The organism is Emticicia soli (assembly GCF_037860775.1).
In the GTDB taxonomy this organism is placed as follows: domain Bacteria; phylum Bacteroidota; class Bacteroidia; order Cytophagales; family Spirosomataceae; genus Emticicia; species Emticicia soli.
This window is the reverse complement of the sequence record NZ_JBBEWC010000004.1, coordinates 461371-519041: the sequence shown is the minus strand read 5'-3', so window position 1 is coordinate 519041 and position 57671 is coordinate 461371. Positions and strand designations below refer to the sequence as shown.

General features: G+C 35.2%; 44 protein-coding genes (1 of these 44 running past the window's edge). 11 read left to right on the top strand and 33 right to left on the bottom strand.

All coding sequences use genetic code 11. The features are described 5' to 3' along the window. Positions 1–165 precede the first annotated feature (165 nt). The 7 genes from WAE64_RS07860 (at position 166) to WAE64_RS07830 (ending at position 9372) form a co-directional block, all read left to right on the top strand. On the top strand, positions 166–894 hold the full coding sequence (locus tag WAE64_RS07860) for an SOS response-associated peptidase (RefSeq protein ID WP_340235708.1): 729 nt from the start codon (positions 166–168) through the stop codon (positions 892–894). 13 nt (positions 895–907) lie between these two features. Beyond that, complete coding sequence (locus WAE64_RS07855) at positions 908–1810, top strand: tetratricopeptide repeat protein (RefSeq protein ID WP_340235707.1); 903 nt, start codon at positions 908–910, stop codon at positions 1808–1810. A gap of 246 nt (positions 1811–2056) precedes the next feature. Continuing rightward, positions 2057–2488, top strand: a complete 432-nt coding sequence (locus WAE64_RS07850) for an Hsp20/alpha crystallin family protein (protein ID WP_340235706.1) — start codon at positions 2057–2059, stop codon at positions 2486–2488. A 267-nt stretch (positions 2489–2755) separates the two neighbouring features. Continuing rightward, the gene (locus WAE64_RS07845; RefSeq protein WP_340235705.1) at positions 2756–4291 is read left to right on the top strand and encodes a Do family serine endopeptidase; all 1536 of its coding nucleotides are present in this window, start codon (positions 2756–2758) and stop codon (positions 4289–4291) included. Positions 4292–4854: 563 nt separating this feature from the next. Continuing rightward, positions 4855–6273, top strand: coding sequence for a hypothetical protein (locus WAE64_RS07840; RefSeq protein ID WP_340235704.1), 1419 nt, complete (start codon positions 4855–4857; stop codon positions 6271–6273). Between the two features lie 87 nt (positions 6274–6360). Next, positions 6361–7329: an MraY family glycosyltransferase gene (locus tag WAE64_RS07835; protein ID WP_340235703.1), complete on the top strand. Its 969-nt coding sequence runs from the start codon at positions 6361–6363 to the stop codon at positions 7327–7329. A gap of 99 nt (positions 7330–7428) precedes the next feature. Beyond that, positions 7429–9372 (top strand): polysaccharide biosynthesis protein, encoded by a 1944-nt coding sequence (locus WAE64_RS07830; protein ID WP_340235702.1) that lies wholly within the window; start codon positions 7429–7431, stop codon positions 9370–9372. Here the strand turns inward: WAE64_RS07830 and WAE64_RS07825 are convergent. The 3 genes from WAE64_RS07825 to WAE64_RS07815 are packed head-to-tail and all read right to left on the bottom strand — an operon-like array spanning position 9346 to position 14354. Next, positions 9346–10827 carry a capsule assembly Wzi family protein gene (locus WAE64_RS07825; protein ID WP_340235701.1) on the bottom strand — a complete coding sequence of 494 codons (1482 nt, stop codon included), beginning with the start codon at positions 10825–10827 and terminating at the stop codon, positions 9346–9348. The genes WAE64_RS07830 and WAE64_RS07825 overlap by 27 nt on opposite strands. A gap of 25 nt (positions 10828–10852) precedes the next feature. Continuing rightward, on the bottom strand, positions 10853–12337 hold the full coding sequence (locus WAE64_RS07820; RefSeq protein WP_340235700.1) for a capsule assembly Wzi family protein: 1485 nt from the start codon (positions 12335–12337) through the stop codon (positions 10853–10855). Positions 12338–12347: 10 nt separating this feature from the next. Then, on the bottom strand, positions 12348–14354 hold the full coding sequence (locus WAE64_RS07815) for a T9SS type B sorting domain-containing protein (protein WP_340235699.1): 2007 nt from the start codon (positions 14352–14354) through the stop codon (positions 12348–12350). Between the two features lie 489 nt (positions 14355–14843). On the opposite strand from WAE64_RS07815, the gene ileS reads away from it, so the two are divergent. Beyond that, a complete protein-coding gene (ileS, locus tag WAE64_RS07810; RefSeq protein WP_340235721.1) occupies positions 14844–18284 on the top strand; it encodes an isoleucine--tRNA ligase in 3441 nt (1146 codons plus the stop codon). A gap of 75 nt (positions 18285–18359) precedes the next feature. Here the strand turns inward: ileS and WAE64_RS07805 are convergent, their stop codons facing one another. The 25 genes from WAE64_RS07805 to WAE64_RS07685 form a co-directional block, all read right to left on the bottom strand. Then, the gene (locus WAE64_RS07805) at positions 18360–19649 is read right to left on the bottom strand and encodes an aminotransferase class V-fold PLP-dependent enzyme (RefSeq protein WP_340235698.1); all 1290 of its coding nucleotides are present in this window, start codon (positions 19647–19649) and stop codon (positions 18360–18362) included. A gap of 754 nt (positions 19650–20403) precedes the next feature. Next, a complete protein-coding gene (locus tag WAE64_RS07800) occupies positions 20404–21318 on the bottom strand; it encodes an NAD-dependent epimerase/dehydratase family protein (RefSeq protein WP_340235697.1) in 915 nt (304 codons plus the stop codon). Then, on the bottom strand, positions 21311–22114 hold the full coding sequence (locus tag WAE64_RS07795; protein ID WP_340235696.1) for a glycosyltransferase family 2 protein: 804 nt from the start codon (positions 22112–22114) through the stop codon (positions 21311–21313). The genes WAE64_RS07800 and WAE64_RS07795 overlap by 8 nt, the downstream gene beginning before the upstream one ends. Before the next feature lie 115 nt (positions 22115–22229). After that, a complete protein-coding gene (locus tag WAE64_RS07790) occupies positions 22230–23333 on the bottom strand; it encodes a glycosyltransferase family 4 protein (protein WP_340235695.1) in 1104 nt (367 codons plus the stop codon). Beyond that, the gene (locus tag WAE64_RS07785; RefSeq protein WP_340235694.1) at positions 23305–24498 is read right to left on the bottom strand and encodes a hypothetical protein; all 1194 of its coding nucleotides are present in this window, start codon (positions 24496–24498) and stop codon (positions 23305–23307) included. Before WAE64_RS07785 ends, WAE64_RS07790 begins: the two co-directional genes overlap by 29 nt. Further along, positions 24495–25850, bottom strand: a complete 1356-nt coding sequence (locus tag WAE64_RS07780) for a hypothetical protein (RefSeq protein WP_340235693.1) — start codon at positions 25848–25850, stop codon at positions 24495–24497. Before WAE64_RS07780 ends, WAE64_RS07785 begins: the two co-directional genes overlap by 4 nt. Then, on the bottom strand, positions 25847–26869 hold the full coding sequence (locus WAE64_RS07775; RefSeq protein ID WP_340235692.1) for an acyltransferase family protein: 1023 nt from the start codon (positions 26867–26869) through the stop codon (positions 25847–25849). Before WAE64_RS07775 ends, WAE64_RS07780 begins: the two co-directional genes overlap by 4 nt. Beyond that, a complete protein-coding gene (locus tag WAE64_RS07770; protein WP_340235691.1) occupies positions 26866–28200 on the bottom strand; it encodes a lipopolysaccharide biosynthesis protein in 1335 nt (444 codons plus the stop codon). The genes WAE64_RS07775 and WAE64_RS07770 overlap by 4 nt, the downstream gene beginning before the upstream one ends. Next, positions 28151–28933, bottom strand: coding sequence for an acyltransferase (locus tag WAE64_RS07765; RefSeq protein ID WP_340235690.1), 783 nt, complete (start codon positions 28931–28933; stop codon positions 28151–28153). Before WAE64_RS07765 ends, WAE64_RS07770 begins: the two co-directional genes overlap by 50 nt. A gap of 10 nt (positions 28934–28943) precedes the next feature. Next, on the bottom strand, positions 28944–29978 hold the full coding sequence (gene pseI, locus WAE64_RS07760) for a pseudaminic acid synthase (protein WP_340235689.1): 1035 nt from the start codon (positions 29976–29978) through the stop codon (positions 28944–28946). Further along, on the bottom strand, positions 29975–30853 hold the full coding sequence (locus tag WAE64_RS07755) for a methionyl-tRNA formyltransferase (protein WP_340235688.1): 879 nt from the start codon (positions 30851–30853) through the stop codon (positions 29975–29977). Before WAE64_RS07755 ends, pseI begins: the two co-directional genes overlap by 4 nt. Continuing rightward, the gene (locus tag WAE64_RS07750; protein ID WP_340235687.1) at positions 30829–31395 is read right to left on the bottom strand and encodes a GNAT family N-acetyltransferase; all 567 of its coding nucleotides are present in this window, start codon (positions 31393–31395) and stop codon (positions 30829–30831) included. The genes WAE64_RS07755 and WAE64_RS07750 overlap by 25 nt, the downstream gene beginning before the upstream one ends. Further along, complete coding sequence (gene pseF / locus WAE64_RS07745) at positions 31370–32077, bottom strand: pseudaminic acid cytidylyltransferase (RefSeq protein WP_340235686.1); 708 nt, start codon at positions 32075–32077, stop codon at positions 31370–31372. Before pseF ends, WAE64_RS07750 begins: the two co-directional genes overlap by 26 nt. A 79-nt stretch (positions 32078–32156) precedes the next feature. Beyond that, positions 32157–33335 carry a UDP-4-amino-4,6-dideoxy-N-acetyl-beta-L-altrosamine transaminase gene (gene pseC, locus WAE64_RS07740; RefSeq protein WP_340235684.1) on the bottom strand — a complete coding sequence of 393 codons (1179 nt, stop codon included), beginning with the start codon at positions 33333–33335 and terminating at the stop codon, positions 32157–32159. A 4-nt stretch (positions 33336–33339) separates the two neighbouring features. Next, complete coding sequence (gene pseB / locus WAE64_RS07735; RefSeq protein WP_340235683.1) at positions 33340–34359, bottom strand: UDP-N-acetylglucosamine 4,6-dehydratase (inverting); 1020 nt, start codon at positions 34357–34359, stop codon at positions 33340–33342. Between the two features lie 97 nt (positions 34360–34456). Continuing rightward, positions 34457–35497: a Wzz/FepE/Etk N-terminal domain-containing protein gene (locus WAE64_RS07730; protein WP_340235682.1), complete on the bottom strand. Its 1041-nt coding sequence runs from the start codon at positions 35495–35497 to the stop codon at positions 34457–34459. Positions 35498–35647: 150 nt separating this feature from the next. Then, a complete protein-coding gene (locus WAE64_RS07725; RefSeq protein ID WP_340235680.1) occupies positions 35648–36160 on the bottom strand; it encodes a UpxY family transcription antiterminator in 513 nt (170 codons plus the stop codon). 37 nt (positions 36161–36197) lie between these two features. Next, positions 36198–38534, bottom strand: a complete 2337-nt coding sequence (locus WAE64_RS07720) for an SLBB domain-containing protein (protein WP_340235679.1) — start codon at positions 38532–38534, stop codon at positions 36198–36200. A 108-nt stretch (positions 38535–38642) separates the two neighbouring features. After that, positions 38643–39500, bottom strand: a complete 858-nt coding sequence (gene rfbA, locus WAE64_RS07715) for a glucose-1-phosphate thymidylyltransferase RfbA (protein ID WP_340235678.1) — start codon at positions 39498–39500, stop codon at positions 38643–38645. Between the two features lie 304 nt (positions 39501–39804). Next, complete coding sequence (locus tag WAE64_RS07710; RefSeq protein ID WP_340235677.1) at positions 39805–40431, bottom strand: superoxide dismutase; 627 nt, start codon at positions 40429–40431, stop codon at positions 39805–39807. A 79-nt stretch (positions 40432–40510) separates the two neighbouring features. Further along, complete coding sequence (locus WAE64_RS07705; RefSeq protein ID WP_340235720.1) at positions 40511–40972, bottom strand: nucleoside deaminase; 462 nt, start codon at positions 40970–40972, stop codon at positions 40511–40513. An 89-nt stretch (positions 40973–41061) separates the two neighbouring features. Then, entirely contained in the window at positions 41062–42021 is a 960-nt protein-coding gene (nadA, locus tag WAE64_RS07700) for a quinolinate synthase NadA (RefSeq protein WP_340235676.1), read from the bottom strand. 58 nt (positions 42022–42079) lie between these two features. Beyond that, a complete protein-coding gene (locus tag WAE64_RS07695; RefSeq protein ID WP_340235675.1) occupies positions 42080–43036 on the bottom strand; it encodes a hypothetical protein in 957 nt (318 codons plus the stop codon). Positions 43037–43271: 235 nt separating this feature from the next. Beyond that, positions 43272–44984 carry a type IX secretion system protein PorG gene (gene porG / locus WAE64_RS07690; RefSeq protein WP_340235674.1) on the bottom strand — a complete coding sequence of 571 codons (1713 nt, stop codon included), beginning with the start codon at positions 44982–44984 and terminating at the stop codon, positions 43272–43274. A gap of 229 nt (positions 44985–45213) precedes the next feature. After that, positions 45214–47301, bottom strand: a complete 2088-nt coding sequence (locus tag WAE64_RS07685) for a S9 family peptidase (RefSeq protein ID WP_340235673.1) — start codon at positions 47299–47301, stop codon at positions 45214–45216. Positions 47302–47540: 239 nt separating this feature from the next. Here WAE64_RS07685 and WAE64_RS07680 point away from each other — a divergent pair, with 239 nt between their 5' ends. Further along, a complete protein-coding gene (locus WAE64_RS07680) occupies positions 47541–49022 on the top strand; it encodes a M28 family peptidase (protein WP_340235672.1) in 1482 nt (493 codons plus the stop codon). Positions 49023–49075: 53 nt separating this feature from the next. Here WAE64_RS07680 and WAE64_RS07675 read toward each other — a convergent pair whose 3' ends face one another. The 5 genes from WAE64_RS07675 to WAE64_RS07655 are packed head-to-tail and all read right to left on the bottom strand — an operon-like array spanning position 49076 to position 52487. Next, the gene (locus WAE64_RS07675) at positions 49076–49774 is read right to left on the bottom strand and encodes a GIN domain-containing protein (protein WP_340235671.1); all 699 of its coding nucleotides are present in this window, start codon (positions 49772–49774) and stop codon (positions 49076–49078) included. After that, complete coding sequence (locus WAE64_RS07670) at positions 49771–50166, bottom strand: GntR family transcriptional regulator (protein WP_340235670.1); 396 nt, start codon at positions 50164–50166, stop codon at positions 49771–49773. Before WAE64_RS07670 ends, WAE64_RS07675 begins: the two co-directional genes overlap by 4 nt. Positions 50167–50170: 4 nt before the next feature. Beyond that, the gene (locus tag WAE64_RS07665) at positions 50171–50986 is read right to left on the bottom strand and encodes a hypothetical protein (protein ID WP_340235669.1); all 816 of its coding nucleotides are present in this window, start codon (positions 50984–50986) and stop codon (positions 50171–50173) included. A gap of 13 nt (positions 50987–50999) precedes the next feature. Continuing rightward, entirely contained in the window at positions 51000–51860 is an 861-nt protein-coding gene (locus tag WAE64_RS07660) for an ABC transporter ATP-binding protein (RefSeq protein ID WP_340235668.1), read from the bottom strand. Positions 51861–51890: 30 nt separating this feature from the next. After that, positions 51891–52487 carry a hypothetical protein gene (locus WAE64_RS07655; RefSeq protein WP_340235667.1) on the bottom strand — a complete coding sequence of 199 codons (597 nt, stop codon included), beginning with the start codon at positions 52485–52487 and terminating at the stop codon, positions 51891–51893. Positions 52488–53222: 735 nt separating this feature from the next. Between WAE64_RS07655 and WAE64_RS07650 the strand changes: the two genes are divergently transcribed. After that, complete coding sequence (locus WAE64_RS07650) at positions 53223–56009, top strand: CHAT domain-containing protein (RefSeq protein WP_340235666.1); 2787 nt, start codon at positions 53223–53225, stop codon at positions 56007–56009. 262 nt (positions 56010–56271) lie between these two features. Next, on the top strand, positions 56272–57671 hold the 5' end (the start) of the coding sequence (locus tag WAE64_RS07645; RefSeq protein WP_340235665.1) for a PKD domain-containing protein. The gene runs 2008 nt beyond the window's last position; 1400 of the gene's 3408 nt are visible here — the first part of the coding sequence; the start codon lies at positions 56272–56274; its stop codon lies off the right edge, out of view.

Sequence of the window (57671 nt, the reverse complement as noted above, 5' to 3'; positions counted from 1 at the left end):
TTGTAAAGACACCTTCAGGGGTGTCTTTACTTTTTTTACAGCTTTCGAACAAAATCAGGAAAATGGCTGTTTAACTTTATAAAACCTTGTTGAGTAAGCACAAATAACGTAAATTAGTGCTTACTTTTTTAGTAAATACTTTATTCCACAAAACGGCTTACAAAAATGTGTTATCATCTATCACAGGGAGTTCAATCTGATAGACTGAAAGAGCGCTACAGAGCTAAGAATTTCAAAGAACAGGATAAAATTAAGCCCGTATACCATGCCAGTGCTTTTAGTTTTTTGCCGTGGCCTGTTATTACCAACCATGAGCCTGATACCATACAAGCCATGCATTGGGGTTTGATACCAGCTTGGGCAAAGAGCCAAGATGATGCCCAGAAACTGCGAACTAATACGCTTAATGCTCGTATTGAAACTATCTTCGAAAAGCCATCTTTCAGAGAAGCAGCTCATAAAAAGCACTGCCTTGTACTTGCCACAGGCTTTTTTGAATGGCAAACCGTAGGTGCCAAAAAGTATCCGTACTATATACATCTGAAAGACGAAGAGATTTTTAGTATGGCCGGAATCTGGGAGACCTGGACTGATAAAAAGAGTGGCGAAACGAGAGAAACTTTCTCTATTCTTACAACAGAGGCTAATCCTTTAATGGCACAAATACACAATTCGAAGCAAAGGATGCCCGTTATATTGTCTAAAGAAACTGAACTGAATTGGCTTCAAAAAGGGTTCGATGAAACTACAATAAACTCTTTTGCCAAACCTTTCGACGAAAATAAGATGGTTGCCCACACAGTAAGCCGTTTTATTTCAGAGAAGTACTCAAATACACCTGATGTGCTTAAGCCCTATACCTATCCGGAGTTTATGCAAACCAGTCTTTTTTAATTGTATGATTACTATGTTAAATAAAAATCTAACTCTTCATAAGAGCAGCATAGCTTTTGGTTTTTGGACTATGTTTGCTGCACCGTTGGTTGGCGCTGGCCAGAAATGTAGTTATGACAGCGAAGTAGAAACGTTTTTTACACAACTAAAAAATAATGGACTTAATGAACAAGAACCCGTTGATTATCATTACTTTTTTATAGATGGAAGCCCTGATGATATTATGAAATTGAAAGATGTGCTGATTAAACAAAATTATCAGTATGTAGGTGTAGCCAAAGTGAGGGGTAGGTATCAACTTGAAGTGAGTAAAAAAGAGGCACATACTGCCGGCTCAGCCATTGAACGAAGAAAGGAACTGAAAGCCTTGGCAGCTAATAATGATGTGGAGGTATTTGATGGTTTTGAGGTGAAACTAACCAATGAAAATACTGAAATCTCGGATTTTAAAGAAGAAATTGAAAAAATACCAAATCAGCAGTTATTTAAAAAAGCTTTGGAATTTTATAATCGGAACGATACCGAAAAAGCACTTGTAGCTTTTGACCGTTGTGTTAGCCTGGGTATTAATCCAGAAGCCAGCTATTATAGAAGAGGTATATGTAAAGCTAGCATGGGAAATGTAAATGGAGCTATTGTAGATATGGAATATGTGGTTTACCTGAACCCTAAGCATTATGAAGCAAATTTTAATCTTGGGATTCTGTATGTTGATAAAGAGCACTACGATAACGCCATAAACTATTATCAGCAAGCGGTTACGCTAAATCCAAAAAGTGATAGTGGCTTTTATCGCCTGGCAGAGGCATATCAGAGAAAGGGTGTGAAAGAGAAAGCTTTGCAATATTGTGAAAAATCGTTGGCCGTAAATCCGGATAATCCTTATGCAAAAGAACTTTTAAAGAAATTGAATTGATAACATTTCTATATTTGATAGAATCGGGAGTTGGTCTTGTACCAGCTCCCGATTTTTTTTATGACGTTTTTGCAGTAGTTAAAATCTTGAAAATGACAATTTGTCGTTTATTTTGTCTGGCTAAATAAGGGGATATGTCATTTTGTCTTAGTTTTTGTGCTGGTACACAAATTGATAATTAGTTTAGCGTCGCCACAACGAAGTGGCAAATGAAAATGTTAAACAAGATTAAAATTAATAAAAACCATGGCAACATTAGTTAGAAATTTCGCACCTACATTTCCTGCATTATTAGAAAACTTTTTTAATGATTTTGAGCGTATAGCTCCAAAACACCAACATTCGTTTCCGGCTGTAAATGTTTTTGAAGACGAAAGCGCTTACAAAATTGAATTGGCTGCTCCGGGCTTGAAAAAAGAAGATTTTAAAATCAACGTTCACGAAAATGTATTAACCATTTCGGCTGAACAAAAAACTGAGAGCGAAGAAAACAACAGCAATGGTAAGTATACTCGTAAAGAATTTAACTATTCTTCATTCAAACGTTCGTTTACTTTACCTAAAACCGTAGATGGCGAAAAAATCGTAGCTTCTTACAACGAAGGCGTTTTAGGCTTATCATTGCCTAAAAAAGAAGAAGCAAAACCAAAAGAACCACGTTTAATTGAAATAGTGTAAGCATTGCACATTTTATATAAAAAGGCAAGATACCAACAGGCGTCTTGCCTTTTATTGCAAAGGCAGAAACCTGTAGTTAAAATTTGTTAAAAATCCATGCAGCCACGAATTTTCATAAATAGTTTTACGTTAAATTTGTGTAAAGCAAAAGAAAAATATTATTGCTATCTTTAAACCAGCAAATTAGATTTGGAAATATTTTACTAATGATCGGAGTGCCGGTCAGTGTAATCAGAATAATTCAGTTTAAATCAGCAGTCTAGAACTATGAACAACACATTAAAAACAATCGGTATTGCTCTTGCTAGTAGTATCGTTACTATAGGTGGTTATCGTATGCTGGGTCTTGAAGGCAAAGACGTAATTTTTAACGAAGCCTCAGCCCCTTCTATCAATCGTTTAGCTAACTATACAGGCAGCGGAGCCGCCCCCGGAGACTTTACTTATGCAGCCGAGCTTTCAACACCATCAGTAGTACACATTAAAGCAAAATCATCTCGTATGGTGCGTCAACAACGTTCAATCTTTGATGATTTCTTTGGAGAAGATTCTCCTTTCGGAATGCCTCGTGGCGGTAGCCAACAACAAGAGTCTTCGGGTTCAGGTGTAATCATCTCAGCCGATGGCTATATTGCCACTAACAACCACGTAGTAGAAGGTGCCGACGAACTAGAGGTTGTTACTTCAGACCACAAATCATTCAAAGCAAAAGTATTAGGAACTGACCCGTCGACCGATATTGCGGTTATTAAAGTAGAAGGCGCAAATTTCCCGGCAATGGCATTTGCAAACTCAGATAACGTGAAAGTAGGAGAGTGGGTATTGGCCGTAGGTAACCCTTTCAACCTAGAATCGACAGTAACAGCAGGTATTGTAAGTGCAAAAGGCCGTAACATTGGTATTCTGGCTCAGAAACAACAACAAATGTACCGCCGCAATGGCGACGACCGTCAACAAAGAACAACCGATGCTATCGAGTCATTTATTCAGACCGATGCAGCCGTAAACCCTGGTAACAGTGGTGGTGCTTTGGTAAACCTTAAAGGTGAGTTAATCGGTATCAATACAGCTATTGCCAGCCCTAACGGTGCTTATGCAGGTTATGCTTTTGCGGTACCATCGAGCATTGTTAAAAAAGTAACTGCCGATATTATTAAATTCGGAAATGTACAACGTGGATACCTAGGTATTAGCCTAATAGAACTAGATGGTAAAAAAGCAGCTGAGGTAGGCTCAAAAGTATCAGAAGGTATTTATGTAGCCGATTTAGTAGAGAATGGCGCTGCTAAAGCTGCGGGTGTTCAAAAAGGTGATGTAATTGTGAAAGTAGATGGTGTAACTACCAGAAGCAGTTCAAGTTTACAAGAACTGATAGGTCGTAAACGTCCGGGTGAGTCAGCATTGGTTACAGTATCACGCGATGGTAAATTGAGAGATATTAATGTAACGCTTCGCAACCGTGATGGTGGCAAAGATTTCTTGAAAAAAGAAGTTGCTGAAAGTAATAACGCATTTGAGAAATTGGGTGTTGATTTAGCTGACCTTTCTTCAGGCGATAAACAAAAACTAGGTGTACAGGGTGGTGTAGTTGTAAAGAAAATTTATGATGGTGACATTGCCGACTATACCCAAATGCGTGAAGGATTTGTGATTTTGAAAGTAGGTGAGCGCAGAGTTAGTTCTGTAAACGACTTCAAAGCGGCTATTAAAGAAGCGAAAGAAAATGGAGATGAAGGCGTAATGATTTGTGGCACTTATCAGAGTGCATCACGTACGACTTGCTATGGTTTGAGTTTAGAATAGTGACGCAGATATAGCGTAAAATAAGAGTCCCAGCCCCAAAGCTGGGATTTTTTATGTTCACATAGTAATATTATATATATGCTGGTTAGTAATTTCGCTTTCATTAGATTAATAAAACTGATATTCGTTGTCAGACTACATTTTTTCTCAATGCAATAAAATGTGAATAACTTTTATCTTGAACACTATCATCAAAAATGAGATAGTTTTCAGAATCCTCTTGTTTCCTTGTCTATGGTTTGGTTAGTTCTCATATTTATCGAGGCGAAAAACTTCCTCTTTTAGAAAATCATATATAAAATCATGGCTGGCATTATCAAAATGGTTTCCAAGGTTGGTATTGCTGTAATTGAGAGTTGTACAAAATAAATATTCACCATATTGTCTTTTATTAGCATAAAGCTACCTCAACTATTTTTTTACTTTTTCGTAAGAGCGAAATACCTAACTATATAACCATTAAATAAAATTTCTATATAATATTTTTTTTAACCTAAAAAGGTCATTAATTTAGCATTAAGAAAAAAAGGATTGTTAATTAAAATCAATAAAACTTTTACGTAATGAAAACATTTTTTACTAAGTCGCTCTACATTTCTGCGATATTTTCAGCAAGCACCTTGGGGGTATTTGCACAAAAAGAGAGAGCCAATGTGGGTATTGGCACTACACAACCTGATCAATCAGCCGTGTTGGATATTAAATCTTCTTCTCAAGGTTTATTGATTCCACGTATGTCATTGCAACAACGTAACTCAATTCAGAATCCGGCTAATGGTTTGATGATTTATCAAACAGATTTGCTTTCTGGCTTTTATTTTTATGATGGAAAAGAGTGGAAGCCAATGGCCTCTGGTAAAGAAAACTACGCAGTAGCAGCTGACCCAAATGACTGGACAATGTCTGGAAATGCAGCTCCTTCGAATGCTTATTTAGGTACTACAAATGGTACTCCTATTCAGTTCAAGATAAATAACAACAAGGTTGGTACTTTATCAACAGGAAATAGCTTGTTTTTAGGTTACTTGGCTGGTAATGTTACAACAGGGGCAAATAATGTGGGTTTGGGTTATTTGGCATTAGGTGCTAATACTTCTGGTAATAATAACGTTGCTATTGGTCGTGAAGCTCTTTCTGTAGGTACTAGTAGTGCCTTTAACACAGCAATTGGTACAAACGCCTTAAAAGTTAATACTGCAAATTCAAATACTGGTATTGGAGCTGAAGCTTTAGGAAAAAACACTAGTGGGGCTTTAAATACAGCAATAGGTGCTTCTGCATTAAGAGATAACACGACTGGTGGTAATAATATTGGTATTGGTTGGGCTGCAGGCGGATTCAATACAACTGGAGGCAGTAATATTGCTATTGGTGCTTACTCTTTATATGAAGGAACTGCTACATCTAATAACTTAGCTATTGGATATGAAGCAGGTCGTAAAAACAATAGCACTGGTAACATCTTCTTAGGCTACAGAGCGGGTTATAACGAAACTGGTTCAAATAAACTTTATATTGCTAACTCAAATACAGTTAATCCTTTAATCAAAGGTGAGTTTGATAACAGAACTCTTAGAATTAACTTAGGTGCTAGTAGCTCACAAACTGTTGGTTTCTTAGCAATTGGTAACTTCGAAACAACCTTCCCTATGCCAACTGGTAACTCTTACCGTTTGATTGTACAAGACGGTATCATTACTGAGAAAGTAAAAGTTGCAGTAAAAGGAACAGGAGATTGGGCTGACTACGTTTTTGAGCCATCGTACAAATTAATGCCATTAGATAAAGTTGAGTCTTTCATCAAAGAAAACAAACACTTACCTAATGTTCCATCAGCAGAAGATATGTCTAAAAATGGTTTAGATGTAACTCAAACAAGTGCTAAATTGATGGAGAAAATTGAAGAGTTAACTCTTTATGTAATCGAATTAAATAAAGAAGTTAAAGCTCTAAAAGCTGAAAACGAAAAATTAAAAAAATAATATTTGAGTCTTGAGGGTTTTAATAAGGCAAACCAGTAATGGTTTGCCTTATTAATTTTTTTATCATGATACTATAAGCTTCCTAATATGAAGGCACTTTTATTGCTAGTTTTTTTTTCTTTAACTGAATTAGTATATTTCCGCATAGCAAACTATTTTAATATTATTGATAAGCCTAACCAGCGAAGTCTTCATACAAAAGTAACAATTCGTGGAGGTGGTATTTTATTTGTCATAGCAGTTATATTATTTTTTATTTATTCAAATTTTTCATACCCTTATTTCTTTTTTGGAACGCTCTGTGTAGCTATTATAAGTTTTTTAGATGATATATACACTCTTTCGAGTCGTTATAGATTACCCTTTCAATTTCTAGCAATCTTGATGATTATTCTTGAACTAGACATTTATAATAATTTCTCTTTGGTTTTTGTTGTAATTTATTTAATAATAGGTGTAGGCATTATAAACGCATACAACTTTATGGACGGAATAAATGGCATTACTGGGGGCTATAGCACTGTAATTTTAGTAGCTTTATGGGTTGTTAATAATTACTATAAATCATTTATTGAAAATGATTTCCTTTTCTTTGTTTTAGCTAGCGTTATTGTATTTAATTTCTTTAATTTTAGAAAAAAAGCACTATGTTTTGCCGGAGATGTTGGAAGTATTTCTATTGCAGTGATTATTCTTTTTTTGATTACAAAAATCTCTATTATAGATAATAATCCAATATTCTTCTTATTTTTATCGGTATACGGGGTTGATTCAATAGTAACAATCATTTATAGGCTCAAAAAGAAAGAAAATATATTTCAAGCACATAGAAGCCACTTATTTCAGATAATTGTCTTTCAAAAAAAAATCCCTCATTTGTTAATGTCAGGCATCTATTCATTATTACAACTTTTAATCTGTTTTTTAATAATTTATCAATTACATAGCCCATTTATAAATCAATATTTAACTGGCGCCTCAATTATAATTATTTTAATATCCTCTTATATATTTATAAGATACAAAATATTAAATAAAGTATCTATAGCCGAATAATAAAAAATTCGCTAATCAATTACTTACAAATCTTGTAAGGCAGCTGATAATATTTATATTTGTTTTATTTTCTAGCCATCACACTAAAATACATTCTCTATGACTAACTTTTTACGTAGATATACAGAAAAGTTCGCCTCAAAATGGCTAATTCTTTTAGTCGATTTATTCATTTGTTTTGTTACTTTCACAATTGCGGTTTTTGTTCATTTCAACTTTGAATTAACATACGCAGAACCATATATATTTAAGTATCATGTAGTTTTTGTCTTAAGTGTCAGGGGTATTTTTTTTATATTCTTTAAATCATACGAAGGTATAATTAGACACACTAGTATGGAAGATGCCGCTTTATTACTAAAGGTGGTAACTATCAGTAGTATATTTATTTTTCTACTTTCTAATTTTGGCTGCTACCATAACATAGTTTATTTGTGTATTCCTCCTCGGATCACTATAATAAGCTATTTTATTACTCTATTTGCACTTATCTTCAGTCGCTTCTTAGTAAAAGGTTTATATGACTCATTCTTTAGAAAAATAAAACTAGCTAGTTCTGTAATTATTTATGGAACAGGTTATATGGGGCTAATTACAAAAAATAGTTTGTTAAACGATAAGGTTAAAAACTATAAAGTTTTATGTTTCATTGATGATAATCCGCAAAAGATTAACAAAACAGTTGAAGGTATCAGAGTTTTATCAAGAGCTGAAGCTATCGAAAAATATATTACAAACCCCAACTCTAAAGAAGAGAACATTGAAGTAATTTTTGCAATACAGAATATTAGCCCACTAGCTAAGGCAAAAATTGCAGAGGATTTCTTGACTAAGGGTATCATATTAAAGTCAATCCCGCCTATCAACAAGTGGATAAAAGGTGAGTTGACTACTAAACAGATTCAAAGAATTGAGATTGATGATTTGTTGGAAAGAGATCCTATCACAATCAACAACAAGTTTGTAGAAAGATTTATAAACAACAAGAAGATTCTTGTAACGGGAGCTGCTGGTTCTATTGGTAGTGAATTGGTGAGACAATTGATAAAATTCTCTCCTAAAAAAATCATTTTAATTGACCAGGCAGAATCTGCTTTATATGACCTAGAAACTGAATTACTTCGCACAACAACTGCCGAAAACAAGCAATTACCAAACATCAGAGTTGAGGTATATGATGTAACAAATGAAAAATTAATGGATAGCCTCTTTAAAGAAGAGATGCCTCAAGTGATTTTTCATGCGGCCGCATATAAACACGTTCCTCTTATGGAGAAAAATCCTTATCAGGCAATTAGGGTGAATGTTTTAGGAACAAGAATCGTTGCAAATCTTGCATCAAAATATGGTATTGAAAAATTTGTTATGATTTCGACCGATAAAGCCGTAAATCCAACAAATGTTATGGGGGCTTCTAAGCGTTTGGCCGAAATGTATGTGCAAGGTCTTGATAGCCATCATAATAACAATACAAGATTTATTATTACCCGCTTTGGAAACGTGCTTGGTTCTAATGGCTCGGTGATTCCTTTGTTCAAAAAGCAAATTGAAAATGGTGGACCAATCACTGTAACGCATAAGGACATTATCAGATACTTCATGACGATTCCTGAGGCTTGCCAATTAGTATTAGAGGCAGGTACAATGGGTAAAGGAGGTGAAATCTACGTTTTTGATATGGGCAAACCTGTAAAAATTGTAGATTTAGCGAAGAAAATGGTTCAACTTTCTGGTTTAGAACTAGATAAAGACATAAAAATTACATTTACAGGTTTAAGACCAGGCGAAAAACTGTATGAAGAATTATTGAACAGTAATGAGAATACACAGCCAACTTACCACCATAAAATCATGATTGCGAAAGTTGTACCTGAAGATTACGACTTACTGAATCTAGCAATAAAAAATCTGGAATCAACATTAACTAAGCTTGATAACAATTCTATTGTGTTTGAATTGAAAAAGCTGATTCCTGAATATATAAGTAATAATTCTGTTTATGAAGATTTAGATGAATTAGAAGAAAGTTCTCTGAACTCCTAAATAGCCTCCTAGTGTTGTTGGGAATAGTTTCCCTTCATCAAAGGAAATATAAGAGATTAATGAGAACTTAGGCAAGTTATATTTTACTCTATAAAGGAAAGAGAACTGTCTCGCATTAATAGGCAGATGGTAACTTCCTAAGTTATGGTTAAATATTAGTTTAGTGTAATATTCAATATTCTTACCTCGTCCTTCTATAGCTAAAGAAAAAGCCTTAACTCTATTTAGGGTATAAGCACTAGAAAACTGGTCAAGATTTTTATTACCAAAAACAGCCTTATCAACAGAATTTATAGGAGTTAATAGCGGTGTCCCAATCACATTTCCTCCATAAGTCCAACCATCTGTATATACAGCATTATTAAAGTAATTATCTACTCCTCTTAGTTGAGGGATATCATCGTATCTTTCTTCCGGGGGGCCTCCTTGGCTAGTGGTTTGTAAGTACTCAAAACAGACACGGACGATTCCCGTCTTTACATTCTTTCTTCTGACCGATACACCTAATAGGCCATCTGTTATATTATTCAAGAAGAATAAAGAACCGTCTTCATAAATACTTTGTCTGTATAAAAATAAATCGAAACCTTTGAAGTTAAATTCTGCTCCAATATCAATAGTACCCAAATGGTTCCCAGCTCTATTTAAAGCTTCATTTGCAGGAGCACCTGTGCTTAAACCATCGTTCTCTTTATTAAGGCTAGTGCCGGTAACTACTTGTAGATAAGTAGCTAAATCAGAAGGAAACGATGTAACAAGCGTGCCTGTTGCTCTATCTATAAATGGTGTAAGTGGCCTTCCACCCCATTGCACCTGATGGTTGAAACCTGCATGAAGTTTGGTTTTCCAGCTAGGTTTTCCGATTCGGGCATAAAGGTATTTCTGGTGTAAATAGTAACTTCTTACTGAACCATTATCAAAAAAACCATGACTATAAGCTCCTTTAATTGACAAAAAACCATTCCCTAATATTGGTGTATAATTAGGTATTGCTATTTGTATTTTAGGAATTGGAAGGGCATTGCCTGACCATATATATGAGCCTGAGGTAAGTACAGAATCAACTAAACCTACTATCTCTCTTCTACGGCCTGCATATATCTCAAAAGCACCATACCGAACTTTGAGATAAGCTTCTGGTATTAGAAACTGATTTGTTTTTCCTACGTTGGCAGCTATATCTGCACCAAAGCCAAAGCCAAACTTATTTAGCTTATTAAGTGATGTAAATGTGGAATCATAATCTTTAAAAGCTCCACCTCTTATAGTGAAAATTGAAGACTCAACCGGAACTATTCCGTATTGATTAGCTCTTACTAAAAATGGTGTTTTTCCTGATGTAGATAAAAAGATGCCGCTTTCAGCCTGATATTTAATCTTTTCAAAAAAATCTTGGCCTAAGACACAAGAAGACGTTAATAAAAACAAAAAAATAACTTTAGTTACAAATGGCATAAGGTAGGCTGTTTTCTGCAAATTACTACCATTTTTTAACAATAAAAAAACTAATTCCTATATTATTACCATATAATTCACCTGAATCGAAAGCAATATTAATCTTTGAATCGAGTTTAAGTTTCTCTAGTGGTATATTGAGAGCCAGAAGGCTTGAAAACTGCTTAAGGCTCTTTTCTCTCACAAAACTAGGCGTACCAAGACTTGTGATAAGAGACGATTTGAATAGATAGCCATAATTACCGAGTTTTCCTGTTGCAGCAATCGAATAGGCCTGCACACGATTATCTACAGTAAAAATTCTATCCGGAAAAAACTGGGCATTTTCTTTTAGGTCTTTATTAGGGATAATCAGCGGCGTTCCGATGCCATTTCCTTGATAACTCCAGCCTTCTATATATTGCCCGTGATTGAAATAATTCTGAAACTCACCAAAATGGGTCTCTTTTTTTCCGACCCAACGGGCAAACTTGGTTAGTTCACCGGCTTGCCTTCGGGTATCTAAATAGCCAAAACTGATTTGATGCAATTGCTTTTTCTCCTTTAAATCGAAGTTCAATGAATAATTACCATCCATTGATAGAATAACTTCTGGCATCTGGCCATCTTCGTATGGAATTTGGCGATAAAAAGAAATATTTGCAAAAGCGGTTTTCATACTCACGCCAAAATCAACACTGCCTAAGTGGTTTCCAAAGCGATTTTGGGTTTCAAAATCGGTATAAGTACCATCGTTTGGTATGCGCCAAGCAATAGGTAACACAACGTTGAGATACACAAAAGGATCGGCCGAAAAATAGCCATTCTTAGTAGAAAACGTATTGTCTTTTTGCGCCTCGGCATAACCACCCCATTGTACCTGATGATTGATTCCTCCATAGAAATTAAATTTCCACGAGTCTCGCCCTACTTTGCCATAAAGCCATTTCTGATGCAGATAATAGCCATCGGTATAAGCCTGATTTCCGAACCAGCCATGAGCATAAGCACCTTTAATAGATATTAAGCCTTTACCGATAATAGAAGTATAATTAGGAATAGAAATCTGAACTTTAGGAAGTGGCAAAGCATTGCCCGACCAGATATAAGACCCCGGATTGAGCAGCGTATCTGTTAAACCTATTATTTCTTTCCGACGGCCAGCATAAAACTCAAATGCACCGTATCTGATTTTTGCATAGACCTCTGGTAATAATAATTGGCTTTGCTTTGCGGCATTTACAACCACAGAAGCACCATAACCTATATCAAATTTTTTGATTTGCTTAAAATCTCTTTTTGTTGAGTCGTATTCGCGATACACACCGCCTTGAAGAGTAAAAAAGGGACCTTGCTGGGGGACAATACCATATTGATTGGCTCGCATCCAAAATGGGGTTTTTCCTGAAACATACGCACCTGTGCCTACCTGGTATTTAATGTCTGATAGTATATTGTTCTGTGCATAAACATTAATGTAACTATTTAAACAAAATAGTAGAACAAGAAAAGGTCGAAATATTTTTATCATAAAGGGTGTGTTATCTCATAAGCAAAAACTTACCAGTTTTACTTACTTCTGTTCCATCATTTATTTGAGCATAAATTTTATAAGTATAAGTATCAGCAGGAGCCATCGTTCCTTGGAAATTGCCATCCCAGGTTCTAAGAGGATCATCAGAAGTAAATACCGGATTTCCCCAGCGATTATATATCTGGAACTCAAATTTAGTAATTCTTCTGAATGTTCCTTTTATTTGAAGGTTATCATTATGGGTATCATTATTGGGCGTAAAAACATCAGGAAGTAGCAATTTAACACTTATAGGAATCGTGTAAGTGTTAGAATAACTCACACTGCCATCAGCCCTGGTGGTTTTTATTCTAAATTTGGCTTCTTCCACAAAACCACTTAAATCGGGAATGTACTCTAGCTGAGTAGCGGGCAAGGCTGGAGAAGTAATCACAGAAGATGTACCTGTGTTTTCATCAAAGCTCTCTACTTCATAATCAGCTACATCAATATCGGCAAAAGGCGTTGGTGCAGTCCATGCAAGTTGCCCTTTATTAGCTTCTGAAAGAAAGATAGTACAGAACGGGTCCGATAAATCAGATGTACTTCCGCACTCATCTACAAAAGCTATTTTATAACAATTGGATTTCTGGGAGTTATCAACAGTAACATCAGTTAATAATGCCTCTGTAGGATTGCTCATTATTTCTGTAAATGTAGTCCCATTATCACGATAAAGTAAGTATTTATCCCTTACTAAAGTCCATGAACTATTATCTTTGAATGTTACTACTGAAGTATTGGCATCACTGACACTTACAAAAGCATCTGTGATTTTTGGTGGATGGAAATCTTCTTTATCAACACAAATTTGTTTAGAGAGACTTACACCGGCAAAGGTGTAAAAATAAAGTTGCCCACTTGTTTCAGCCTGTATCCTGTAGCAATACTTTTTCTGACAATCTATATTATCTCTATATGGACTACCACTCACCGTTATTTCTGGCAATTCTACTCCATCCTCTTCTTTAATTAGCTTCGTTGTACTGGTCAAGAATCTACCATAAGTTGGCTCATTAGGGAAACTTGTCATTCTGGTAGGATATGGTTCCCAGATTACTTCTTGAGTGGTAATATCAATAGGTTTGACATCCGACAAAACAACAGTGCATATTTCTGCTGATTGTTCAATTCCGCAAGCATTAAATCGCTCTATATAAAAACAATATGACTGCGTAGTATCTGGTATAGAAATAGAAACATCACCCGGCCGTACACCTGTTTTATGCGGAGTAAAACCATAGGGTGTTCCCTGAGGAGTCATGTAAAGGCTATAACCGTCAGGGTCATGGCTTCCACTAATCGTCAAGACTGCTTTATCTGCGCTTTCTAATATTAATTGTCCGATTACTCCAAGATTAGGATCATTCCGCGGCCCTGAGGTACCTCCCAGAAAAGGAATAGTTTTAGAAGAGCTTGCTAAACAGGTACTTGCAGTATTAAAAACGCCATTTACATTTATAGTTCTTGGTAAAACTAAATCTTTATAATTTTTATACGGAAGGTCACTAGGATTTACAGTTTCAGGAGGGTTACCATCGCCCCAATCAATAGTATAACGATCAAAGTTATTGGCTGGGTCATTAGGAATGATAATCTCTACCCTATTATCGTTACAACCGGAATAACTAAATATTGGCTCGCTATTCTCTCTTACTACAACTTTCTTGCAGAGGTACATATCCTTGCCGTTTTTCTTACCATATTGTAGTATGGTATATTCTCCTTTTGCAGCAAACGCCCAGTCGGCATCAGGCGTTGTACGTGTAGGCGTTAAGAGGTTAGCGGCTTGTCCTCTATAACCAAATATGTACTTTATATCTGTACCTCCTGACCTATCTTTTACGTTTACAACCTCTCCTAAACACACAGCAGCAGGTGCATCAAAAGCACCTTTTTCTACACCATTTGTTAAGTCACAAACACCTTGCGAAAAAGCTGAAATTGATACAAAAAAAAGTAAAATTATTCTCAAAACATTCTTCATTTACTGTTAAGGAAGTGGCAAAGGATGGGATACAAATTTCCAAATAAATAACGTATGCAGACAACAATAATTCTGTTTTTCTTTTGATTTTTATTTAATGGTCATATTTCTTCATTAAGCCTTAGCAATAGTTACTAAATCTGGTGAAGCTCTTAAATTCACTCTTATAGAACCTTTTTCTTTCATAAATAGAGTCAAATATGTATTAATTAGAGATGATTTACCGAAAAATAATCAATTTTTAAGCTAATTTCTTTTTGATTAAAAGGCTCTGGATTTGAATAATAGAGCAAAAAATTGGCCAAACACTAATCGGTTTGTTAAAAGATATTTACTCAATTTTGGTTTCTGCCTAATTTTTCAAAACAATATTCTTTCTCAATTATCGAAATCTGTTTAATCAATTATTTCTATGGGCTAAAAATGCGTATCTTTGCACTCTATTTTTGGGAAAGGACCCATTTTTCGCTTATTATTATGCACTACAAAGAGTATAAATCAGTCAACTACGCAGCGATTGCTGACGAGATTCTTGAATTTTGGAAACAGAATAAAATATTCGAGCAATCGATTGAGGTAAGAGAAGGCGCTCCTACTTTTACCTTTTATGAAGGACCACCCTCAGCGAACGGAACGCCGGGTATTCACCACGTGATGGCTCGTACTATTAAAGATATTTTCTGCCGCTATAAAACGCTACGTGGTTTTCAGGTAAAGCGTAAAGGTGGTTGGGATACCCACGGCTTGCCTGTAGAATTGCAAGTAGAAAAAGAATTGGGTATTACAAAAGAAGACATAGGCGTTAAGATTTCGGTTGAAGAATATAATAAGAAGTGTCGTGAAACAGTAATGCGTTTTACTGACCAATGGAATGACCTGACCGAGAAAATGGGATACTGGGTTGACCTAGATGACCCATATATTACTTATAAAAACGAGTACATAGAGAGTATCTGGTACTTGTTGAAAGAGTTTTACAAAAAAGGTTTGCTTTATAAAGGCTATACAATTCAGCCATATTCGCCAGCGGCCGGAACGGGGCTTTCGTCGCATGAGTTGAATATGCCAGGTACTTATAAAGAAGTAAAAGACACATCACTTACGGCACAATTCAAAGTACGAAAATCTGAAAAATCAGAGTTTTTATTTGATGCGGCTAAAGATGACAATGTATATATTCTGGCCTGGACGACTACTCCTTGGACGCTCCCAGCAAACTCGGCCTTAACAGTAGGCAAAGGTATAGATTATGTATTGGTGAAAACTTTTAACCCGTATACTTATCTGCCTGTTAATGTGGTGTTGGCCAAAGTTCTGGTAAGCAAATATTTATCAGAAAAAGGCCACGACGGAGATTTTGAAGGCTTTGAGGCATCAGATAAAAAAGTGATTCCTTGGACAATTCTTACAGAATTTAAGGGCAGTATGCTAGAAGGCATAGAATATGAGCAATTGTTGCCGTATGTTCAGCCAGATGTAGCGGCTTTCAGAGTAATAATCGGAGACTTTGTAACTACTGAAGACGGAACAGGGGTTGTGCATACTTCACCTACTTTTGGTGCTGATGACTTCCGTGTTGCTCAGCAAAACGGTATTCCGCCTATCATGGTAAAAGATGAAACCGGCAAAGATGTACCGATTGTTGACAAACGTGGGCGTTTTGTAAAAGAAATCAGCGATTTTGCACTAGAGTACGTAAAAGAGCAATATCTGACAGATGCAGAAAAAGAAGTTGAGCGCCAAAAACAAGGACGTGATAAATATCTATCGGTTGATGAGCGTATCGGTATCAAATTAAAAACAGAGAATAAGGCTTTCAATGTTCAGAAGTTTGACCACCCTTACCCACATTGCTGGAGAACAGATAAACCTGTGTTGTATTATCCGTTAGATAGCTGGTTTATCCGTACAACAGCTATGAAAGACCGCTTGGTGGCTTTAAATAAAACTATCAACTGGCAACCGGAAAGCACAGGAACAGGCCGCTTTGGTAACTGGCTTGAAAACGCCGTTGACTGGAACTTGTCTCGTAGCCGTTATTGGGGAACACCGCTACCAATATGGAGAAGTGAAGATGGTGAAGAGGTTTGTATAGGCTCACTGGAAGAACTTAAAAACGGTATTCTTCATGCACAGCAAGACAATGCCTTGAGTGCTGAGCAAAAACAGAAAAATGCGTATTTCCTTGAATTATTGGCCGAAAACAAAGAAGATTTACACCGTCCGTTTGTAGATGAAGTATATCTGGTTTCGCCAAGTGGCAAGGTAATGCAACGTGAAACTGATTTGATAGACGTTTGGTTTGATTCGGGTGCTATGCCGTTTGCACAATGGCATTATCCGTTCGAAAACAAAGACATATTTGATAACAGCTATCCGGCTGACTTTATTTCGGAAGGTGTTGACCAGACTCGTGGTTGGTTCTTTACGCTGCATGCTATTTCGGGTATGTTATACGATTCTATTGCCTTCAAAAATGTAGTATCAACAGGCTTGGTGCTAGATAAAAATGGCAATAAGATGTCGAAACGTCTGGGTAATGCAGTAAACCCGTTTGAGACATTGGCCCAATATGGTGCCGACCCAACCCGTTGGTATATGATTACCAACGCAGAGCCTTGGGATAACCTTAAATTTAACGTTGAGGGTATCACAGAGGTGCAACGTAAGTTTTTTGGTACGCTAACCAATACTTACAATTTCTTTGCACTATATGCTAATCTGGATAATTATAAAATGACGGAATCTGACCGTGTGCCATACGAGCGTTTGCCCGAAATGGACCGTTGGATTTTGTCAAAACTATATACAGTAATTAAAGAAGTTGCCGAGCAATACGAAACCTACAACCCTACGAAAGCAGGACGCTTGATACAGGATTTTGTTTGCGACCAACTTTCTAACTGGTATGTGCGCTTGTGCCGTCGTCGTTTCTGGCAAGGAGAAATGACCGAAAACAAAAAAGCAGCTTACGAAACACTTCAACATTGTTTGACAGCCGTATCTCAGTTGATGTCGCCGATTGCGCCTTTCTACGGAGAGTGGTTGTATAGAAACATGACAGATTGTATCAGAGAAGAAGCCAAAGAAAAAAGAACGCATTTCTTGCATGAGTCGGTACACTTTACCGACTGGCACGCTTATGATGAAAGCCTTGTAGACAAAGACCTTGAAGAGTCAATGGATTTGGCACAAAGAATATCATCACTAGTACACTCTTTGCGTAAGATTCATAAAATAAAAGTACGCCAACCCCTACAAAGAGTCTTGATTCCGGTACTTTCAGAAAGCACTCGTGAGAAGATTCGCCATGTAGAAGAAATCATCAAGTCGGAAGTAAACATCAAAGCGGTTGAATACCTTGATGATGATTCGGGTATCTTGAAAAAGAAAGTGAAGCCTAATTTCAAAGTTCTTGGGCCAAAATATGGCAAAGATATGAAAGATGTAGGTAGCTTTATAAATGCCATGACTCCTGAACAATTGAAAGAACTAGAGAAAAACGGTGAATTAACTACAAATTCTGCTTTAGCTGCATTTTCACAACTGAAACTCGAAGATGTTGAGATTCTGACAGAAGATGTACCGGGTTGGTTAGTAGCAAGCGAAGCGGGAATTACAGTAGCCCTTGACATGACGATTTCGGAAGAATTACGCAACGAAGGTATCGCCCGTGATTTTGTAAATCGTATACAGAATTACAGAAAAGACAATGGATTTGAGGTAATTGATAAAATTAGTATATATTTGTATAATAATAACGAAACGCTTATTACCGCTGTACAGACTAACAAAGATTATATATGTCAGGAAGTACAAGCACTTTCATTGGCAATTGTTCAGAGTCCAATCGAAAACGCAAGTGAGATTGAGATGGATGAATTCTTGCTTATCGTAAAAGTTGATGTAGTTAAATAACAATCGCATAGACATGAAAAAGGTGGAGAGCTTCTCCACCTTTTCATTTTATATGCCTATTGAATCTGTTTAGGGTTATTTATTAGCTACATATTTTATTCCTTCTAGTAGCCTGTCTAAATCATTAAGTGTAGTGTACACATGCGGTGTTACACGCACACCATCTAGTTTCTCCCATTTTACAGGCGAAGTATGAATTTTAAACTTCCCTAGCAATTCGCCTTCAATCTTGCCTCCTTCTAAGCCTTCGATTCCAAAATGTGCTAATGCACCCGAGAAATCTGCTTTCAGAGATGTATTGAGTTTAAATTTAGGGATACTATTCAACGCTTCTTTAGCCCAATAGTTTTTCAGATACCGCAAACGAGCCTCTTTACGGGCATTGCCAATAGCTAATTGAAAATTAAGCGCCTGCCCAATAGCTTGCTCAATCATGAACGGTCTTGTGCCTAGGTTCTCAAATTTCCTGATATTATCTGAATTAGGCTTATCATTAGGTATCAACGGAAATACTTTACTTATTTTCTCTTTCTTAATCCAGAGCATACCCGAGCCTATCGGTGCCGATAGCCATTTATGAAGGCTTGTGCCGTAGTAATCACCGCCTAAATCAGGAATTTTATATTCCAAATGCGCAAAAGAGTGCGCACCATCAATCAATACCTCAATACCTCTTTTGTGTGCTTCGTCTGCTATACGTTTGGCTGGTAGAATCTGCCCGTTCCAGTTAATGATGTGGGTGATATGTACAACCTTGGTTTTAGGTGTCATTTGCTCCACAAATTTCTTCACAATCAAATCATTATCTTCGGCAGGTAATTCTAAATCTACATAATTAATTTTCAAGCCCTCACGCAATTCTCGTTGTCGCCAAGCATGAAGCATATTCGGGTAATCGTAGCGGGTCATTACAATTTCATCGCCTCTTTGTAAAGGCAAACCCAGAATCACCGTATCGAGGGCCTCGGTAGCATTTCGGTTAATAGCAATTTCTTCTGGTGATGTTCCGGCATATTTAGCCAGATTCTCTCTCAGGGGTTCTCGGCCCTGGTCAAGAATACGCCACATAAAATAGCTGGGTGCTTCGTTAGCTAATTTACCATAACGCTCTACTGCATTTTGCACAACTAATGGTGCCGGACTAACACCTCCATTGTTGAGGTTAATAATCTGTGGAGAAACAGTGTAAGCCTGCTGAATCTGGTACCAGTAATCTTCGTCGGTGGCTAGTTCTTCCGGTGTTTTGCCTAGGCTTAACTGACTGATGTTAAAGAGGCTATCAGCCGAAAGGGCTTTTAAAGAGGGAATAAGCGATGCACCTGTGAAAGCCGAGAGTTTTTGAATGAAGTGTCGACGTGAATCCATCAGTTTTAGAGTTTAGATTAGATATTGAGTGTTTGCGAATATAAGAAAAAGGCGGCTTGATTCAAATACTGAAAATGCTTTTATTAATTACTTACAACATAAGCACCTTCGCTTATAGAGTAGTTATAAAGCAGCGCTTTGAGGTTTTCTTAATTGCACTTGCAAAGAGTTGGTAAATGAAGTTGTTTAGGATTATTTCTTTCGTTTAAAAATGCGTTGTTTTGGCTACGCCAACATCAAATGATTTCGATTATAGAGCTACAATGAATTCATTATTTAATTTGCCTCGCTCACAATACCATTATTTTTAAACTGAAATTAAAGTTCTAAACAGCTTCAATAATGTGTTTCTTACCTGATATAAAATTGGTATATATTTTTGGACTTTAATTTTAAGGAATGACCAAACTGAATATTGTAAAAAGGAAAGAAGTTTGTTCCAGAAAACAAAGAATCCAGCCTTTTGTAGACTGGATTCTTTATATATATCCTTGCTTTGAATGAATTATCGAGATTGGCTTACTTTACTAAATTCAGGTCAGGAAAAGAAAACTAAATATAAATTGTACTTTTTTAAGATATAATTCCTTGAAAAAAATCAGGACACCCAAAAATACGAGTATCTTATCTTTATTATATCCTGAATAAATGAATTTTTAAAGGAGGGGGTAACTATATCATTATCATTGACTTAATTGTCAAAAGGGAGGCCAAAATATTAATTTTTAAAGAGGGTAAATTAAAATTAATAAATCTACTTTTTTTCATTAGCAAAAGCTTGAAAAGTTCTTTTTAAGCCCTCTTTAGAAGAAATAGGCAATGGTTGTTTGAGTACTTTTAGAATCTTTGCATTATCTACTACATAATTTTCGGTCATCTTTTGGAGTCGCTCCTCATTTAAAGGTAAATGAAGAATATTACCTATTTTAGCTATAGACCTAACAAGTGATGGGTTAACATAGCTGATTTTGGTTTTTTTATTTAACGAATCACTCATAATGCTAATTAGTGTATTAGTAGATAAAGCCTCGTTATCTGCTACATTATAAATACCCGATGGAATATCTGATCGTGTAATTAACTGGTTAAACACGAAATTCAGATTACCAACACTTAGAAAAGAACGTTTATTTTCGAATGCCCCTAGAGGATAAGGAATGCCTCTTTTTACTATTTGATATAATAAATTCAAGTTTCCTTTATTACCTTCTCCATGAATCATACAAGGACGAAGTACATATACACGCTTATTGACTGGAATTGGTTTTGAGAATATATATTCTTCTGCCAATAATTTAGATTTCCCATAGTGTGTTTTCGGGTCTGGTCTTGTCTCTTCTGTTAAGGTGCCTGTAACTTTATCAGTCACTGCTTTAACTGAGCTTATCGCGATAAAAACCGATGCATCAGAAGCTAGAAATTTATCATAAATTTTTCTCGTCAACTCAGTATTTATCTCGTAATAATCTTCTGGCTTTGATACTTTTTTTAAATCATGAGCTTTTCCAGCAAGATGGACAACCGCATTAACACCTTTGAGATCAGTATTTTCAATAGAAGTATTGCGGAGCGATATAGGTTCTATACTGAACTCATCACTAAAGGCTTTTATAAAATTTTTTCCAACAAAACCTGATGCGCCTGTTAAGAGAATTTTAATCTTATTCATATATTTTCCCTGCTGTCATATTAAGACTTTGTCTTTCTTTATCAAAAAACCAACCCCATTTGCTAAAATAATATAAGGAACTTTTAATTGCTATCAGAAGTAATTTAAAATTAGTGGCTGACTCCCGAGCATAACCATGATAAATAAAAACTTCTGGATAATATATATTTTTATAGTACTTATTAATTCTTCTTGATAGGTCTATGTCTTCGGTATACATAAAAATCTTTTCGTCAAACAAACCCACTTTCTTTAAGGCTTCACTTCTTATAAACATGAAACATCCGGAAATAAATGGAACATTCATCGTTTGATTATAATCTTTATCCCGGAATTCATAAGACTCTATTCTTTTCTTAAATAAAGAAGGTATAAGACGTTTCGCAAAAAAATCGACTGGTGTAGGTAGTTTTCGGCATACATACTGAAGAGATCCATCCATATACAAAACCTTTGGCGATAAAATCCCAATATCTTTACGAGGTTCTATATAACTACATAATTTTTCTAAGACCCCTTTATTAAAAACTATATCTGGGTTTAAGACTAAGTAGTATTTGCAAAGGTTGATATACTTCAATATCCCAATGTTATGGCCAGCCCCAAATCCAACATTATTATTGTTAAATATGTATTCAATTTTGCTATCAGAGGCTAAATATTTTAATTTATCTGTTGGCGAATTATCAATTAAGACTAGCCTGATTCTTAAATCTGTATTAATAAAGCTTTTAATGGCATCTTCAATAGATTTGTCGTTATTATAAAGAACTATACTCGCTACTATATCAAACATGATTTTGAAAATTATTCGGTATTTCGGAGAACAATACAAATTACTCCAAAAAAAGACTTGAAGCCAATTGTATTTCTATTAATTAATAGAGAAGGATGTTTATCTTACATCAAAACTATTTATACTTATTTAAGACACTATTAAGCACTTCTGCTGATTTTGCCCAAGAGAACCTTTCATTCGCCGAATATTTCTTTCTAGAATGTTGTTTATCTAATACTTTGGCTACTTCATCGCTTGCGAGGGGGTCGATATACATAACTTCATCCTTACATACTTCATGAAAGACCGCAATATCAGAAGTTAAAATCGGGCATTCGCAAGCCATTGCTTCTAATAATGGAATACCGAAGCCTTCATAAAGACTTAAGTACACAAATAAATCAGCCTTATTATATAACTGCACCAATTCATCTTGAGAAACATAATGCAAAAAAAGAACGTCTTCTGTTATTCTCAAATCCTTGCATATTTCTTGTAAAGAAACTAAGTAGTTATTTACTCCACCTACAATTACCAACGCAGTAGATGTACGAGTTTTGGATTTGCTAAAGGCTTTTAGTATAGTTTCAATATTTTTATGAGAATAAGCTGCACCAACAACTAGTAAGAATCTGTCTTTATTCAAAGCTTTTAGCTTATTATGTAGAAAGAAGTCTTGATTGCTTAAGTCTATTTTTCTAAAAGCTTGCTTGTCGTATGAATTATGAATAACTTTTATTTTGTCTTCAGAGCAACCATAAAATCTAACAATTTCTTTCTTTGTAAATTCAGATATAGTGATGATATATTTAGCTCTCTGTACAAAGATTTTAACAATGTATTTAAAATACAATGATTGTAATTTATGGTTTTTAGGGAAATTTAATGAAATTACGTCATGAATTGTAATAACTTGATTGCTTAAAAAAAGGCTTCCATGAGTTGTTGGACAGTAGCATAAATCATACTTTAATCCATAAAGGGTAAAAAAGATTTGATTCCAAAGAAAGCGAGCTAAACCTGCAATTTTTGGGTATTTGTCGTTTCTAACGAGTTGTGAGATTTTTTTTTGTGGAATAGTATTGTTTTCTATTGTTACTGGCGATAATACTAATATGTTGTCTTTCTCTGGGTACTTTTGAAGTTCGTTGATAAAATTGAGTGCTACATTACCGACACCTGTCGGCTTTTTATCGACCATTGATAAATTAATTAATACTCTTCTTCGTGAACCCATATTTTTCTAAATAAATTACGATATAACCAGAAAGGAAAAAAAATAAATCAGCATTAAAATAGCGTCCATCTCTGATCAGTCTACAAAAAATAGTAACAAGTATGGCGCGGGAAATAATTTGATGGATACCAGGGTCTTTTATTCGATATTTTCTTAGAAAAATGAATGCCGCAGCTATACCCCAATATCCTAAATCTGAAAGAATTCTATTAAACAATGAGTTAGCATCAAATGGTGCTTTTTGATAGGCTTCGCCTAAATTAGCTGTATTTAATACGTTTAGAATGGTATTCTTATAAGTATTTGAATGTGAACCTAGTCCATGACCTAGTCCGTAAGTGGTATTAGCACTATTAATAGCAACATACGAATTTGATAATAGGTAGAAAGAGCTTAAGTTTAAAGCACTTATATTTACTAAATCCTCTTTTTCTTGTAAGATAGCAACAGATGAATCTACTCTTGATTGAAACTTTTCAAATGTGTTATAGGCAAAATAGACTAGTAAACAAACTGTACCAAATATTGGTATCATTATTCTTGGTCTCCATTTTCTAACTGAAAACATAAAACTAAATAAGATTCCAATAAAACCTAAGCTCGATGAACTTAGAAGAAGACCGGAAAAAACGCATATAAATTCCAGAATATTTTCTCTTGACCTTATAACTTTTTGTAAGTAATAAAAAAAAGCAGGCAAAACTAAAGTACAATATACTGATGCTTCGGTTGCGAAAGAGTCAAATTGTATGAATTTCGAATCTTTTAAAAGATAGAATATAAATTCAAAATATCCGAATATAGTAAATAGTATGCATCCTTTAGCATATTTTTTAAATAGGTCTATATATGAGACATTAATCTTTCTAAAGAAAACGTAATAATATATGCTCATAAAAGATATACCCCAAATAGTCATTAAAAACCTAGGTAGAACCTCAGGTGCTAAAACACTGCCTAAAAACCCAGAAATACTTAGGATAGTCAAACCTATAATAAGTTTTTTATTGATTACAAACGTGCCACTTAAGCTAAGAATAACAAGGTTTATAGCAAAAATGAAATAATATAGCCTTATATCAATTTCATTGAATTCACTTCTGTAATAAATATTATCTGAGGCAAATACACAGAAAATAGTAGAGTATATTAGATAATTTTTCATGCACTTTTAACAGCAATTTCTATGGCATTAGCTAAATTATTTACGTTTTCTTGTTCTAATACATGGGGAGTGGCATTAGGGTCAGAGATAGTCCCATTAAAGGAGTTTTTCATAATATATTTACAAAACTCTAGCCTATTATCTTCACTATTTTTAATTTCAGAGATTAAGTCTTCTATGTTAGTGATGTTTTCTATTTCACTTAAAGATATATGTTTACAATAGTTAAGTCTTCTGAAAAAAACTGGAGATAAGACAATAGAAGGATACCCCATAAGTGCTGATTCGTAAGCAATTGTACCTGAGATAGAAACTACTAATTTAGACTTTTTAATGAGTTCGTATGAATCTAAATTAGCATTAGCCAGAATAATATTCGGAAATTGTGTTAGTTCTTTATAGAACTTAACATCTCTATCACCAATTGCATTACTATGTTCTTTTACAACGAGTTTCCAGTTTGGAGGTAATATTCTCCAGAAATTTAATATTGTTTGCTTTTGATCTTCATAATATCGGCCTACTACATCAATAGAAGCTTCTGGTTGTTTATGAAGGGTATAAAGAATGTAGGGATGTTCGTCATTAAAAGTGCTTAAAGATATAGGTCTAATAAAAGCCCTATAAGTTTCTTTATTTAATTCTTCCGATGACCTTATTTTAAACCGATTCCAGCCACTTCTAATAAGTCCTGGATCGTTGGGGTCAAAGTCTTTGCCTGTCAAAAATCTAAGTGCTTTATTAAATCTAGATTTTAGACTTCGTTTTTTATTTAATATTAAATCGTTGTTTTTCAGATATGCAGGTTTTTCAACTTTAAAAATAGATTCCAAGTTAATTGTTTCGTTATTGTCTATTTCTAAAATCTCAGACTGCCGATCGTCTTTAAAGAATACAAATCTTTTATTTGGTATTCTTGTTACAGCCGGGCAAATAAATCTGCATTTTAGTTCTGTTCTTTTTCTTGTAATTCTATTTATTAGTAACTCATGAGCCCAGGTTAATTCTCCAAGTACTGTTGATACTGAGTTTTTTAAAAGAAAGTCATAAATAGGTTTCTGAATATTTGTCAAATAATTAACGGCATCCACTTTTTCTAATCGAAGAACTCTATCTCCATAAATAAGCTCATTAATCTGGAAATCATCAACAGGCTGATTCGGCTTAGATATATAGCCGCGATTAATATATAATATATTCTCTTCTTTAACCCCTGCCTGAATTAAAAAATTATGGTAAGATTTATTCGATACTATCCAGAAAACCCGAAAGCCTTTAGTTTGCAAAACTTTAGAAACATCATGCCACAAATAAGTGAAATAGAAATTAGAGATAAAGCAAATATTTTTCATCGGCCGAAAAGAATAGAGCTTGTTTTAGGAAAGGCTCTTTTAATGAATGAAGTTAATTGGATACAAATAAAAACAGTTATAATAATAGCAATTATATATAATGGTATTAGAAAAATTTCTGAAATTTTAGTAGAGATATAAATGCTAATTTTTTTTAAAAAAGAAATAAGAATAGGCTGATGTAATGCAAAAATACCAAAGGATAATTGTGCATATTTAAAAACAGCATCTTTCTTTAAAATTAAAGTGGGATGCAGTAAATCTGATAAACTCCAAAATGCAAATATACCAAAGAGTATAGTTAATCTATGAATAGGCATACTATAATCATACTGTAAGACTTGGAATACTAAATCTATAACGCTTAATAAGAGATAAATATATATGCTGTATTTACTGCTATATTTTAGTGAATTTTGATTTTGGGCTAAAACATGTCCAACCATAAAGAAGAAAATCCCCTCGGTCCATAAATAACCTATACTTAGTGGAATATTAAATAACCACATAACACCCATAATAAGAGTAGGGATTATTTTGAGGAAATTATAAGAAAAAAAGAATAATGGAAAAAATAATGTTAAAGTAAATAAATCTCTGATGAACCAAAATTGATATGCTACGGGTTCTCTTGATAATCCCCATAATGCATCAATTAAAGAATTAAAATGGAAAGGATACGGGTAATTTAATAATTGATGAATTATATAGAAGAAAAGTAAATAGAAGGAATTCCATATAATATGAGGAATAAATAGAGTCAGTACTTTTTTGCTAATAATACTTTTGTAATCCTGAAAGGATATACTCTTTATTTTTAAAAATAATAAATATGAAGAAATTATAAAAAAAAGAGGTACGGCAACCCTTGAAATAACATTGGAGAAGTAAGTCTGAAACCAAAAAGTATAATCTTTTTTAACTGGTTCTAAAAAGAAACCATAACTATGAATTATTACAACCTGAATTATTAAGAAAAAACGTAAGAAGGATATTCTTAAAGATATTTGTTCATTCATGTAATTGCTAAGTTATAAATAATGAAAGCAGTAGTGGCAAGAAATACAAATCTATTTATGCTTTTGACTCTTCTAAGTGGAACATCAGTTTTCTTTTTAATAAGAAACATCTGTATTTCTGAATATACGTAAACGCCAAAACACTGGATAGTACTGATTGTTATCAAGGAAAGATAATTAAGATGATCAAACAAGTAGCAAGTAGCAAAAATGGATAGTATTATGGCTAAAAGATAAAAATTCAGAGTTTTTGTTACCTTTTCTCTATATATAATATTTTCTAGAAGAGCTGTTACTATCCAAAAGAACATTTGAGCACTTAGTATATACAATAGTAGAAACAAATAATGGCTTGTTTCTTGATATATCTTGAAATATGGCAGTATAAAAAATGGGAACAGTAATAATATTAAGGCTGAAATAAAGATAAAAGATACTAATAATTGTAAGAACATTTTATCTAATTTGCTAATGTGCTCAGCATATAACTTTCTAAAAAGAAGAATCATAATAGCTTGATATACAATTACCAGAATAGAAACAATACGAAAATAAAATGAATAATAGGCAACTGCTTTTAAATCTAAGAAGTATTCAATTAATACTCGATTACTGGTTGTTAAAGTAGCTATTAGGAGAGAACTTATAAAAACAGGAAAGCTAAAGAGAACTACTTTCTTATAATCTATAATATCGTTGCTTTCATGTGTAACATTGCTATCTACATCTTTATTTTTCTTCCTTAAAAAAGACAAAGATGTAGATAGCAGTATAATCGAATATAAAAATAGCAATGATAAAAAAACAAGCTCACTTAAGTAATCAGTATGTGTAAAATACAGATAACAAATATAGCATAGTAATATAGACAATATGCCTCCATCTAATATTACTGCCCAAGAAGACTTTTGTTCAGATTTTAATATAGCAGAAAACAATAACTGTGCGCCAAATATAGTGCCAATAAATAATAGCTTAGAGATATTGGCTGACGGGAAAAGTAAAATGGTAATTATAAAAAAAACAGAGCAGAAGAATATTAAGCTAAAATGCAAAATAAATGGCTTATAAACGCTCTTTTTTAATGTAATATTAAAATAGGGGTAAGCACTTGATAAGCCTAACAAGAAAAATGAAGATATTAACGAGCCCGCATTCAGAAGATACTCAATTCTTCCGTAATCTTCCGTTCTTTTTAGAAAGTTTGAGGCAAGTAGTGGAGTAATAAATGGTATTAGCTTTGAAACAAAAAATATAATAATAAAAACGAGAAATTCTTTATTATAAATCCTTTCTAAACTCGGTAGCTTCTGGAGGAAGTGTTTTTTCATAAACTTCATTCAATGTCTCAAATCCTTCAACTTTATTTAATTTTTGGCGTACACTTGACAAATCGGTATCTATATAACGTAAAGGTTGAGAAACGTACATGCCTTTTTTTAGCAAAGATTTAGAAACACAAGAATTGGCGCCAATAGTAATTCCACTGGAAACAAAGACTCCTGGCTGAAAAGTACAACGTGAGCCGATATAAACATTATTACCAATTACAATTTCTCCGTCTATTCTAATACGTTCTATCCCTTCAGTTGCATGCATAAATCCATGTGTCCAAAGTTGCGTATGTGAACCTGCTAAAATTGAATATTCATCAATATAAATGCTTCTTGTACAGTCGATTTGATGCTTTGTTGTAATCTTACTGTACTTGCCAATCTTTAGATATGAGGTGCTATATGTAACGCCTTTTGTTGAAGATCTACTAATAGAGTTATAGTTTCCTATACCTGAACTCTCATCAAGATAAAATTTAATAGGCCCATTTAATCTGTTAAGATTTCCAATATTAGCATTTGATTTTAAAAAAATAGAATCTACTCTTATTAAATTGAATTTTCCTAATATTGCTCCTTTTTCTAGAGACAACTTATCATTTATCCAAAGAAAATTAAATCCTAATTTAGAATCTTTATGAACGTTATGCCCTAGTGAATTTAATATACCCGCAATCCATCTGGTAGGAAAAAACAAACATAAAAATAGGGTTAAAACTCTTTTAAACATAAATTATTAATTACAATGAAAGTGCATCTCCCCTTTTATAGCTTTTGTAAGTAGTTTTTCCCAGTAGCCCCTCAAAATATTTGGGATGAATACCATCGCCTGGGCGTATTACTCGTATATTTTCTTCAGTAAATATTTCACCTGCTTTAATATCTTTTACAACATATATAGAACGCTTGAACAAAAGACTTTTCTTCTCAGAATCTTGGATGCCATATTGAATTTGGCCTAATGATTGCCAAGCGCGTTCGGTCTCTATAACTAATGATTTAAGTTCATCAGGCTCTAAAGAGAATGCTGAATCTACACCTCCTTCTGCACGGCTTAAACAAAAGTGCTTTTCTATTACTGTTGCTCCAAGCGTTACCGCAGCACACGGAACACCAATGCCCATTGTATGGTCGCTCAAGCCAACTTCACATTGGAATAAATCTCTTAAGTGGGGAATCGTACGGACGTTTGAGTTTTCAGGGCTTGCCGGATAATTACTTGTACATTTTAATAATACTAAATCTTTACAACCATTTTCTCTTAATACCGTTACTGATTCATCTAAGTTAGCAAGTGTACTTGCACCGGTAGACATAATAACGGGTTTACCAGTTTTTGCTATCTTTTTTAACAAAGGGTGGTGATTGTTTTCAAAAGAGGCAACTTTATGAACTGGTGTATTAAGATTTTCTAGAAAATCAACGGCTGTGTCATCAAAAGGTGTTGAAAAACAAATAACATTATTATCTGCTGCACACTTATACATTGCTTCGTGCCATTCCCAAGGCGTATAAGCTTCCTGATATAGTTCATATAAATTTCTGCCTTTCCAAAGAGACGTTTTATCTTCTATATCAAACAATCCTCCTCTGTGATCAATCGTCAATGTATCTGCGGTATATGTTTGCAACTTAATAGCATCGGCCCCACATTGAGCTGCAATTTCTATAATTTTTAAAGCTCTTTCTAATGACTGGTTATGGTTACCACTCATTTCGGCTATAATGAAAGGTTTGTGGTCTCTTCCGATATTATAATTTCCTATCTTCATCATTCTACTATTTCTCCTATTTGAAAGTCATTTTTGTTATAATCTTCAATCTCGAACAGCTTCATAGCACCATTCGATGTTTTTATTATTATCCCATCTTCCTCTATTGCTAAAATCAGTCCATTTGCATCAGTATCTTTAAAACCTAAACTATTATAATTAGACGAATGTACAACTTTTTTCTTAAAATTATGATAGAAAAAAGCTCCGGGATATGGCTTTGCCAATGCTCTAATCCAGTTGTATATACGTTCTTTATGCCAATCCCATATAATTTTTCCATCTTCCGGCTCTCGCTTAGAAAAATAAGTTGCCAAAGTTGAATCTTGTTCATATGGCTCGTTAATTTCTATATTCTCTAAAACTTTGTCAACCAGCGAGGGATAATACTCATAATACTTTTCTAAGATTGTAAACCCTGTATCTGTATCAGAGATAGGTATTATAACTTGTTCTAAAATTGGTCCGGCATCCAGTCCTTCAGTTAAGATATGAGCCGTTATGCCTGTTTGTTTTTCTCCATTAATTATCGCCCATACATGAGGAGTTCGTCCTCTATATTTTGGTAGTAATGACCCATGGAAGTTAACCGCATACTTTTTGGCTAGATTAATCAGTCCTTTCTCGATAATAAATAGGTAATTTATAGAAAGGATAATATCTATATTTAATTTTTCTGCAAACTCAAGAGATTTATTATTGCGTGGATTACCAATAAAAACAGGGACTTTATTTTGATTACTAAAATCAATAATATTAGTAGACTTCCTGTCTGTGAAAATAGCTGTAATATTGAACCTTTTTACTAAATGTAAAAGGACAGTATAACCTAAATTTCCGCTGATTAATAATGCTATATTATACTTTTGGGTGCCCATTTTGAATGAATTAAAACATCAATAAATTTATTTTCAAACAGGCAATGGCCAACAAGCCGAGCTTCATTGTGGAAATTGTTTTTTATTAATGCTTCGTAAAGATGAGGTCTCAAATCAAAAGCATAAGTGTAGATTTTATGAAACTGAAGTTCTTCAAAAGCAATTCTTTCGAGCAATTGTAAAAATACCGACCAATGGAATTCAAATTTTTCAGCTTCTAACTTTGTATTCATGATAAAAGATACTTCTGCATTTTTATCTATCCAATTAATATGAACTAGCCCACCATACCCGATGCACACATCATTTTCTAAGTAAGAGAATAGTACTTGATTCGGCTTTTCTTGTTGAAACAATTGAGCTACTATATTCTCATAATACCATTCCTGTTTTTCTTTAGTGAGTGGTTCGGCCTGTCTTAGATGATAAATCTGTTCATTACGCCATTGCATAATATCATATTTGTCTTCATCTCTGAGCGGAACAATAGAATATTTATCGATGCTAAATCCTTGTTTATTTAAACACAGGTAGTTTCTCATTATAGATTAAGCTGAATTTCATCTCTGCTAATTTCCAATCGGTTTCGTTATCGATATCTTGCCCTTCTAGTTCACTTATCTCAATAGCGCCTGAATTGGTAGTAATTAGTTTTTGAGTTTGTAAAAATGAATTTACATTGAAAAAATAAAACTGGCCTGCATCATGAAATGCTTTAGGCAAATCTTGTGAGCGGGTCAGAGCATATTGCGGCTCCATCCAATTTACTCTGTCATTCTCTTTTAAAAAAGCTCTTTGGATCGGAAAAGAGAAAGACTGTACGGGTAATACTGTATCAAAGCCACGGTTTATCAATAAATTATGCGCTTCTTTTAATTTATCAGCTGATACGAATGGTGCTGTAGGATAAATACAACAAGCATAAGCAAAATCTTTGTTTAAAGAAGAATAATTATTTAAAACTTCATTTAATACTGAAGCAGTGGTAGCATGATCGTTGGCATTTTCCTCCGAGCGCAAAAAAGGAACGCTTGCTCCGTACTGTAGCCCTATTGATGCAATCTCCTGGTCATCAGTTGAAACTATTATTTCATCAAATAGATTACTTTCTATAGCTGCTTTGATAGAATAAGCTATGATTGGGAGTCCACAAAAATCTTTTATATTTTTTCGTGGTATCCGTTTACTTCCACCGCGAGCTGGTATTACAGCTAACTTGGCCATAATTATTTAAGATAAAATATTTATAATATAATACAGATAATTATTAGCAAGACTTACTAAAGACAGTTCTATAAGTATATTATGATAAAAAATCCTTAATAGTATCTATCACATACATTTGCTCCGCCTCAGTGAGGGTAGGGTACATCGGCAAGCTGATACAATGCTTATAGTAGGTTTCGGCCTTTGGTTTATCACCTTCTTTCCAGCCTAAATCTCTGTAATATGGCATCAGATGGCATGGGATATAGTGTATCTGAGCAAAAATATTATGCTCTCTCAGATAATTATAAAGCCCTAATCTATTTTCTACCTCGATAACATACAAATGGTAAGCATGGCCTTCTACTACGCCTGATTGGCCTTTGATAGCATCAATATCTTTAAAAGCAGCGTAGTAATTATTGGCTATTTCTCTTCTTCTAACCAAACCTTCGTCTGCTCTTTTTAGTTGGCTATCGCCTAATGCAGCCTGAAAATCAGTTATTCTATAATTGTATCCCAATGTCTGCATTTCCATGTACCACCCCGGATATTTATCTTTACCACCAGCAAACTCAATGGTATTTACATATAAATCGTCAGATTTTACGATACCATGCGTGCGCAGTTTCAAGAGAGCTTTATAAAGATTTTCGTCGTTTGTAGTAATCATACCACCTTCACCACTAGCTATATGCTTTACAGGATGAAACGAGAAAATTGCTAAATCTGCAAAGTTACTGTTACCACAGCTTTGTTTTTGCCCCTTCGAATCAACAAAGTAACCGCCTGGTGCATGACAAGCATCTTCAATAATCCAGAGATTATATTCGTCTGCAAGTTTACGGAATTCTTCCAGATTAACAGCTCTTCCAGCAAAGTCAACAGGAATAATTCCTTTATAAGTGCCTTTCGGAGATTGTTCTAACAACTCTCTTACTGCATTTATATCAAGCAGATATGTATCTGGTTCAATATCAGCAAATACAACCTCTCCACCGCAGTAACGAACACAATTGGCTGATGCTGCAAAAGTAATAGGAGTTGTAATAACTTTATCACCTTCTTTTACACCTAAAGCCATTGCGCATAAATGCAAAGCGGCTGTTCCATTAGCCAAGGCTACTGCATATTTCGCTCCTACATATTTTGCGAAATTCTCTTCAAACTCTTTGATTTTAGGCCCTTGTGTTAGATACGGGCTTTTAAGCGTTTCGATGACAATGGCAATGTCTTCGTCGGTTATATTTTGTTTTCCGTAAGGAATTGCGTCCATTTAATTAAGCTTCAAAAGTTGAGTCTACGTGTTCCTTGATCAATGCTCTTAGGTTTTCTACGGTTTCCCACTCAGTGTTTTCGCCTGAATTATATTTGAATCCGATAGGTACTTTTACTGCCCCAAACTGGCTGATAAAATCATCAAGTTTCCATTTATGCATCGAAGGAAGAATAGTATAATATTTACCAAGATCATAAGTAAGGAAAGAATCTGACTCTGAAATCATTTCTTCATGTATTTTTTCGCCGGGTCTGATACCCACAACTTTCGTTTCGCACTCAGGGGCAATAGCTTGAGCAATATCAAGAATACGATATGATGGAATCTTAGGGATAAATATCTCTCCACCCCAAGCGTGTTCTAAGGCATGCATTACCATGTCTACTCCACCTTGTAGAGAAATATTAAAGCGGGTCATGCTAGGGTCAGTAATAGGAAGAATACCTTCTTTTCTTTTATTAATAAAGAACGGAATAACAGAGCCATTTGAGCCCATTACATTTCCGTATCTTACTACCGAAAACTTGATAGGGTTCCAACCCTTAATATTGTTAGCTGCTACAAATAATTTATCAGATGCAAGTTTAGTAGCACCATAAAGGTTGATAGGGGCACAAGCTTTATCTGTCGATAATGCAACTACACGTTCTACATCTGTCTCTAAACAAGCATTGATGATGTTTTCAGCACCTAAAATATTTGTTTTTACACATTCCATTGGGTTGTACTCCGCAATCGGAACATGTTTCATTGCTGCTGCATGTATTACATAGTCAACGCCTCTTAGTGCTCTTTTAACTCTTTCAAAATCACGCACATCTCCTATAAAATATCTTATCTGAGGATATTTAGTGTCAGGATACTCTTGCGCCATCTGAAATTGTTTTTGCTCGTCTCTTGAGAAGATGATAAGCTTTTTAATTTCAGGGTACTTTGATAAAATATGACCAGTGAGGGCTTTGCCTAAAGATCCGGTTCCTCCGGTAATAAGGATTGATTTATCTTTTAAAGTAAATGACATGGAATATTGCGTTGTTTTGATTCAAAAAATCGGTGTTAAATTTAATTCACACCAATTGGTTAATATATGATATCTAATGTTAATTGAGTGCGAATGTTTAAATTTCAAATACCTTTTTATAGTTTTGTTTTCTTAGCATAATAACAAATAAAGCTATAACTCCACCTACTACTATACCTATTAGAAGTATAATTGCTCTTTTAGGTTCGCTCTTTTGTGTAGGAGCGGCAGGAGGAGTTAATACCTGAAATACAGGTATTGATTCTTGAAAATTGATATTTGCCTCTTCGTATTTCTTTACTAACTCATCATAGAATACAGAAGACGTACGATATTCTGACTCTATTCTTTCTCTTTGAACGTCGGCAGATTGTAAGCGGATAGTAGGCAACTGAAACTGGTCGCTATACTGAGCTCTCTTTGCTTGTGTTGAATAAAATTTACCTCTGGCGGCATCAACTTTTTCTTTCAAAAATTCTAAGTTCTTTTGGGCTTTATCTGTTCTATAATGAGTAATATAATTAGTAAGATAAATCATAGAAAAGCGTGCAAGACTAGCGGCAACAACTGGGTCGGGCATTTTAACCGAAATACTTATTATGCCACTTTTTATATCAATACTCGTCTGAATCCTCTTTTTCAGGTCTTTAATTCTATCTTCGCTTAAGGTGTTTAAAACTAAAAAACCATTTTCTTTAACCGGAAATTTTGTGATTTTCTTTTGCGGTATTTCCTTGTTTTGCTCTATTACCTGATGATAAAAATTCTCGAATGATATTTGTTTATTATCTTTTGTAGTAACAGTTTGTTTAAATAAATCCAGAAAAAAAGGAGTACTTTGTAATATATCTGGATACAAATCTGGGCGGAAAGCATCTGTTCCATCTCCACTACTTGCTATATCAACCCCCGCTAAACTTGCCAATCCGGCTAGACCTCTTAATTTATTGCCTTTTGAGGCAAGTTCAGGTAATATCTGCCCTTCAGAAATAAATTCGTCTTTTTTAGTAAAAGCATAATAAGCACTAGCTCCTAAGAATATTGCAACAATACCCAAAAGAAGAAGTTTTTCTTTCCATATTATCTGAATGAAAGCCTTTAAATTAAATGCAATAATATCGTCTTTTACTTCTTCCATTATTTTTGTTTTATACTACTTTTATCTTAAAACCAAAGAATTAAATACGGCTTCGCCGTCCTGAGTCCCATTTTTAACTATTAGGTCAGGGAAAATTTATTTTAAAATGCTAACAGTATAGTTTTTAATAAAAAATATCGTACTACTTTGTTAGGTAATTTGCTTTTCTTTGTTTTCTATCGGATTTACTATAATATTAGACTGAGATACATATAGAGCAAACCCTAAACTTTCAAGTTGTAACATTAATTGATTTCCATTCTGCTTCATAACGATGGCTTCTTTATCAATTAATATGCCCGACTTTATTATTACACGTTCGTTATTCTGAAACTGCTTGATACTAATCTGCTCGTGGTCATATTCATTTAACCACCTTTTAATTTCTGCTATTTCCTTGTCTCGAACAATGGCTGGCTTTTTTAGCCAAAATAAATACCTTAAAACCCCTGAGACCTGAAATACTTTATTTCTATCAGAGTCTTCCAGATACACAAAACAATATGATGTAAATAAGGGAACTTCAACTTTTTTCTTTCTATCAGACCATTGCCGTGCTACAACCTTTACAGGGCAATAGGCTTCTATTCCTATTTTTGTTAATTCATTGGCAATTTTTTTCTCTTGCCTAGGCTTAGTATAAACCACAAACCAATTTTTCATGCTAGTTGGGTTTATGTGATAATAATTACCTTTAAGTCTAAATAAGGCGTATCAATGTAAGTAATACGGCAGACAATGAAACAAATCCTGTTCCGATAGCTATTCTTTCTGCCGGAGACATTCTGACTCTATTTCTTGTCGGAACATAGATACTCATACCTTGTTGTATTTTTGGGTAAACTTTTATCCCAAAGAAACTACGAGTTCTGTTAGTACTTCCGTTTGCATATTGTACGTAAGTCTTTTTCACAAAAGCACTATCTGTAAACCCACCTGCTTGTGCGATATAGTCATTAAAAGAGAAGTCAGGCTGATACGCAACCCTCGTTGGGTTTAAAACTTGCCCACCAATAGCAATCGTTTGTCTTTCTTTGGGGATTTCTATTCTGTCGCCATTTTCAAGAATAAGATTAGAAGCTGTATTTTTATTTTTCAGGGCTTTGTCAAAATCAACAAATACAAGTTTATCATTTCTGTAAAGTTTAGCCCCGGCTATATATGCTTCTTGGCGTAGCCCCCCTGCTCTGTCAATCAAATCACTTAATCGGTCTGTTTTATTTTCAATTGTATATGTACCAGGGTAGTTAACTTCACCTACTATATAAACTGGTTGCTGCACTTCATAATTTGGCAAACTTCGAACAAAAACCTTATCAAAAGGTTGCAGTTTTGCGCCTCCTTCTGCCGGATTCAATTCTTTCGATATATCAACTGAAATAATCTGTACCGTTTTTGCACTCAACTCGTCATTATAAAGCCGGCGAGCAATTTCAATTTTTTTACCTGTTGCACCATCTGTAAAGCCTCCAGCTAATAAAATAATATCTTTTACCGACATATTTTCGGCAAAAGGGAAAACCCCCGGATTATTAACAGCCCCTTCTATGTTAACGACTCTTTCTTGACGAATCTCTACAATTGACTTTACTACCAATTGGTCTTGTCTTTTCAGTTCAATATCAGCTATTTCTCCTTTTAATAATTTACTCAGGTCAACCGGTACATACATCTGGTCAAGATCTTCTTGTTCACGTATCAAAATGGCTCTATTGGCATAAGCATCTTCTCTTAAGCCTTGTGCACTTTCAATTAATTGCTTAATAGTTTTTATTTTATCACCTAGTGCGTATTCGCCTGGTCTGAATACTGCACCTCTTATTTCTACTTTATTTTCAAAACGGTCTAAAATAGTGCCTACATAAAATTGGTCACCATTTTGTACTGTAAAATTAGTACTCGTTTGTGGGTCAAAGGTTAGTAGTTTTTTCTCAGTTTTTGTATTTCTACGTACATTTATTGTGTTAGTATAAGCCTGTTCGGTATATCCGCCTGCATACCCTAATAAAGTATTGAAATTGTCATTTTCATTTAACTCAAAAATGCCGATTCTTTTAACCTCTCCTTCTATTTTAACCTTTTTCTGAAAAACAGGTACCAGAATTACGTCTTGGTCATGCAGGTTGATATTGTCTTGTAGCGTGCCTTTCAGCAAGAAATCATAAACGTCTATTTTTTTTACAAGAACATTGTTGCGGAATATCTGAATATTTCTGAAAGACCCATTCTTGTTTGGCCCTCCTGATAGATAAAGTGCATTAAATGCAGATGCTAAAGAAGAAACGGTATAACTGCCTGGGCTTGTAACTTCACCTACCAAGGTAACCTTTATGCTTCTTACATTGCCAAGCGTAACATCGGCATTCAAACGGCCATTCTGCAAACCGGCAAAGATAGTTTTTAAGCGTTCGATGATTTTTGCTTTAGCTTGCTCAATCGTATTGCCATTTACATAAATAGGAGAGAGGTTTTCTATTTTTATAGTGCCTTCAGGCGAAACCTTTGCATCATAATGTTGATAAGCATAACCCGTAATATCAATCTTTAGCTCATCGTCAGGGCCTAAAATATATCCTTTTGGAGTTGCAAGCCTGAGGTTAGGTTCGAAAGTCAGGTTTTTATTGCTGAACAATTCACTGCCAAATGTTTCTAAGACCTTGCCTACTTCCTGTTTATCCGATGCCACTACTGGTGTTCTTTCAGCTAATTCGCCAATTTGTTCACGGGTAACTTTATCTGTTTTAATATCATTTGTGTTGGTAGGTTTTACCTCTGCAGTACCGGTTTTTAAGCGGTTAATACGCTCTCTTAGTTTAGCTATGTCAATTGCAGTATAACCATTTGCCAGAGCTGCCGCTTCTATCTGAGTTTCGGTGAGACCTCTTGTTTGGGCTTCTTTCAAAAAAGTTTCAATTTGCTTATCAGTTAGATTTTCAACGCTGGTAGGAGAGGTAGTAGGCGTTTGCGAATATGCTATTTCAAAGAAACCGAAAATTAATAAAAATATTATTTTATAGGGAGTTTTAAAGGAGGTCATAACAAAATTTTATATACGCGTCATTTGAACAAACGCCTGCAAATTTAACTAAATCTCATGAAAGAGACAAACCGATATGCATTAAGTTTAAGATCAGAAATTGAGGCATTAAATGAGGTTTAAAAGGTACTGACCATATCCACTTTTTACCAGTGGTTCGGCAATTTTTTGTAATTGTGTACTGTCAATGAAGCCCATACGATAAGCAACTTCTTCAATACAACCTATTTTAAGACCCTGACGCTCTTCTATTACTTGCACAAATTGTGCAGCTTGCATTAGAGAAGGAAAAGTTCCGGTATCGAGCCATGCTGTTCCTCGGTTCATAATGCCAACGCTTAGTTTGCCATTCTCGAGGTATTTTCTGTTAATATCTGTTATTTCTAGTTCTCCACGGGGCGACGGTTGAATGTTTTTGGCTATTTCAACTACATCGTTGTCATAAAAATATAAGCCCGGAACGGCAAAATTAGACTTCGGCTTTGCCGGTTTTTCTTCTATGGATATTGCCTTTCGGTTTTCGTCAAATTCTACAACACCGTATCTTTCAGGGTCTTGTACCTGATAAGCAAACACTACGCCACCTTCAGGGTTTGTGCTACTCTGAAGCAGTTTGCTCAGGCCCGCTCCATAAAAAATATTATCGCCTAATACAAGTGCTACACTATCATTACCGATAAAATCGGCACCAATAATAAAGGCCTGTGCAAGGCCATCAGGGCTTGGTTGCTCTGCATATGTAAATTCGCATCCTATTCTGCTGCCATCTCCTAATAACTTTTTAAAATGAGGTAAATCATGAGGGGTTGATATAATCAGAATTTCTTTAATACCCGCCAACATTAATATTGACAACGGATAGTAAATCATTGGCTTGTCGTATACAGGCATTAATTGTTTACTAACAGCAAGCGTAAGTGGGTGTAAGCGAGTACCCGAACCTCCGGCAAGTATAATTCCTTTCATTATAAGTTAATTATAAAACGAAGTAATAAATATTTTAACTATTATTAGTAAAAAATAGACTTAAATATAACAATAAGCGGTTAATTTATCATCTTCATACAGGTATGGAATCCTAAAAAATTGTGGTTTTTGATGCAAGTTATAGCATTTCTAACAAATGTGATAGCAAAAACTATAAAAGTTTACAAAATCTTTATTTACTGGTAAATTGTATTATTCTAATAAATCGGTGTTTTGATACCACTTAAAAACAAAAAAGGAGATACTTAAATAGGTATCTCCTTCTAAAATTATTTAATAATGTTTATTCGTTCGGAATAACTCTCTTTGCATTTGAGAAGCGTTTTTGTACTGCTTCCCAGTCAACTACATTCCAAAATGTATCAATATAATCAGGGCGTTTATTCTGGAATTTCAGGTAATAAGCGTGTTCCCAAACATCTAAACCTAATACCGGAATACCTTTTTTCTCAGCTACGTCCATCAATGGGTTATCTTGGTTAGGAGTAGAGGTAATAAAAAGTTTCTCTTGGTCGTCAACACACAACCATGCCCAACCTGAGCCAAAACGACTGATTGCTGCTTTTTTGAACTCATCTTTGAACGCATCAAACGAACCCCACGCCTCATCGATAGCTTTGCCTAAAGTACTTGAAGGGGTACCACCACCATTTGGTGAAAGAATATTCCAGAATAAATCATGGTTAAAGTGTCCGCCACCATTGTTTCTAACAGCAGCAGGATATTTACTGATATTTGCCAAAAGTTCTTTCAAGCTCAAGCTTTCCATTTCTGTGCCTGCAATGGCATTGTTTAGATTTGTTACATAAGCTTGGTGATGACGGTCATGGTGGATTTCCATGGTTGCCTTGTCAAAATTAGGCTCCAGTGCGTCACTTGCATAAGGGAGCGGATCGAGTGTGTATGCCATATCTTAAAGTAAGTTTTAAAATGTTGAATATAATTGTGTTAGTTAATTCAGCCTAAAGGCTAAACGTTAACAAGAAAAATTATGTTCGCAAAGTCTTGAAAAAATTCTTGAGAATAATTTCGCAATCTTTCTCCAGAATGCCTTTTACAACGTTTGTCTTTGGGTGAAGAAGGTTAGGAGTAGCTCTGCTAAAGCCTCTTTTGGAGTCAGATGCGCCATACACAATTCTATCAATTTGTGCCCAGTTGAGTGCTCCGGCACACATTACGCATGGCTCAAGCGTAACATACAAAGTACAATCTTTCAGATATTTTGCTCCCAGAAATTGTGCAGCGGCAGTGATGGCTATTATTTCGGCGTGCGCAGTTACATCATTTAGTTGCTCGGTTTGGTTAGAGCCTTTGCCTATAATTTTGCTACCTCCGGCTACAACAATTGCTCCTACAGGAATTTCGCCTGCTTCACCCGATTGTATTGCTAAATCAAGTGCTTTAGCCATAAAATATTCATGAGAGTAGAGCGGATAATTGAGTGCCAAAATTTAAGTATTTAGATTGTTAAAGACAATTAAGAAACAAAGGTTCGCCTACTAAGCGAACCTCTATATAAACTACGTATCAGATTTCAATGTTACAGACCAAATTTTGCTGATAACTCAAGCATTCTTTCGATAGGCCTTCTGGCTGCTTCAATCACATCCATCGGTAAAACAATTTCTGGTGTTTCGTCTCTTAAACACAAATAGAGTTTTTCCATTGTGTTGAGTTTCATATGTGGGCAATCAGAGCAAGCAATGCAAGCATGGCCATTTTTTGCAGTAGGCGCAACGATAAATTTCTTCTCAGGTGCTGCTTTTCTCATCTGGTGTAAAATACCTGACTCAGTAGCTACAATGAATTCTTTTTCCGGGCTGTTAATTACGTGCTTCAATAAGCCTGTTGTAGAACCAATATAATCGGCCAGTTGTAGCACAGGTTGCTCGCTTTCTGGGTGAGCTACGACTTGTGCATTTGGGTGTTTGGCTTTTAAATCCTGAATCATTTTACCCGAAAATGTTTCATGAACCATACAGGCTCCATCCCATAGCACCATATCACGGCCTGTTACACGGTTTATATAGCCACCAAGGTTTTTGTCGGGGGCAAAAATTATTTTCTGGTCTTTCGGAAAACTCTCAACAATTTTAACAGCATTGCTACTAGTACATACTACATCAGTAAGGGTTTTTAATGCTGCCGAACAGTTTACGTAAGAAATAACTATGTGGTCGGGGTGTTGTGCTTTAAAAGCAGCAAACTCATCGGCAGGAGCCGATTCTTCGAGCGAACAACCCGCATTCATATCAGGCAAAACCACTTTCTTTTGTGGAGATAATATCTTTGCCGTCTCGGCCATGAATCTTACTCCAGCAAAAACAATCATTTCTGCATCTGTTTTAGCCGCTTGTTGAGATAAACCAAGGCTATCGCCAATATAATCGGCAATATCCTGTATTTCAGCAACTTGGTAATAGTGAGCCAGAATAACAGCATTTTTTTCTTTCTTAAGTCGGGCTATTTCCGCAACCAAATCAATACTTTCTTTTACCATTGTGGTTTGTTTTCTAAATAACTGTCAAAAAAATCGTAAAGTACTTTAGCAAGCTTGCTTATTTACAAAGGAACTCCCACTCTTTCTGAGATGTCGAGGTGCCTTTTGAATCGGAGTATAATTCTTTGATTATGTTGCCATTAGCATCATGGCCAAAGTCTCTTATACTTAAAAGCTGATTATTATAAAAATAGTTCTCTTTTATTAAGAGACCTTTGCTATTGTATTCGTAGGTAAAATAATAATCAACTTTGTTCTGACTATTTAGACGTGTTTTTTTCTCAAGGTTACCTTTTGAGTCATAAGTATTTACTGTTGAAGCATATAACACATCATTACGCAAGGTTGTTTCTTTAAGTAATTTACCCGCAGTATCATAGTCGTAGTTAGTAATTGTGGTTACTTTATCTGCTGCATCGTAATGTACCCATCGGCTCACTTTGCCTAGTGCAAAATACGTATACTTATCAGAGAAGGCAAGATTACCATTTGCACTAGTTACCTCTTTGGTAAGTATTTGCCCGTTAAGGTCAAGTCCGATTTTCTCTCTTACGGTTTCAGTAACTCCATCTTTATCAAAGAAGATCTGCTCAGAGCCTGAATCTGTAATTATTAGTTTTTTGATAGGGCTGGTGTTGTCGCTGGTAAAAACAAGTTCTTGGGTTAATTTACCTGTAATACCATATTCTTTCTTAGTTATGTTTTTTACAACATTATTATGGCTAAAAGTTATTTGTGTATTGTTGCCTTTAGCATCATACAGGTATATATATTCTTCTGTATAATTACCTGAGAATTGGCTCGAGAATGTCTTGGTGTCACTTAGCAAATTGCCTTGAGTATCATACTTTTTAAGAAATAATTGCTCTACTCTTCCTTGGCGGGTAAATGAATACTTGGTTTCGAGGCAGGTACTTGTTGGGTTAATAATATCTATTTGAGCAAAAGAGCATGAAGAGTTCAAAAATAAACTCAAACAAACGCCAACGTTTATACTTTTAAGATTTAGTTTCATGCTTTTGATGAAATAAATATGAGAAATAAATTGATCTAACATAAGTCTAGCAGATTTTTAGCATAAAATTACGACTTTTCCCGAAAATGCTACTTATGATTTTATTTAATGGCAAAAATTGTGCACAAATTGTAAGGCTTATATATAAACATGCAAAGAAATGTAGAATATAAGAGAAAAAAAGAGAGCAGAACTCTGAAGTTCTGCTCTCTTAATATAAATTCAGTTGTTATAATTATTTCAACTGGAACTCAATACGAGTGTTTGTTTTCTTACCATCTGGAGTAGTGTAAGGAGTCGATGGATCCTCATCACCTTTTCCTTCGTAAGTCATACGTGCTTTGCTGATACATTTTTTCTTCAAGAAGTATGCATAGATAGCATTTGAACGCAATTTAGCTGCACGAAGGTTTGAAGCACTGCTAGAACCATCATTGTATGCTACAATGTTCAGGATACTATCTGGGCATCTTTGCAATAAAGCACAAACACGGTCTAATTTTTTGTATGAGCTTGTTTTCAGTTTGCTAGTACCAGCCTGGAATTCAATGCCTTGAGCTGCAAAGCTTAATTCATCTAACTCAGCTTTAGAAATCATACAACCGCTCAATGTTCTGTAACCTGGAGCAACACCGTTTACATAACCTTCAGGGCAACCATCGTTGGTTTGTAAACCTGCTAAGTCAGGACATTTATCTTTATCGTCAGCTACACCATCGCCATCACGGTCTGGGCATCCTTTACCAGAAGCAACACCCGGAGTTTTAGGGCAAGCATCATCTTTATCAGCAATACCATCACCATCTGAATCAGGGCAACCGTTCAATGCTGCTGAACCTGGCTCTGTAGGGCAAGCATCTTCTGCATCAGTGATACCATCACCATCAGTATCAGGGCAACCTTTCAATGATTTAGGACCCGGAACATCAGGGCACGCATCATCTTTATCTGCAACACCATCTTTGTCTTTATCAGGGCAACCATTCAATGAAGCAGGACCAACTACAGTAGGGCAAGCATCATCTTTATCAGGGATACCATCACCGTCAGTATCAGGGCAACCACCTAGTGCCATCGGGCCAGCTTGAGTAGGGCAGGCATCATCTTTATCAGGTATACCGTCTCCATCAGTATCAGGGCAGCCTTGGAATTTACGAAGACCTTTTTCGTTGATACAAGCATCACAACGGTCAACAACACCATCTTTATCCGTATCTTTATCACCGAATCGGTAAGAACCTAACAGGTTAACCATTCCGTAACCATCTTTTTTAGGTACATTTGTTACCAAGCTGGTAGTTGATTTGCTAGTACCATCAAGGTAATCGGTGAAAGCATAACGGTAGCCGGCTTCTAAACCAACTGTCCATCTTTCAGCTAAATTATATTTTACCCCAAGACCAAAAGGTATAGCAAAAGCCGTTTTTTGAAGCTCTGCTTTATCTTCGTCTAATAATCTTTGGATTGGAGGAGAAGCACCACCTGGTTGAACCGTTACGGTTGGGTTAGTGAATACTGCCGCAACACCACCATAGATGTAAGGTGTTATGTTTCTTTTGAATGTTCCATCACAAAAATACTTACGCTCCCCAAATGGATATAACTCACCTGACAAGCCAACTTCTGTTAATGGAGTAGTAAATTTAAGACGACGGTAATCCCATCTGCCGTTTGGTTCATCCATATCGTTTCCGGCAAGTTGTCCGAACGCTACTTGACCTCTCAATGCGAAATAATTGCCGAAGTGTCGACGTACAAATGCACCGAACATAGGACGTACTTGTGAAAGATAGAATTCATCACTGTGAACATCGGTATAGTTTTGGTTAGCACCAATCAGGAGACCAGCCTCCCACTTGTATGGCTTACAAACTCTACAGGTGTCTTGGGCTTGCGTCGCTAGAGAGATTGTGAATAACGCCGCAAATAATAGTATTGCCTTCTTCATGTTGGGGGAATTTTATGTTATATCAAATAAAACAATGTAAAAATTGGACTAAATAAAGTATTTTGGGTCACAATCTGTTCGGAATATTTGGCAAAGAAAAAACAAAATGTTATAAATTTCTAGTAAAAAGGTTCATTTTTTTTGCGAATATGATTAATCGGTAAAATTGAACCGTAACAGTGTGTTTTTAATAGCCAAAAACATAAACTAAAAAAACTATATAATTGTTTTAAGATAAAATACCTGCTAAATCTAAAATAAAAGCATATTCTTTTGCAATCAATTTTAATGAAGCAAATCTGCCTGATGCGCCTCCATGCCCTGCTTCCATATCTATATACATCAATAATAAATTGCTATCGGTTTTTAGCGTACGTAACTTGGCAACCCATTTGGCAGGCTCAAAGTATTGTACTTGCGAGTCGTGTAAGCCTGTGGTTACCAGTAAGTTAGGGTACGCTTTAGGCTCTACGTTATCATACGGTGAATACGAGAGCATATACTCATAAGAATCTTTGTTTTTAGGGTTTCCCCATTCTTCAAATTCTCCGGTTGTAAGGGGTATGCTCTCATCAAGCATAGTAGTTACAACATCTACAAATGGTACCGATGCTACAATACCTCTGTAAAGTTCAGGCTTTAAATTTATAATAGCACCCATCAGTAAGCCTCCGGCGCTACCACCCATGGCAAACAATTTAGATGAACTACAATATTTATTAGCAATCAGAAACTCAGAGCAGTCAACAAAATCGTTAAAAGTATTTTTTTTCTTAAACATTTTGCCGTTATCGTACCACTCACGCCCCATTTCCTGCCCACCTCTGATATGTGCAATGGCATAAACAAAGCCCCTGTCGAGCAGGCTTAAACGAACCGAACTAAATGTTGCATCGGTTGAATAGCCATACGAACCATAAGAATATTGTAAGAGTGGTGCAGAGCCATCAAGTTGTGTTCCTTTTCTGTATACAATTGAGAGTGGTATTCTGGCTCCGTCTCTTGCTACTACAAAAACTCTTTCAGATACATAATTGTTTTTATTAAAGTCACCAATTATGGCTTGTTCTTTTTTCAGGTCTTTTGTTTGTGTATCTAAATTATAATCAAAAGTTGAATTTGGGGTAGTAAGCGAAGTATAAATAAAGCGTAGTACATTAGTGTTAAACTCTGGGTTTGCGCCTATGTAAGCATCGTAAGCAGGTTCGCCAAAATCAATGTAATGCTCTTCTTTTGTGGTTTGATTAATTACACGCAACTCAATCAAGCCCTCTTTTCTTTCCTGAATTACAAGATGGTTGTTAAAAACTTCTAGTGTTTCAAGAAAAACATCTTTTCGGTGTGCTATTACATCTTTCCATTGAGTTTTATTGGCTACATCGGTTTCTTTTACTTCCATCAGTTTAAAGTTAGTTGCTTTATCCCGATTGGTTCTGATGTAGAATTTATCCTGAAAATGCTCAATTCCATACTCGTGCCCTCTTTCTCTCTCCGAAAAAACTTTAAAATCTCCTATTGGTTTTGTTGCATCTAACAAACGATACTCAGTCGATACGCCATTATGGTCTGAAACAATAGCAATATATTTCTTCGATTTCATTCGATAGAGCCCCATATAAAACTGGTTGTCTTGCTCTTCGTATACCAATACATCTTCTTTTACATCTGTACCCAGCGTATGTCGCCATACCTGATAGCCTAGTAGTGTTTGCTGGTCTCTTTTTATATAAAAGAATGTCTTGTTGTCGCTTGCCCAGGCATAGCTTCCACCTTCGGTGTTTTTGATTTTTTCTTTATATAATTTACCAGTTTGCAGATTTTTAAAGCTAACTGTGTAATTCCGGCGGCTGATGGTATCTACACCATAGGCCATAATTTCTTCATTATCAGTTATTTCATAGCCGCCTATATTGAAGTAAGATTTGTTCTTTGCCAGCTTATTGCCATCGAGCAGGATTTCTTCCGGTGCATCTAAATTTTCTTTTTTTCGGCAATAAATCGGGTATTCACCACCTTCGATGAATCGGACATAGTAAAAATAATTGCCTTCTTTTACAGGCACCGATTCATCTTGTTTCTTGATACGGCCTTTCATTTCCTCAAAAAGCTGTTCTTCAAAAGGCTTTATGGGTGCCATTACTTGGTCGAGATAAGCATTTTCCGCATTCAGATAGTCTATTACCTCGGGGTTCTCTCTTTCGTTGAGCCAATAATAGTTATCTATGCGGGTATGCCCGTGTATAGATAATTCTTTGGCTTGTTCTTTTGCTATTGGTGTGGCAATACCTTCGTGGTTCATCAATTGTCTAGTGCTCATACTAGGTCTGTTATAATATTAATATCTTCTTTTACTTGCTTGAAGTTTTATGAAATATACGCACAAAAAAATTAAATCGTTCAACAAGGGCTTACCCAACAAGGTTTCTGAAAACTCTATCGAATATAAATACATTTTAAAATGACGCGGCTTTTTGTTTAAAAGGAAAAAATTAACGATTTTTATGCCTGATATTACAGCCTAAACTAAATTGGCCTAACAACTTAAATTACAGGTAGATGAGAAAGAAAATTTTATTTTTTACACTTACAATCAGCATAGCTTTTTTTTCGGCTTTTACTTCTCCTGCCGATGAACTAGAACAGCTCTTTAAAAAAATTAATAATGATGTTTTAAGCCGTGGACGTGCCTATGAAACACTTGGCGAAGCTACATCATCAATAGGCCATCGACTAACAGGTAGCCCAAACGGGGGCAAAGCCGAGGATTTTGCCTACAAACTATTGAAAGAATATGGCTTTACTGATGTAAAGTATATGCCTTTTGAGGTAGAGTCGTGGGCAAGAGACACCGTAAGTCTAGCCATTGTACCTAAGGGTAGCGATAATTTTCGTGATGTAGAGGTAGTTGCATTAGCACACTCTCCGGTTTCTTCACACTTAAAAGCTCCGATTGTAGATTGTGGCGATGGCGTAGAGGCTGACTTCGAAAAAGTAAAAGACCAGGTGAAAGGTAAAATAGCTTTATTCAACATCAATCTTCAATCGCCAGAAAACAAAGGCAAGAAAAACCTGCACCGTTCAGAAAAAACTGCTTTGGCTATTAAATATGGCGCAATAGGGGTAATTATTGCTAATGCTGTAGAAGGTGGAGTGTTATTAACTGGAACAGCTTCAGTTACAGGCGCACTTATTCCGATACCTGCCGTGTGCGTTTCGGTAGAAAGTGGCAAGGCTATTCGTAAATGGATGAAAGATGAAAATAATCTGTTGGCCGTAATTGATATGCAGAATTATAGCCGCCCTATCAGAGCCAGAAATGTAATTGCTACCCTGCCGGGAAGTTCGAAAAAACATGCTGGCGATAAAATTGTAATCGGTGGCCACCTTGATTCTTGGGATTTAGCTACCGGAGCAATGGACAATGGCATTGGGTCTTTTACTGTAATGGATGTAGCTAGGGTTTTTCAGGCTTTGAAACTGAAACCTAAACGTACAATCGAATTTGTACTTTTTATGGGTGAAGAGCAAGGCTTACTTGGCTCTAAAGCCCTGGTGAAAAAATATAAAGATGAAGGTAAATTAGATAAGGTTCAGCTAATGATGAATCTTGACATGGTAAATAATGCCAGAGGCTTTAATGCTATGGGTCGCCCCGAATTAAGGGAGTTTTTTGATGAAATAGGTAAGAAAATCAAAAACGTTGATTCTTCTTATGCAAACATCAACCCTAATGGTGCAGGCTTGCATTCAGACCACCAACCATTCATGATTCAAGGCGTTCCGGTTTGTTCGCCATCAGGTAGTTTCCCAATCAAAGCATATAACTGTTATCATGCTAACTGTGATAATTTCGATTTGATAGACAAAAAACAAATCAACAACAATGTGCGCTTTACAGCCATGATGTTGTACGCTCTAGCAAATGCTGATGCGCTACCTGTGAAGAAAATGAACGACGATGAAACCAAAGCGTTTTTGATTAAGCAAAATCTTAAAAACGAATTGATAATAGGTAAAGACTGGCGTTGGGAAGAATAAGAGAGTATCTTAAAATATATTTAAATCCCTCACAATTGTGAGGGATTTGCTTTTTATTGTAGGCTGTTCGTTTTTTGAAGAAGCACTAAATTCTCTTTAGTTGCCGATATTTTGGCCGAAGAACTCATTTGCAATGAGATTTTGCCCAGCTTTGCTTCGCCTAAATCGGCTTTAGCTTGGTTTTGTAAATCAAGACTGATGTCATCGACCCGAGAGTTGCCGATAAGTTTAAGTTGTGAGTTATCGCTTAGTGTAGCATCAATCTTTTGTACTTGTGTTTTGTTAAGTACAAGCTCTGCCTTTTTTTCTAAACTGATTTGCAGGTGCCCTCCACTTACACTATCAAGATTAATAGAAGCACAATTGGTTTTTATGGTTTCAGGTACTATTCCAGAAACAAATATAGGTAGCGGATACCTGTAATTGATATTACTATTAATGATAAGTGTATCGCCTTTGTAGGTAAAATTAACTAATTCTCTGAAACCACCTTCTTTGGGAATAAACAGCGTTTTTTCGTTACCGCTAATGTATTTTATAAGTAGCGTATTCTGATAATCAGAAGACTTACTATCCATTAACCCGTTTATTACCATGTGTTTTAACGATTTCAGAGAAATACGCTCATAGTTGCGATAAGGGTCATTTGTATTGATTTTCTGGTATTCGGCTTTTAGCTGAAAGGCCACAAAAAATATAAGGGCGATGATTGTGCCTAAAAAGCCAAGTAAAAGTTTATTGCTTGTTTTCATATTTTTGTATCAACGGAAAAGGTGCTTGTTTTTTCTTCTTTAAAAACTTCGAATCTGGCTTTCAATTCTTCAAAATCGATATTCAGCAAATCGATATTCTGAAAAAATAGAGGTAAATCATTTTTCAGGAAATCTTCTTTTCTGAAAGCCATCGCTTTACTCTTGCCATCTTCGCTCACAAAATAGCCCATGCCTCGCTTAGTAAAAATAATTTCTTTTTGAGTCAGGAACTCATAAGTGCGGGCAACTGTATTGGGATTTACCTCAAGCGTTACGGCAAGTTCACGGACAGATGGAATCTTATCACCTTGTGGCCATCGGCTTAGAAGTATGTTTTCGCAGACCATCTCGGCAATTTGCAGGTAAATGGCCTGATTATTTCTGAATTCCATGTGTTTAAATTTCTTTTTCTTTGAGTTTCAAAAAAGTAATAAATGTAAAAAACAATGCGCCGCCTATTGTTAAAGTCAGGTTTACAAAGTAATACATAGGTTTAGGCAGGCTAATAGTATCGATAGTATTGTGCTGTGGTGAATACACATAACATTGCGCCAGATTAAATATATTACCAGTTATTTCTTTGTCTCCAAGCAGGTCTTTCATGATACTTTCTTTGAGAAAAAATGAAAAGTAGGCTAAGGAAAAAATTCCAAGGATAATGAGCGTAATTGTTTTTATGTAAGAAAATTTCTCGAACAACAAGCTGCTCATGAGCGCAATAGGTTGTATCATTAAAAACAGAACCGTAACAGGCAGCACAATTGTATCAGTATCCCAGATGCTCACAACACGAAGTTCAGAATCATCAATCTGCAAGGTTGTGATTGATTTCACGATTTCGATATAAGCAGCATCTAAAAGTGTATAGGTTGTGATGTATACTGCCGGAAATACAAGGCAACTATAGAAAATGCCTGTCAGAAGTTTTTCGAATGCTGTGGCAGGTAAAAGCAGAAAATTGATGCTTTGCCCTTTATTGGAGAAGTCTCGCCAGATAAAATTGCCAAAGAGTGTACCCGAAACCAACAGCCCGAGACTGTAAAGCAATTGACGGGGATAAAATGCGCTAAGATGTTTTCGGTCAGTTGTCAGTAAATGAAATATCGTATATAAGGCGATTAGTGTCCCCAAGGTCATAAACCAGATTCGGTAGTTTTCTACCCATGTCTTTTTTATGAGCAGTAATAGTCTTTTAAGGCTGAAATTATTCATGCGTATATTAGGTTTAAGCGTGTTGCGTATTAAATGATTTTGGGTAAAATATTTCTTTGAGTAATTCTCGATTATGAATAACAGCATTGAATAGAAGTTCTAAATCTACTTTGGTACTTTCTTGCGTATGGTTGGGCATTACTGCCATCGTACCTTTAAGTGTTTGCTCAGTATAGATGGCTTCATGATGAGAATCGGAACCAGCAAGTAGTTTGAAACTTAAACGCTCTCCAATTTCTTCAATCGAATTATTTAATAGAATAGTGCTTTCGTCTAATATAATAATGTTGTCAATCAGCCCATCGAGGTCACGTACCTGATGTGTGGAGATAATAATGGTTTGCTCGTCAGTAAAACTTGAAGCAATAAGCTTACGGAACTGACTCTTCGACGGAATATCTAGCCCATTGGTAGGCTCGTCTAATATTAGTAGTTGTACATTGGTGGCTAGTCCGAAACCAATCAATACCTTTTTCTTTTGTCCGTACGATAGTTTGCTAAGTTTATCAGTAGCAGATAGTTGAAACTCCTTTAAGTAATTCGCAAATTGCTCATGATTAAACTTCGGATAAAAAGGACTATTGATGTTGACAAACTCGGCTATACTAATATCTGGCGTGTGAAATTCCTCCGGCAAAAAGTAAATGTTTTGTAGCACAGCCACACTGCGGGTTCGGGTAGCAATACCATTAAATTGGCAACTGCCTTCTGTTGGGAACAGTAAGCCTCCTATTAGTCTTAGTAAAGATGATTTTCCTGCGCCGTTTTTACCAAGCAGACCATAAATATTGCCTTGCTTGAGCGTGAGCGAGAGGTTTTCGAAAATAGGTTTTCGTCGGGTATAGCCAAAGCTGAGGTTCTGAATGTTGAGCATATAATTGTTGTTTTGAGATGGAGTCTGTTTTCATTGGTCAGCTTTGCGGTTTTTCCAAAGCCCGTATAAGTATATAAGTACAAACGAAACAAGCCCTGCGTAAGCTATATTAGGTGCAGAATCTGGAATAAGCCTGCGCAAGGAAACGGCTAAAAGAATTAGTAATAAACCCAGTAGGTAGAGTATGTCAAGTTGCAAATCTTTTCGTCGTAGCCGAATTCCCCGTAAGGTCGTAGTATCATCAGTCAATAAGAATTTTATTTTATGGAAATCATAGATAAGCAAGTATATATTGCAAGCCAGCAGAAAAGCCACTATGTAGGGAGTGCCGCGCCATTCTAAAGAAATAGTAATCATTAAGATATTGGCTAGCATTGGTATAGCCATAATAGCACCTAAAGTAGCAAAGCGTTTGACAAGTAACATAAAGCCAATAACAAGTTGCGATAATGCTATGAATATACCATACAAACCCAGATTATATTTTTCGAGCTCTGTTTCGAGCCATACAGGGCCAATGAAGCCAATAAAATGCCCATGAAACATTTTACCTACTCCGGCTGTAAGAAGAATCAGCCCCAGCCAGAACTGAATACAGTGTGCAATAAATGATGTAAGCTTTTTCATAATTGTTTTTTAGTGTACTATTTAACTAATACACTACAAAATAAAAATATTGATTGTTGAAAAGCAAGCTTTTTAAAGTTTTTATAGAAGAAATTTTCTGTGTTTCATAAACCTATACACTAAAGTATTTTTAGTTAATGACCAAGTAGTATTGTAGTTAGAATAAAGCTGTTACTCGCAGCGCACTAATAGAAGAGGGCAATAATACTCCCTATTTTAGCTGTGAGTATATTTAATTCAGGTGCTTAGATAGTAATCAAATTATTGCTCCTATAAGTAGGCACTAAACTTAATTTTGAATTTACGAAACGTATGTTTTACTTGATAAATTTACAATTTTATAACGTTAAACATATTGCAAATTGTTAAACCGTTTCAGCAAAGTTAAATTTTTGCATTATTAATAAGTTTTACTTGTTTAATACCTAATGTATCTTTATTATTGTTGGACAATTTGTTGAGACTGCCTATTAAAAGATATAAGTAAAGGACTGACTCAATACATTTAAGTTGAGATATTGATAATGCTATAGTGATACTTTCTTCAAAAGCCATTTTATTCTATATACTACTTCCACACAAATAACCCATTGAAGTTTTAAATGAGTTGTTCTCAATGTTATTTGTTCATTTATTACTGGGTTTCATAAAAAATGTGATTAAAATTATCTTCAGTTTTTAAAGCTGACGAAAATTCAAATATATTTTTACCTCATTACACGTATTACCAAAGAAATGCTAGCCACTAGGAAAATACTTCTCTTATTGCTTTTTCTGAGTAATTGTACTTTTGGGCAAAATTTGTCTGATGCATATCGGGCAAAGGCTGAAAGCTTATACCAAAATAACGAAGAAGCACTGAAATATTATAAACTTGCGTTTGATGAAGCTCTCAAAGCAAAAGACTATGTCAGGTGTGCAAATCTTTGTATTGATATCAGTTCGCAGCACCATAGGGCGACAGAATTTGATATTGCTCTAAAATATTGTTGGCAAGCCGATAGCTTCTTTAAAAATTCTTCTACAAAACCTGATACTATTCTTTTCAAGATAAACTCAAGTCTTGGAACAATGTATAAAAATATTAATCGTAAAGATTCTGCCTATCATTATTTTGCCTTGGCTGATAAGATACTTTCTCAGAACAAAACAATTGCACACATAATACCTGATTATGTTCAAAGCCACTATAATATTCAGGGTAGATGGCTCAATAGTTTAGGCGAATTTAAAAGTGGGACAGTGCTTATCGAAAAAGCTGTTGAAATGGCCAGAAAACACTTTATGGTAGAAGAAGAAATTATAGCACTTACTAATTTAGCTGCTACTTACCAAACGCTGGGCATGTATGATAAAGCCTTGCATTATAGGTTGGAAGCATCTAAAATTAAGACTAAGGATGATTTATTAAAATGTCAGAATCTGGCGGGTCTTGGGTGGGTGTTGGTATTAAATAAAAAACCAGACGAAGGCATCGCTTATTTGACAAAAGCCATGAATTTATATGAAAGCCTTCGGGTAAAAAATAAAATTAAACCTAATTTTGATTTATACACAACAATACTGAATAACATAGGTACTGGTTTACTAGAAAAAAAAGAGTATCAAAAAGCAGAAGAGTATTTTAACAGAGTGGTTGCTGAATATAAAATCAATAAGCGAAACAGAGGACTGATTCTAAGTAAGTCGTATATGCAATTGGGTGCATTGCAAAAAATAAAGGGGCGGTTTCCGAATAGTGTAAAGTACTTACAATTGGCATTGATTAGTGCCCATACGCAGTTTTCGGATGAAAACATTGCTGCAAACCCGCAAGCCAAAGGCGCTATCAACGAAAAACAGCTTATAAATGTACTGCTTCTAAAAGGAAATATCTTAGAAACACTTTACCAGAATACCCCAAAAATTAGTGACTTAGAAAATATTTCGCAGGCATATCTGAGTGGTATTAGTATAATTAATGAGCTTAGAGGTAGTTATGATAATAACGAGTCTAAACTGTTTTTGAACGAACAGAACCACTCTATTCATGATTTGGCATTAAATACCTTATCTAAATTATATGAACTAACAAAAAAAGAAGTGTATAAAGAAGCTATCTTTCATGTAACTGAAAGTAGTAAATCTTCTATTCTAAGTGAATTTTTGCGTGAGTCGGTTATTAAGCCACAGACTATTCCGTATCAATTGCTGAACAATGAAGCGAAGCTAAAAAATGATATATCAAAACTTAAAAATCTAAACTCCCTTGACTCATCTCAGCAAGTAAGACTGCGTGATTTAGAACTGGAAAAGTATAATCTTGTCAGAAAATTTGAACAAGAATATGCCAATTATTATCAACTGAAATATAACAAAAAACCATATAAATTGGCTGATATTCAGGTTAGGCTGGCAAAAGACGAATCTTTTATCTCCTATTATCTGAGTTCAGAGTTTCTATATATTATTCTTATTAATACCGAGCAATTTGAGATTATAAAACAGCCAATAAATACCAAAGAATTTAATGTAAGAATAGATAAGTTTAAACAGATAATTTATAAAAACCCGGGTCTTAACTCATATCAAGGAGTAGAGTTATCTGCGTATTTGTATAAGACTCTTTTTCTGCCAGTCGAAAAACTATTAAATAATAGGAGTCGCTTAATTATTTGTAGAGATTGGCAATTTAGTTTCTTGCCATTCGAAATTCTTGAAACAGGAAGGTATATATACGATTATCTGGCTAAAAAATATAGTTTCAGATATGCTTATCTGGCTGAGTTGATAGTAAATCAGACACAAAATAACCCTAATAGAGCGGTCTTGGGCGTAGCTCCATTTACTATAAACAAGTTTTATGCAAGCGATACCCTTTTTAAGTATTTGCCAGATTCGGAAGCACAAGTTCGCAGAAATAGCAATGAAGTGCTGATAGATAGCTTGGCTACTAAAGAGCGTTTTTTAAGAATATATAAAAACTTTGGGGTAATTAATTTTGCTACTCATTCAATTGTAAATATCGATAACTCAAGAGAATCATATATTGCATTTAACCCAAGAGCAGACTATAAACTTCGGATTGACGAAATCTATAACCTTGATTTCAGCGGTACCAATCTGGTTGTATTAAGCTCTTGCGAGGCCGATAAAGGGAAAATTTACAAAAGCGAGGGCGCTATGTCTTTAGCCAGGGCTTTTATTTATAGTGGTTGTAGAGCAGTATTAACTACACTCTGGGCTACCAATGATGCTAGCAGCACTTATTTGGCAGAACGTTTTCATTATTATTTGCAACAAGGCGACCCCAAAGATATAGCCTTGCAAAAAGCCAGACTAGACTTTTTCTCTTCTGACTTTGGGAAAAAATATAATCATCCATTCTTCTGGGGAAATTTCAACTTAATTGGTAATAACGATCCCATTTTTCATAAGGCAGTTTCTAAATGGTATTTTATGGCCTTGCCTTTACTCTTAATCCTTTTTGCCGGAGGCTATAAATATTATAAAACTAAAAAAGAAAAATATCCTTCATTGTAACCTTTGGTGGTTTAGATAGAATTATTAGTAGTTATATTAAAAATACAATCAACACAAAGTAGTAGTTTACCCTGAGATAATTGATTAGTCTTGGTAAATTCTCTTTGAGCTTATTGTAAACAAACTATCAATTTCTTTGCTGAACCTTATAGAAAATGCCCTTATATCTCCGATTTAATGGGTGTTTAAATCATTGCTTTTTCTGAACTAAAAATGGGCAAATTCTGGTAGTCAGGAGTGTCTGAACAAACAATACCTACTAATGCTGAACTACAAATTCATTGTTTTAGTAATTACTTTTTTTGTTTGCATAGAAGCTGTGCAGGCACAAAATTCTAATTATACTGTTTCGTCAGTAGCGGGAACCTCCATTTGTTTAAAAAGAGGTGAAGAAAAATACATACTTAAAGTGAAAATAAATGCTCCGGTATCGGCATGTACTATTACAAAGTATAAAATTAAATGGGATGACGACACTGAGAATGAGTACCCTTTCGACCCCTCAAAAACTGAGCATGAACATGAGTATGACTTCAAAGATTTTGTCAATAGCTGTACAGAAAAAATCAGGCGAAATGTAGAAATTGAAACAGATAATAAAAACTGTGAGAGCAATATTACGCCTGTTAATTTTTTCAACGCCCCAAAGCCTGATTTCGCTACAAACCGGGCACTTCCTTGTGCTGGTCAATTAGTTACTTTTCTGCCTGAAGCATGCCCAAGTACTGCCAATACAAGTTTTGTTTGGTCGTATGGCGATGGTGCTAGTACCGATAATAAGGGCACTTATACCTATGCCAAATCAGGTACTTATGATGTAAAACTTACCGTAACAAATGATTGCGGTGCCGCCTCTGTCACAAAGCAAATTACTATTATTGATCAGGCAAAAGCAGCAATGGCAGATTCAGGTCATGTTAAAATTGTGGCAGATACTGCTATTATATGCCTTAATGGTGGGGGTGTTATTCGATTAGATGGTACAGTTTCACAATCAGCTACCGATTATGAATGGCGCTTTAGCGATAATGGTGCGATAGTTTTTTTAGATAATACTAATCGGTATTCTCCCAAACCTAAAATTAAGTTTACAAAACCAGGTATTTATAACATTGAGCTTACGGTGAATAACGATTGTGGTATTCCGAGCAAAATCTCGTGCTTCCATAAAGTAGAAGATGTACCTGTGCCAAGGCTCACCAAACATGGAGATAAGTGTGAACCCACAAAGTATAAACTGAGTAATTACACAAGTTTTGTAAGTGGTGCTGTTTATAAACTTAACGGAAAGGTTATTACTATTGATGAAGAAACAAGCCTGCCATTTTCGGATACCCCTTATATTGTAGAGGCTTCAATCAATAATATTTGTGGTAATACTCCTGTAACCGATACTTTTTTTGTACGAGCACCACAGCAGGTAAAAATTACTAATAAATTCAGAGATACAGTACTTTGTGTAGGGTCTGGTGTGTTGCCGTTGTCAGTAAACATAACAGGAGGAAGCTGGACAGGAAATGGATTAATAGATCAGGGAGTAAATAAAGTGTTTGACCCCCAGAATACTGGGGTATATCAGATAGCTTATTCTTATGGTACGGGGGCTTGTGCAAGCAGCGATAATGTAAAAATTGAGGTAAAAGGGATTGATATTATAACTAA

Excerpts from the sequence above, each read along its gene's own strand:
- WAE64_RS07860 (WP_340235708.1), top strand. The coding sequence starts at position 166 with ATGTGTTATCATCTATCACAGGGAGTTCAATCTGATAGACTGAAAGAG.
- WAE64_RS07855 (WP_340235707.1), top strand. The coding sequence starts at position 908 with ATGTTAAATAAAAATCTAACTCTTCATAAGAGCAGCATAGCTTTTGGT.
- WAE64_RS07850 (WP_340235706.1), top strand. The coding sequence starts at position 2,057 with ATGGCAACATTAGTTAGAAATTTCGCACCTACATTTCCTGCATTATTA.
- WAE64_RS07845 (WP_340235705.1), top strand. The coding sequence starts at position 2,756 with ATGAACAACACATTAAAAACAATCGGTATTGCTCTTGCTAGTAGTATC.
- WAE64_RS07840 (WP_340235704.1), top strand. The coding sequence starts at position 4,855 with ATGAAAACATTTTTTACTAAGTCGCTCTACATTTCTGCGATATTTTCA.
- WAE64_RS07835 (WP_340235703.1), top strand. The coding sequence starts at position 6,361 with ATGAAGGCACTTTTATTGCTAGTTTTTTTTTCTTTAACTGAATTAGTA.
- WAE64_RS07830 (WP_340235702.1), top strand. The coding sequence starts at position 7,429 with ATGACTAACTTTTTACGTAGATATACAGAAAAGTTCGCCTCAAAATGG.
- WAE64_RS07825 (WP_340235701.1), bottom strand. The coding sequence starts at position 10,827 with ATGCCATTTGTAACTAAAGTTATTTTTTTGTTTTTATTAACGTCTTCT.
- WAE64_RS07820 (WP_340235700.1), bottom strand. The coding sequence starts at position 12,337 with ATGATAAAAATATTTCGACCTTTTCTTGTTCTACTATTTTGTTTAAAT.
- ileS (WP_340235721.1), top strand. The coding sequence starts at position 14,844 with ATGCACTACAAAGAGTATAAATCAGTCAACTACGCAGCGATTGCTGAC.
- WAE64_RS07805 (WP_340235698.1), bottom strand. The coding sequence starts at position 19,649 with ATGGATTCACGTCGACACTTCATTCAAAAACTCTCGGCTTTCACAGGT.
- WAE64_RS07800 (WP_340235697.1), bottom strand. The coding sequence starts at position 21,318 with ATGAATAAGATTAAAATTCTCTTAACAGGCGCATCAGGTTTTGTTGGA.
- WAE64_RS07795 (WP_340235696.1), bottom strand. The coding sequence starts at position 22,114 with ATGTTTGATATAGTAGCGAGTATAGTTCTTTATAATAACGACAAATCT.
- WAE64_RS07790 (WP_340235695.1), bottom strand. The coding sequence starts at position 23,333 with ATGGGTTCACGAAGAAGAGTATTAATTAATTTATCAATGGTCGATAAA.
- WAE64_RS07785 (WP_340235694.1), bottom strand. The coding sequence starts at position 24,498 with ATGAAAAATTATCTAATATACTCTACTATTTTCTGTGTATTTGCCTCA.
- WAE64_RS07780 (WP_340235693.1), bottom strand. The coding sequence starts at position 25,850 with ATGAAAAATATTTGCTTTATCTCTAATTTCTATTTCACTTATTTGTGG.
- WAE64_RS07775 (WP_340235692.1), bottom strand. The coding sequence starts at position 26,869 with ATGAATGAACAAATATCTTTAAGAATATCCTTCTTACGTTTTTTCTTA.
- WAE64_RS07770 (WP_340235691.1), bottom strand. The coding sequence starts at position 28,200 with ATGAAAAAACACTTCCTCCAGAAGCTACCGAGTTTAGAAAGGATTTAT.
- WAE64_RS07765 (WP_340235690.1), bottom strand. The coding sequence starts at position 28,933 with ATGTTTAAAAGAGTTTTAACCCTATTTTTATGTTTGTTTTTTCCTACC.
- pseI (WP_340235689.1), bottom strand. The coding sequence starts at position 29,978 with ATGATGAAGATAGGAAATTATAATATCGGAAGAGACCACAAACCTTTC.
- WAE64_RS07755 (WP_340235688.1), bottom strand. The coding sequence starts at position 30,853 with ATGGGCACCCAAAAGTATAATATAGCATTATTAATCAGCGGAAATTTA.
- WAE64_RS07750 (WP_340235687.1), bottom strand. The coding sequence starts at position 31,395 with ATGAGAAACTACCTGTGTTTAAATAAACAAGGATTTAGCATCGATAAA.
- pseF (WP_340235686.1), bottom strand. The coding sequence starts at position 32,077 with ATGGCCAAGTTAGCTGTAATACCAGCTCGCGGTGGAAGTAAACGGATA.
- pseC (WP_340235684.1), bottom strand. The coding sequence starts at position 33,335 with ATGGACGCAATTCCTTACGGAAAACAAAATATAACCGACGAAGACATT.
- pseB (WP_340235683.1), bottom strand. The coding sequence starts at position 34,359 with ATGTCATTTACTTTAAAAGATAAATCAATCCTTATTACCGGAGGAACC.
- WAE64_RS07730 (WP_340235682.1), bottom strand. The coding sequence starts at position 35,497 with ATGGAAGAAGTAAAAGACGATATTATTGCATTTAATTTAAAGGCTTTC.
- WAE64_RS07725 (WP_340235680.1), bottom strand. The coding sequence starts at position 36,160 with ATGAAAAATTGGTTTGTGGTTTATACTAAGCCTAGGCAAGAGAAAAAA.
- WAE64_RS07720 (WP_340235679.1), bottom strand. The coding sequence starts at position 38,534 with ATGACCTCCTTTAAAACTCCCTATAAAATAATATTTTTATTAATTTTC.
- rfbA (WP_340235678.1), bottom strand. The coding sequence starts at position 39,500 with ATGAAAGGAATTATACTTGCCGGAGGTTCGGGTACTCGCTTACACCCA.
- WAE64_RS07710 (WP_340235677.1), bottom strand. The coding sequence starts at position 40,431 with ATGGCATACACACTCGATCCGCTCCCTTATGCAAGTGACGCACTGGAG.
- nadA (WP_340235676.1), bottom strand. The coding sequence starts at position 42,021 with ATGGTAAAAGAAAGTATTGATTTGGTTGCGGAAATAGCCCGACTTAAG.
- WAE64_RS07695 (WP_340235675.1), bottom strand. The coding sequence starts at position 43,036 with ATGAAACTAAATCTTAAAAGTATAAACGTTGGCGTTTGTTTGAGTTTA.
- porG (WP_340235674.1), bottom strand. The coding sequence starts at position 44,984 with ATGAAGAAGGCAATACTATTATTTGCGGCGTTATTCACAATCTCTCTA.
- WAE64_RS07685 (WP_340235673.1), bottom strand. The coding sequence starts at position 47,301 with ATGAGCACTAGACAATTGATGAACCACGAAGGTATTGCCACACCAATA.
- WAE64_RS07680 (WP_340235672.1), top strand. The coding sequence starts at position 47,541 with ATGAGAAAGAAAATTTTATTTTTTACACTTACAATCAGCATAGCTTTT.
- WAE64_RS07675 (WP_340235671.1), bottom strand. The coding sequence starts at position 49,774 with ATGAAAACAAGCAATAAACTTTTACTTGGCTTTTTAGGCACAATCATC.
- WAE64_RS07670 (WP_340235670.1), bottom strand. The coding sequence starts at position 50,166 with ATGGAATTCAGAAATAATCAGGCCATTTACCTGCAAATTGCCGAGATG.
- WAE64_RS07665 (WP_340235669.1), bottom strand. The coding sequence starts at position 50,986 with ATGAATAATTTCAGCCTTAAAAGACTATTACTGCTCATAAAAAAGACA.
- WAE64_RS07660 (WP_340235668.1), bottom strand. The coding sequence starts at position 51,860 with ATGCTCAACATTCAGAACCTCAGCTTTGGCTATACCCGACGAAAACCT.
- WAE64_RS07655 (WP_340235667.1), bottom strand. The coding sequence starts at position 52,487 with ATGAAAAAGCTTACATCATTTATTGCACACTGTATTCAGTTCTGGCTG.
- WAE64_RS07650 (WP_340235666.1), top strand. The coding sequence starts at position 53,223 with ATGCTAGCCACTAGGAAAATACTTCTCTTATTGCTTTTTCTGAGTAAT.